We start from the raw sequence: 57671 nt of genomic DNA, 5'->3' as shown, positions 1-57671 counted from the left end.
TCGACCCCGGCGCGCCGGAACTGCGTGCAAATTCGCGATACAACCGCGACAACGCTTACATCACACACCACTATGGACTGTCGACGGACCAGTTTGCCGTGATCGTCAAGACGCGGCCAGGCGGCATCAACGATTATCAGACGCTGATGGAGATGGACAATCTCGAACAGATGTTGCGCGACGTGGACGGCGTGCAGACCACGCAATCCATCAGCGGTATCAGTCGCCGCAATACGGCCGCGGGTTTTGAAGGCGATCCGCGCTGGATGACGATCAGCCGCGATCCGTTCGTCTCGACGGACGCCGTAAATAACGCCTACGTCGCCAATCCGGAACTCGTCAATGGTGCACGCTCGGTGGCGCCTGTGATTGCGTATCTGGCCGATCACAAGGCGAAGACGCTCGAGCAGGTGGTGAGGGCGGTCGAAGGTTTTGCCGCGCAACACGACACGGCCACGCTGCAGTTCCTGCCGGCTGCCGGCAGCGCGGGCATCGAGGCGGCCACCAACATCGCCGTCGAGAAGGCGAACCGGATGATGCTGTTACTCGTGTATGGCGCTGTGGTCGCGCTATGTTTCGTGACCTTCAGGAACTGGCGCGCGGTGGTGGTGGCCGTGGTGCCGCTCGTGCTGACGTCGATCTTGTGCGAGGCGCTGATGGTTGCGCTCGGCATCGGCGTAAAGGTCGCGACGTTGCCGGTAACGGCGCTCGGCGTGGGTATCGGTGTCGACTATGCGCTGTATCTGGTGAGCATCCAGCTGGCGCTTCAACGACAGGGCGCGACGCTCGAAGCGGCATATCGTGAGGCATTGGGTTTCACGGGCAAGGTGATCGCGCTGATCGGCGTGACGCTGGCGGCGGCAGTCGTCACATGGGCATGGTCGCCGATCAAATTCCAGGCCGACATGGGCGTGCTGCTGACTTTCATGTTCGTATGGAACATGGTGGGGGCGCTTGTGCTGATTCCGGCGCTGTCGCATCTTCTGCTGCAGCGGGCGCCGGCGGGGCGTAGTAGTTGTGCGCATGCGATGGCTGAGTAACAGGTGGCTGTGGCTAAGGGCTAGCGATCAAGGGTTGCGGCGCTCGGCAGCCGCAACGTCGCAGGAGCTGTCCTGTCATGCGACGGCCGACTAACGGCTAATGACTAACGGTTGCTGTGCTTAGCGGCGACATTGGCGCACGCGGCGCGCACCCGCGGGCTCCGGCGGCTGCGTGCCGCCAAAGCTGCGCTCCCACACATGCGTCCACGGGCGCAGCGCGCCAGCCGGACCACTCAGCCGATGAGCTTCTGATTGCGCGCCCAAACCATCGCGTCGTAGCGTCGCGAGACGCCAAGCTTGCAGAACACATTGCGCAGATTCCACTTCACCGTTTCGACAGTAATATCGAGCGCTAACGCGATGCGCTTGTTCGACATGGCTTGCCCAACGAGCCCGAGAATCTGCACCTCCCGCTGCGTGAGCTTCGTGTGGCTATTGCGCTCGCTGCTGCGTGGTCCAGGCGTGGAAACAGCGCGTCCCGGCGGTGGTTCCACCGGGTAGGTGCCCAACAGATCGTGCGCAAACTGCAGTGCGGGACCTTGCAGAACTTGTGCGCCTACTGTCAGCGCGAGTTCGTCGCGCGCAAGGGTTCCTTCGTCAAGGAACGTACGCATGAGTCCGTAGCGGCACCCGTCTTGCACGGCCCGGTTGCGCGATGCCATTGCCTCGTTGACGCGGCCAAGTCGCGCAAGCGTATGTGCGCTCAGCAGGTCGATCTGCGTAAGAACACGGCCGCGCGCAATCGACAGAGCATACCGGCGCCCAGTCTCCAGTGCTTTGTGTGCGCGTTCCGGATCGCTGGAAAGATGCACGCGTGCACGTGAGAGTTCAGTGGCGAGCGGTATCTCCATCAGAAACGCCTGACTGTGCCGATAGCGGGCGGCGAGCGTGTCGAGCGTTTGCATAAGCGACTCTGCATCGGCCAGGTTGCCGCAGCTTGCGTGAATGCGGATTTGCTCGGCGAGCATCAGCGCGAGCGGTCGATCAAAGCCGAGGCCGCGAAAACGTGCGGCCTGCTCCCGAAGAAACGCGAGGGCCGTTTCGGCACCTTCCTGAAGCAGATCGAGCCGCGCGCGACACAACGATGCAAACACGGTGACCTCGACACCGGATGACTCGAGTAGGCCATGCCGATTCGCAAGCGTCGCGCGTGCGTCGTCGATCTGATTCAGTTCGTATTGAGCGTCGGCGAGAAACGCCGCGCAGACGTTGGCGCAAACCGACCGCTCGCCGGAGGTTTTCACGGCGCGGGCATACAGCGTTGTCGTAAAGCGAGCCGCTTCGCGTGCGTTTCCTTCGAGCAGCAAGGCCAGCGCGTAGGTGCTCTCTGCGATGATCGTGATGTCGTTGTTGCGGTCGGCAGCCTGGATCGGCTCGCTTGCGAGTACCGTGCGCGCCCGCGCGTAGCGACCCGCCGCTGCATACGATACCGACAATGCGGACAGTCTCAGATAACGCAGAAACGGATTGCCGGTCGTGTCGACGCGATGCGATTCGAGCAGAGCGATAGCTTGCTGCGCGTCGTCCCGCTGCAGCGCGATGACGGCGCGCACGAGCGGCAGTGTGCGTGCCGCGCCGGGCCAACGTTGTGCGTCGTCGATGTCCAACTGGTCGAGTTGTGCTTCCGCGTGGTCGGGGAACGCAGTCATCGAAATTGCGAGGCATGCGAGTTCGGCAAGATCGGGATGATCGAGCAGCGTTTCGCGCGGCAGCCGCTCGAGCAGCTTGAGAAGCGGACCGAAGTAGCCGAGCGTCCACGTCGCCGGGCCCGCGCGTTCGATCACCTGCGCGGCGAGTTCGACGTCGCCAGCAAGACTCGCGTGACGCACCGCCTCCGTGAGCAGATTGTGGTTGGCGAACCACTGGCTCGCGCGCCGATGCAGGTGCGCCACTGCGCCGGCGCCGCGCCGTTCGATGCGCGTGTCGAGGAACTCGCCGAATACCCGGTGAAAGCGGAACCAGGACATGTCGTCGTCCAGATCGACGCGCTGAAGCGGCAGGTTCTCCAGCTCGACGCGAGAGAGCAGCTCGGCGGCTCGCGGATTGCCCGTGACGAAGGCCGAAAGCGACGCATTGAAGCGCCGGAAAATCGACATGTCCTCGCAAAACGTGACGAGTTCCGCCGGCAGGGTGGCCATCACTTCTTCGCTGAGCCACGTTTGCAGATCGTTCGAGCGCCACACCAGATGGCGCAGCCGGTTGCGCACGCCTGGGCGGTTGCGCAGCATGATCGCGATCAGTTGCAGGCACGATGGCCAGCCGCCTGTCAGGTCGTGGACCATGCTGGTGTCGTCGGCGCTGATAGTGCCGGCGCCCAGGTTGCCTTCGAGAAAGCTGCGCGTTTCGGTAGAAGAGAAGAGCAGCCCTGTGCCGTCGAGTTCAACTAGCTGATCCATCACCCGAAGGCGGCTCAATCCAAGCGGAGGAACGGCGCGCGATGCAATCAGCAGGTGCAGATTGGGCGGGCACCGTTCGAGCAACTGCCTGATCAACTCGTGAGCGCGCGGATCTTCGACATGGTGGTAGTCGTCGAGGATCAGATACAGGTCGTCCGCCAACGGCTCGATCACGCTCAATATGGACCCCACCGCGTGGTCGATCGAGACCATGCGGGCGCGTTTGCAGGGCAGTTCCCGCCCGCTCGCAGCGCCGAGATTTTGCACTGCCGCCAATAGCGCAAAGCAGAAGTCGGCGAAGCCTTTGTCGTCGCTGGTCAGCGAAAGCCACGCGACGCGCCTGTTGTTCTCCATGCACCGCTGGCGCCATTGCGCGAGCAGCGTGGTCTTGCCGTAGCCCGCGCTTCCAGTGATTAGCGCCAGCGTGCGTTGCTCGATTTGCGCGAGCTGCGCCAAAAGGCTGGCGCGCGCAACGTGTTGTATGCCGATGCGCGGCGGCGCGAACCGCGTCTCGATCAGTAGTCTGTTGAATGGCATCGTCAAAGCGTCGTCAGCGGCGAGTGGTGCTCAAGCCTGGGTTGAACCGGGCTGTGGGCCGTCCGGTTTCGCCCTTCGCGCGACCGGCTTGTGACCGGTAGCGCCCCATCGGGATACAGCGAGTGTACGGCCCGCCAGAGTGATGTCCGCCCCCCTCGTTTGGAGGGGGATGATTGGAGACGCCGAGCGTGGGTGCTCCGAGAAATCCCACGGAAGGGGCGCCTGGATGCGGGCGGATCTAGACTTGTTTTCCGCTGGCGTCGTCACGCAGCAAGAGCGATATAGGGGGAAACCATGAAGCGATGTTTGCGCGTGCTGTGTGCCGTCGTCCTGTCGCTGATCGCGTGCGCCGTGCCGTGGGCTGCGGCGCAAGGCACGCCGGCCGTGCCTGGTGCGGTCGCCGTCACCGTCGACAATTTCGAGCGCGCCGAGTCGGACATGTATTTCGCGTCCCTAGCCAGGCAAGGCGCTTTCGGCAAGCTGTTTCACTATCGCGAACTGATGCCGGTCGAACGGCAAGCCGTCGTGCGTCCGAACCGCGACACGCTTTACTCTGTCGGCGTTTTCGATCTCGATGCCGGCTCCGTCACCATCACGCTGCCGGATGCCGGCACACGCTTTCGCTCCGTCGCGGCCATCAGCGAGGACAACTACGTGCCCGTCGTGGCTTACGGCAATGGGCCCTACACGTTCACGCGCGAGCAGATCGGCACGCGCTACCTGCTGATCGGCGTTCGCATGCGAGCCGATGTGCGCGATCCCGCGGACCTGCGGGCGGCGCATGCGTTGCAGGACGGCATCGGGCTGCAGCAGGCCGCGCCGGGAAGCTTCGAGGCGCCCGCGTGGGACAAGGTGAGCCAGAAGCGCGTCCGCGAGGCGCTGGTTGCGCTCGGCGAAACGCTGCCCGATCTCAACGGCGCATTCGGCACGCGGGGCCAGGTGTCGCCCGTGCGTCATCTGATCGGCACCGCTATCGCAATGGGCGGCAATCCGGATAAGGACGCGGTGTACCTGAACGTCACGCCTCCGCGCAACGACGGCTACACCGTCTATCGGCTGAAAGTAGCGGACGTTCCCGTGAACGGCTTCTGGTCGATCAGCGTGTACAACGCCAAAGGCTTTTTCGAGCCCAACGCTCAGGGCGCTTATACGGTCGACAACGTCCTGGCGAAGAAAGATGCCGACGGAACGATAGCCGTGCAATTCGGCGGCTGTGACGGCACAGCGCCGAACTGTCTGCCTATTACGCCCGGCTGGAACTATATGGTCCGCATGTACCGACCTCGCGCGGAGGTATTGGACGGCCGCTGGACGTTTCCCGCAGCGCAGACGCTCTGAAAAGCGGCATGCAAATCTAGGACCATTCGCCGAGGAACTCATGAATCGAGCGCTCCGGGCATGGCGTTTATGCTGTGCACTTGTTCTTGCGAGCCTTCTGCTGCAATCGGTCGTTGCGCAGACAGTTGCGGCGGCACCGCCTGCGGCTGCGATCGTGCAAGCCGCTGACGACGGCTCGCGCATCCGTGACGCATTCGAAGCCGCAGTCTGGGGCATGCCGATGGTCAGCGTGGACGCGATGCGCGACGCGTATTTTCACGACGCGGGAGCGCGTTACAACGACATCGTCTACTGGTCGCGTCCGGCCGACTGGAAGAACCAGACGTCCACGCCCAACTCGTCATCGCTTTACGTCTACTTCAATTACAACCTGAAGGACGGCCCGCTCGTCGTGACCATTCCCGACGCGGATGGCGTCGGCGTATTCGGCAGCGTGCTCGACGCGTGGCAGATACCGCTCGCCGACATTGGCCAGGACGGAGAAGACCACGGCAAACGCGCGCGCTACCTGTTGCTGCCACCTGGGTTCGAAGGCGAGGTGCCGACGGGTTACATTCCTGTTCCGGCCAACACCTACAACGGCTACGCGCTGATTCGCGTGACGCCGGCCACGATGTCGGCGGGCGGGCTCAGCCAGGCCAATGCCTTCATCGAGAAATTGCATGTGGCGAGTCTGTCCGATGCATCGCGCGACACGCCGCAGCGTTTCATCAAAATGGACGGAAAGGTATCTGACGGTATCGTGCAGTTCGACGACACCTATTTCGTCCGGCTGACGCGCATGGTGAACGAGGAGCCGCCTCTGCCGCGCGACGCTGGCGTTTATGCGCGGTTGCAGGCGCTTGGCATCGAACCGGGTAAGCCGTTTGCTCCGGACCCAACTACGCGCGCGCAATTGCGCGCGGCGGCCAGTCTCGCTCGAGCTAGCTTCCGCCAGACGCTTCTATCGGGCGCGCGCGCGTGGTGGCCCGGTTCGCAGTGGGGCACGTCCTCGCCGGTTCCATTAGCTGTCAAAACCCGTTTCACGTTTGACGATGGAAGCGGCATCGACACCGCCATGCGCGGTGCACTTTACTTCCTGGCCGATGCACCGCCGAAAAAGCTCGGCAAGGCGACTTTCTATTTGACAACTTGGCGCGACAAGAACGGCCAGTTGCTCGACGGATCGACTCAATATCGTCTGCGGGTCCCGCCGCAAGTGCCCGCGCGGCAGTTCTGGGCCGTGAACGTGTACGACGGCGAGACCTGCGGATTCATCCGTGGCGCACTGCGCGTTGGCGCGGACTCCTACGACAAGACACTTCGGCGCAACGCGGACGGCTCCGTCGACATTGACTTCGGGCCCGTGCCGCCAGCCGGACACGCGACAAACTGGATCTACACGGCGCCCGGCAAACCGTGGTTCGCCGCGTTCCGGCTGTACGGACCGGAAGCGGCGATTTTCGACAAGTCGTGGAGCTTGCCCGATATTGCGCGAGAGTAGGGTCGATCATTCCGGACCGGGGTATCAACGATTAAGCAGCGGTTGGCTTGCAGCGTGAGCGCGTCATGCTGTCGGCGCGCAAGACTGACGAACTGCTTGATGCGATGAAGCGTGCGCATTCACGAGGCATCGAGGCCGACTGCATCGCCTCCGCCGACGCATGTGAAGACGCTATCCCGCGAGTCGCGCTCAATACGCTGGCCGCCTTCGGCCGCGTCAACATCCTCGTGAACAATGCAAGGGCGACGTGGGGCGCGCCCGCCGAGCACTCAACGATCTTCGCGTAAGCGTAACCGCTCGCCATTCCCCGACCCCCAAAAAAGGTAGGGGCGTACACCGGCGCACGGCCCCTATGATGAATCGTCAAAGTTCGCCGATGCGGCGAAAACAACAGAAGACGAAAAGGAGCAGACATGACGCGCAAAGTGGTAGTGGCCGGAGTGGGGATGGTTCCCTTCACGAAGCCTGGCGCCAGCGAGACTTACGATCTGATGGGCGCCCGCGCAGCGCGACTTGCGCTCGACGACGCCGGCGTCGAATATCAGGCAATCGAGCAGGCGTATGCGGGTTTCGTCTACGGCGACTCGACTGCGGGACAGCGTGCGCTGTATCACGTCGGCATGACGGGTGTGCCGATCATCAACGTGAACAACAACTGCTCGACGGGATCGACGGGACTGTATCTGGCTCGCCAGGCAATCGCGTCCGGTGCGGTGGAGATTGCGCTCGTCGTCGGCTTCGAACAGATGAACCCTGGCGCGCTCAATAGCTGTTTCACCGACCGGCCGCTGCCGCTCGACCTCTTCTTCGATCAATGCGATCGTCTCGGTGTGCCGCCCGAAGTGCCGCCCGCATTGCGCATCTTCGGCGGCGCGGGCATGGAACACATGAAGCGCTTCGGCACGCCGCTCGAATCGTTCGCAAAGATTCGCGCGAAGGCGAGCCGGCATGCGTCGAACAATCCGCTGGCTGTGTTTCGTCAGGTCCTTACTCCTGAAGAAGTGCTCGCCGACAAGGTGATGTGGCCCGGCGTGATGACGCGTCTGATGGCTTGCCCGCCGACTTGTGGCGCGGCAGCCGCCGTGCTGTGCAGCGAGGAATATGCGCAGAAGCACAAGCTTGACTCGCGTGTGTGGATTGCCGCCCAGGCATTGACGACCGATCGCCCGATCGCGCTCGAAGGCGACGACTTGCGCTATGTGGCCGGTTATGGGCTAGCGAAAGAAGCGGCGGACAAGGTTTACGAAGCGGCGGGTGTCGGTGCGGAAGACGTCGATGTCGTCGAACTTCACGACTGTTTCGCGCACAACGAACTGATCATGTACGAAGCGCTCGGTCTGTGCCCCGAGGGAGACGCCGCGAAGTTCATCGACGCGGGCGACAACACCTATGGCGGCCGCTATGTCGTCAACCCGTCGGGCGGACTGTTGTCGAAAGGACATCCGATCGGAGCGACAGGGCTCGCGCAATGCAGCGAACTTGTCCAGCAGCTACGCGGCAATGCGGGAAAGCGCCAGGTCGACGGCGCGCGCGTCGCGTTGCAACACAACGTCGGTCTCGGCGGCGCGTGCGTCGTGACGATGTACCGCATCTGATCCGGAGAAACCCATGGATTTCCAACCCGATCCGGGGCTGGACACGTTTCGCGAGGAAGTGCGGGCGTTCCTGCACGAGCATTTGCCCGACGAGCTTCGCGACACAGGGATCGGCCGGGTTCGGTCCTCGCGCGAACATATCAGGCGCTGGCAACGCATTCTGAACGCGCGAGGGTGGGGCGCGCCCTATTGGGCACGCGAGCATGGCGGCACCGGTTGGACGGTGCAGCAGCGTCTCGCATTCGACGAAGAGTGTGCAACGGTCGGCGCGCCAACGCAGGACTTTTTGGCGCAAAAGCTGCTGGGCCCCGCACTCAACGCGTTTGCGTCGAAGGAGCAATGGGACGAACACGTCGCGCGCATTGTGACTGGCGAGCGTCTGTGGTGTCAGGGTTTTTCCGAGCCGGGAGCGGGCTCCGACCTCGCATCGCTGCGTACCAGCGCGCAGCAGGACGGTGATCATTACATCGTGAACGGTCAGAAGATCTGGACGAGCTATGCACACGAAGCCGACTGGATCTTTTTGCTCGTGCGCACGGATAGTACCGTCAAGAAGCAGGCCGGCATCAGTTTTCTGCTCGCCGACATGAACACGCCGGGTATCGCGGTGCGGCCGATTCTCAGCATCGACGGCTGCCACCATCTGAACGAGGTCTTTCTGGACAACGTGCGTGTGCCGCGGAGCAATCTTGTAGGCGGCGAGGGCGACGGATGGAAGATCACCAAGTTTCTGCTGAACAACGAACATGCCGGTGCTGCCGAATTGCCGGTTCTGCGCCGGTGCATGACGCGACTCAAAGCGCTGGCGCTGAGTCGGTCGGTCGATGGGCGGCGCCTCATCGAAGATCGCGGCTTTGCGTTGAAGCTTGCGCGTCTCGAAGCCGAGCTTGATGCGATCGTCATGATGGCGCAGCGCGTCGCGGCCATGGAGCAGGATCACAGCCCAGCTGCGCACGCGCTCGGTTCGATGCTCAAGGTTCGCGGCACCGAATTGCAGCAGAAGCTTACGGAGTACCTGGTCGAAGCGCTCGGCGAGGATGGGGCGCTGGCTTATCCCGAGCCGCACGATACGGCGGATAAGGAACCGTTGCCGCGCGAGGATAGCGGCCGCGGCATCGCCACGGAAATGTTTTTCCGCCGCGCCGCGACCATTTACGGCGGCGCGAGCGAGGTGCAGCGCGGCATCATCGCTAAAACGCTGTTTCAACTCTGAGAGAAGAACTGGTTATGAATTTCAATCTCGACTCAGAGCAGCAGATGCTGCAGGACAGCGTGCGTCGCTTTATCGTCCGTGACTACAGCTTCGAGACGCGCAACGCCGCGCTGGCAGTGGGAAGCGCGTGCAGCGAGCCGCATTGGCGTACGTTTGCCGACAACGGCTGGCTTGCGGCGGCGCTGCCCGAGGCCCACGGTGGTCTCGGCGGCACAGTGATAGAGACGGTATTGATCGCGCAGGAATTCGGCCGAGCACTGGTTCTCGAACCGTATATGGGCTGTGCGGTGCTGGGCGCGCAGGTTGTCGTCGCGGCCGGCACGCCCGCGCAATGCGACAGTCTGTTGCCGTCCGCTGCCGACGGCGCGCGAAGACTGGCGCTCGCCCACGCAGAGGTGCAACGAGGCGTGCTCGCGGCGACCGTGCAGACGCGCGCCGAACGCTCGGGCGAGGGCTACCGCCTGTTTGGCATCAAGACGCTCGTGCCAGGAGGCGCGGACGCGCATACGTTCATCGTCTCGGCAATGACACCGGACACCGACGGCCTCACGCTATTCATCGTCGATAGAAACACGCCGGGACTGATGCGCCGCACGCTGCCGCTTCATGACGGCAGCCAGGCCGCCGAACTGACACTCGACGGTGTATCCGTGACGCGCGCGGCGGCTCTCGGCGAGCCCGGCCACGGTCTGCCCGCTGTACGGCATGCGTTTGCGCACGGCACGGCCACGCTGTGCGCGGAACTGGTCGGCGGCATGGAGCAGGCCATTGCGATGACTGCGGATTACCTGAAGGTCCGCAAGCAGTTCGGCGTGCCGCTCGGCAGTTTGCAGGCGTTGCAGCATCGGCTCGCCGACATGGCTGCCGAACTCGAAGTGGCGCGCTCGATGTTGTTCGGGCTGCTTGCGTCGATTGAGAATGACAGCGCCGATCAACGCGATTACGTCGTTTCGCAGACGGCGTCCATTGTGGTGGCGGCGGCGAAATACGTCTTCGGCCAGGCTATCCAGCTGCATGGCGGTATCGGTATGACCGACGAATATCAGGTCGGCCACTACTACAAACGGGCAATCGTTGCGCAGGCCCTGCTTGGCGGCGGCGACCGGCACGACGCACGGCGCGCTCAATACTTGCAGCGCACACTGGTTCATGGAGACATCCGGGTATGAGAGAGTTCAAAAAGATCGCCGATCTTCAGGCAATGCTGGGTGAGTCGATCGGCACAAGCGACTGGCTGCTGATCGACCAGGCGCGAGTGAATCAGTTCGCCGAGGCGACGGGTGACCATCAATGGATACATGTCGACGTCGAGCGTGCAAAAGCGGGCCCCTTCGGCGGAACCATCGCGCATGGCTTTTTGACGCTGAGCCTGCTGCCCGCTTTTCTCGCGACCGCGTTCCGTGTTGAAGACGTGCGCAGCGGCTTGAACTATGGTCTCGACAAGGTGCGCTTCATCGCGCCTGTGCCGGTGGGCAGCCGCGTGCGTGCGAGCTTTCGTCTGGTCGGCTTCGAGCCGCTCGCCAACTCGGGCGTTCAGGTCAAGTTCGAGATGGCCGTGGAGTGCGAGGGCGCGGGCAAGCCTGCCTGTATTGCCGAATCGATCATGCGTCTTTTTTGCTGACGGTGGGTGCGGGTGTTTTCAAGTGTTGGTGGCTCGTCGCTCTTGCATAAGCTTTTTGGCCTATGAGCTACGGCTACGCTCGCCGCTATTTCAGCTACAACAGCCTCACTGTGCCGTTGGATATTGGCACGTGGCAATGCACGCTCCTGCTGCGCCGCGACTATGCCGACCAGGCGCGACAGTGGAAGTCATCGCGCGATCGGGATCGCCGCTCGTCAAGCGAGTGGGCCCGCGACCGACCGCACTCGCGAAGCGGCTCGATCTTCGATGACCGCGACGACGAAGCGGCCGAGAAGCGTCAGTGTGAGGACGACGTGCGAGCCTTTGCGTTGTACTTCCGGCCGAATTACGACTTTCGGCGGCTGATCCACACAGACATCGACGCGATCATGTCGTTCGTCAGCGAGTTCCTGAATGTCGCGCACTGGAACCTGCCGACCGACAACGCCGGCGTAGAGCGCTTGCTCAAACAGGCCGTCGCGGACGGCAGGCTGGTGCCGACCATCGATCGCGATCGGCGCACGCCCGCGCGAACTTTTCGGCCCGCGCCTGCGCCGCTGCGCTGTCTGTCAGACGGCGGCAGTGGTGAGGCGCGTCCGGCGTACTTGTTCCCGCCGGGCACCACCGCGTTTGATGGCGAGCCCGTGCTGTCCGGGCCGTACAATCCTGCTTCGCAAGTTAGGCAAGGGGCTGCTTTGCGAACGAGCGCGTCGAGTGACGCCGCTGGCGGCAGCTTCGACTGGCTCGGAGCAGCCGAGACGGCCGTTGAGACCGTGCTGCGACACAATGAAGGTCCCGACGAATTTGCAAGCGATGCCGACGACGATGCGTCAATGCAGTTCGCCGATGCGCAGCCGTTCGAATACACGCCAGACGCCCCAAGTGGCGATGTTGAAGAACTGGCCGCAAGCACTCGTAATCCCGACTACGCGGCAAAGATGCTTGGCTATGAGCGCGACGTATTCGGCGACATGATTCACGCGATGAAGGACGCGAATAAATTGGGCGGAGCTGACAACGTTATTTGGCATGACAACGGAGACGTCTACTTCAACGGAAAGTGGCTCGACAACATGCGCAACTACTGAGTGCAAAATTGACATGAGTGTTCATCAACTCGCACATGCGACTTTTTCAATCGCGGGCGACGATATCGTGCCTGAGTCGTGGACAAGATATTTTGGAGTTGTGCCGGATGTAGCGATCACTAAAGGTGACCCGGTAATAGATCCAACGGGACAGAGACGACAGTTCACGCGGCGCACGGGAGTCTGGAGCGTCCGTAGCAAATCCGCCATCCAAAGCGACCACCTGGAGCCGCACTTACGGTATCTCGTCGAACGTCTCGGTCTGCCTCGCCCCGACCTTCGCGACCTACTCAAAACCCAGTCCGCGCGAGTGCGCTTCTTCTGCTACTGGTTCAACGAGCCGGGCCATTGCGTGCCGGACGTGCCCGACGACATCCGCGCAATGATGGAATCCATGGGCGGCATAGTCGACATCGACGAATACCGGTAGATTCGCGCCGCGCATGAGCCCAGCCAATTTCACGGCAAGACGCCCACAACACAACCTACTCGATCAACTCATTCTTACGCGCCCACAGCATCGCGTCATAGCGGCTCGAAACGCCGAGCTTTGCGAAGACATTGCGCAGATTCCATTTGACCGTTTCGAGCGTGATGTTGAGCGCAAGCGCAATGCGCTTGTTCGACATCGCTTGAGCGACCAGCGTGAGAATTTCGCGTTCGCGCAGCGTCAAGGCCGGCTGCCCCTGGCCGCTCCCGCTCCCGCTACAGCGAGTCGGCGAAGATCGGTTAGCCACCACGAAGCCGGCGCTGTCCTCGCATTTCTCCAGCAGACCGACCACGTACCCCGCAGCAGCGTCGTCGAGCCACTTTTCGGCGAGCGCACGTTCGAACAATGCGGCAGTCGTGGCGCGCTCGTCGATGAATGTGCGCACGAGCCCCAAGCGCGCACCGTGTTCGACGGCTTGAACGACAAGCGGCTTCGCCTCATTCACGCGTCCAAGCTCTACAAAAACCGACGCCGCTAAAAAGCAGGCCAGCACAACAAGCCGTCCTCGCCCCAACGCCTCGGCGCGCGCCTTGACGAAGCACAGCGCATCGAGCGCCCGCTGGGGTTGAGTCGCGCGCAGCACGCGGGCCCGCGCAAGCGCGGCGATAGCCGCAATTTCGGCCCGGATTCCCTGATCCGCGTCGTGACTCCGCGCAAGCTCGCCGAGCAGCACGTCGAGTTCGGCTGCACGCGCAGTATTGCCCTCCAGCATCAGTATGTTGATCTGCTGAGCGAGCATGTACGCGACTGCGCGAGGCTGTCCAGCGTTACGCAAATGAGCCGTCTGCCCTTCAAGAAACGATAGCGCGACACTGGCGCTCACTTGCAGCAAGTCCAGCCGCGCACGGCAAAGCGAGGCGCGTATCGTGATGTCCGGCCCCGACGCCCGCAGCAGGCCGGGGCGATTCGCGATGGTCTCGCGTGCGTCGTCGATACGGTCCAGTTCGTAATAGGCATCCACCAGCACGCTCGCGCAAATATTGGCGCTGATCGAATGACGCCCGACCGCATTCACCGAGCGCGCCAGCAGCGGCGTGCCGAGGCGCTCGGCCTCGCGTACGTCGCCTTCGCCGAGCAACGCGGCCACACGCGCCGATTCGACCACGAGCGCCATGTCGTTGTCGCGGTCCGCGGGCGGCACGGGGCGCAGATCGAGCTGGCGTCGCGCGTCTGCGTAGCGGCCCGCGGCCGCATAGGCGACGCACAATTCGGCGACCAGCAGATAGCGCAGGAACGGGTTGTCGATGCTGACATCGCGAAGCGGCTCGAGCAGCTCCAGCATCCGCGGCGTGTCGTCGTTCTGGAACGCGATGGCCGCGTGGATCAACGGGATGCATGTCGTGAGCGCGGGGTCTCGCGTTATATCGCCGGACTCCAGCCGCGTGAGCCACGCCGCCGCTTTGCCGGGGCGCGTCGTCAGCGCGACGGTCAGGCAAGCAATAAACAGCAGCCGTTGATGTTGAACCAGCGTCGCTTCGGGAAGCCGCTCGAGCAGATGCAGCATCGGGCTCAGGTATTCGAGGCTCCATGTCGCTGGCTCCGCGCTTTCGATAACCGTGGCCGCGAACTCGTGATCGCCGCCGGCGCTGGCATGGCGCACGGCGTCGGCGAGGTAGCCATGTTCGGCGAACCAGCGGCTCGCGCGCAGATGAAACCCTTGAGCGCCGGATGGATCGGCAGCGACAAGCCGAGCCGCGAGAAAGTCGCCGAACAGAGGATGAAAGCGATACCAGGCCAGACGTTCGTCGCAATCGATGCGGTTGATCAGCAGGTTCTCGTCCTCCATGCGCTTCAGCAGGTCGCGCGCATTGGCGTTACCCGTGACATGCCGCGCGAGCGGCGCGCTGAAGCGGCGGAACAGCGACAACGCTCCGGCGAACGCGACCAGCTCAGCAGGCAGGTTCGCCATCACTTCTTCGCTGAGATAGGCCTGCAAATCGCCGTGGCGCCAGGCCAGATCGCGCAGTGTGCCGAGCGATGCCGGCCGGTTCTTCAGCATGATGACGATCAACTGCACGCACGACGGCCAGCCGCCCGTGACGTCCTGAATCAGACGGAGATCGTCCGCGTGCAGTGTGCCCGTTCCCAGATTCTCTTCGACGAAGCTCCGCGTTTCGGCCATGCCAAACGGCAAAGCTGTGCTGTCGAGTTCGGCGAGCTGATTCGTCATTCGAAGCCGGCTGAGCGCAAGCGGCGGCGCGACGCGCGAGGCGACCACCACATGCAGCGTGCCCGGCGCCTGATCGAGCAGCTTCTGCATGAAGCGGTGCACGGGCGGGGCATCGACGAGATGATAGTCGTCAATGAACACGTAAATGTCCTTCGACAGGTCGAGCACGCCGTCCACGAGCATCGCGACGAGCGCGTCCATGCCGGCAGGGTTTGCGTCTTCGAGCAGCAGCTCGGGCTCGGCGCGCAGGCCGACGCGTTGCATCGCCATGAACAGCGTCGCGCAGAACGCGGCGTAATCGGCTTCGTCCGCGCTCAGCGATAACCACGCGACGTCCGCGCCCGCCTTCACGCATCGCTCGCGCCATTGGGCGAGGAGGGTCGTCTTGCCGTAGCCCGCGCTCCCGGTGACGAGCGCAAGCGTGGCGTGCCGCATGCGCTCGAGATGCGTGAGCAGATCGGCGCGCCGGACCGTTTTCGAGCCGATGCGCGGCGGCGAAAACCTCGTGGATGCCACTTGTCTGGTGAATGCGGTCGTCAAATCGTTACCCGAATCAGTGCCCATTCCGAACAGCCATTGTCCACAGAAAATCGCGCGCGCCGCAATCGGAGCCAACGTCAGGAGGCAACGTCAGGAGGCAACGTCAGGACCGTGCCCTCGCGCAATAAAACCCGCAACAAGCCGCAAGAAAAAAAGGAGGCGATCAACTTAACACAACGTCCTCACGACGCCCTTGTTCCATCCGGATGACGTATTTCTTCTATGTAGCCGATTTATGTCGGCGTCTACTGAAAACGCTGCTCGAAACATCACTCGCGGCCGTCGCCGCATCATTCAGGGGATGCCATGCCTACCGCTTCTCAGCCTCGCGCAAGTGCCGCCGCGCGACTCGAACGGCTGCCGTTCTCCGGTTATCACCGGACCATCTTCATCATCATCGCGATTGCGTTCTTCTTCGATTCCGTCGATCTCGGCACGATGACCTTCGTGCTCGGTTCGATCAAGACCGAATTCGGCTTGTCGACGGCAACCGCGGGGCTCGTCGCGAGTGCGAGCTTCTTCGGCATGGTGGGCGGTGCGGCCGTGGCGGGACTGCTGGCCGATCGCTTCGGACGCCGGCCGGTTTTTCAGTGGAGCATGGTGCTGTGGGGCCTCGCCTCGTATCTCTGTTCGACGGCGCAAAGCGTCGAAGCGCTGATTTTCTATCGCGTGCTGCTCGGTTTCGGCATGGGCATGGAGTTTCCGATCGCGCAAACGCTGCTGTCGGAATTCGTTCCCGCTTCGTCGCGAGGCCGTCTGATTGCGTTGATGGACGGCTTCTGGCCGCTCGGTTTCATCACGGCGGGCGTGGTGTCGTACTTCGTGCTGCCGGCCTACGGCTGGCGCACGGAGTTCGCGTTGCTCGCGATTCCGGCCGTCTTCGTGCTGATCGTGCGCCGTGTCGTGCCTGAGTCGCCGCGTTGGCTCGAACATCGCGGACGGCGCGGCGAGGCCGATAAAATTCTCGCCGACATCGAGGTCAAGGTGATGAAGGCCGCCGGTCTGAGCCGTTTGCGCGAGCCGGTCATGCTCGTCGAACCGGTGGCCGCCAAAGGCGCGGGCGCGTTTCGCGAGATCTGGAGCGCGGCTTACCGGCGTCGCACGATCATGGTGTGGACGTTGTGGTTCTTCGCGCTGCTCGGCTTTTACGGATTGACTTCGTGGCTCGGCGCGTTGATGCAGCAGGCGGGCTTCGCGGTGACGAAGTCGGTGCTGTATACGGTGCTGATTTCGCTCGGCGGCATTCCCGGGTTTATCTGCGCGGCGTGGCTGGTCGAGCGTTGGGGACGCAAGCCGACATGTATCGCGTCGCTCGCGGGCAGTGCGGTGATGGCCTACGTCTATGGACAAACCGCGCTGCATGCGCAAACGCCCACGCTGTTGATCTGCGCCGGCCTCGCGATGCAGTTTTTCCTGTTCGCGATGTGGGCGGTGCTCTACACCTACACGCCCGAGCTGTACGGCACCGGCGCGCGCGCGACGGGCTCCGGTTTCGCGTCGGCAATCGGCCGCGTGGGCTCGCTGATCGGGCCGTACGTGGTCGGCGTCGTGCTGCCGATGTTCGGACAGGGCGGCGTGTTCTCGCTCGGCGCAATGTGTTTCGTGATCGCGGCCGCGGCTGTGTGGATACTCGGCATCGAAACACGCGGACTCGCGCTCGAGACGCTCGTGTCCGAAGCGGTCGAGAGCGACGCGCACGGCGTGCTGAGTCCGGTGCGCGATTGACGACCCACCCATGAAGAACGCAGTCGTTGTCGGCTGCGCTCTTCACAGCTAACCGGGCATCGGCGCTTACTGTTTGCTCGCCACCAGTGCCGACACGATCCGATACGCAGCGCTCACGCGGTCCTCGATCGGGAAGTTTCTGTTGGCAAGCAAAACGACGCCGACGTGTTTCTGCGGAATGAAGGCAACGTAGGTGCCGAACCCATTCGTCGAACCGGTTTTGTTGATCCACACATTCTGCTGCGGCGGCAAGGGCGGCTCGATTGCGATGACCGGCGTCGCCGTGGTGGCCATCGCGGGCGCATTGCCTTCGTGCAAGGTCGTCAACGTGACGGGATACGCGTACTGCTCCCATATCAGGTCCTGCGTCAGCACGCCGGCCTTGAAGTAGCCCGTGTGTGTCGCCGTGATCGCGCGCTGAAGCTGGTTGTCGACGTCGATCAGATTCATGTTCGCTTGCACGAAACGCAGCATGTCGGCGGCGGTTGTCCTCACGCCATACGCTTCGTCGGCGAGCACGCCGCCTTTCATGCGGATTGGCGCGCCGTCCTTCGTATAGCCCTGTGCGTAGTCGGACATTTTCGTTGGCGGAACATGGATGTAGCTGCTCGTCATGCCGAGCGCCGGAAACAGGCGCTGCTCCATCAGCGACGCAAAGTCCTGATTCATGCTTTTCGCCGTGATCAGACCGAGCGTGCCGATCCCCGGATTCGCGTAGGTACGATACATCCCCGGCGCGGAGGCCGGTTTCCATGTGCTGAAGTACTGCAACAACTGCGCGTTGTCGTGGACCTCGTCGGGCACCTGGAGCGGCAGACCGCCGGGCGTGTGCGTGCCGAGATTCAGCAGGCTAACCTTGCCGAATGCGCTGCCTCGCAAGGACGGCAAGTATGTTTGCGTCGGGTCCGACAGCCTCAGATGGCCGCTCAACTGCGCATATTCGGCAAGCGTCGCGGTGAATGTCTTGCTCACGGAGCCGATTTCAAAGAGCGTGCGCTGCGTGACCGGCTTGCCGGTTTCCGCCGATGCCACGCCGTAGTCGAAGACGTACGTTTTGCCATTGGCGACGATGCCGACCGCCATCCCAGGCACATGATGTTTCGCCATCAGCGGTTCGATGGCGGAGTCCACTACGGATTTCACCTGGCCTTCGCTTGCCGCGCGGCTTGCCTGCGCGGGCGCGCCCAGCGCAAACAGCAGGGTGACCATCAGGATCACGGCTTTTAGCTTCATGTGCAACGCTTCCTCGAACGGTTATCGGCGGGTCTCCAGACGCAGCACTATCCCGCTTTGGGAAAGTGCTGACAATCGACGATAACTTATGCGAGGGTCAAGAAAAACTGAGGGCGGGGCACGCGGCCCCGCCCGAGCGTGCAGTTGCAGTTGCATTGCAGTCGCAGTTCGCGGTGAGCGCAATACGGTCCCCGCGCAACCGTAATCGCGCCGTTGGAAAATGGTTACGGTTCCGCGATAGAAAACCAGTAATCGAACTTATCGAACATTCCGAGCATTTCCCGGAACTTCGCTTTATCGCCGTCGAACTTCACCTTACCCGTCTCGGACAATTGCTGCAGCTTCACATTGCCGAGCGCGATGTCGTCCAGGGTCGACTTGTCGAACGTGATCGTTCCGTCGGCATGCTCCAATGGACGGCCTTCCACATAGTTCATCACACCGTTGCGCACGGTAAGCGCAAATTGCTTCTTCACGTCGGGCAGGATCAGATTGAACGCATAGCTTTTATTCGCTGCGCGCGGCCCATTCAGGTGGATCGCCAGGAAGTCGAGGAACATTTCCGGCGACATGGCCGTGATGATGTCAGGCGCCGCCGTGTTCACGCCGGCCATCTTCTTCACGCCACCGCGCAACTCGTGAGCGCCGCTCAGATAAACATTGCGGACGGTGCCCGATTCCGACTGATAGCCCAACTGTTCAAGTGCATCGGCTTCGAGACGCCGCGCGGCCTGATTATCAGGTTGAGCGAATACGAGCTTGTTGGTGATGGTGGCGACCCATCGGTACTCGCCTTTGCTATAGGCGTCACGCGCGTTCGCCATGATCTTGTCGGCGCCGATAAGCTCGACGTATTTCTTCGCTTCTTCGGTGGGTGGAAGCGGATCGAGGTTCGCGGGATTGGCGTCCCACCAGCCCAGGTAGAGTTGATAAGTCGATCTGACGTCGTGTTTCAGATTGCCGTAATAGCCACGGTTATAAAATTCCTTGGCGAGCGAATCGGGAAGCACGAACTGTTCGGCGATTTCGTGCATGGTCAAGCCTTCGTTGGCCATGCGCAGTGTCTGATCGTTGATGTACTTGTACAGGTCCCGCTGTTTCGACAGATGCTCGACGACGCGTTCGTTTCCCCACTGCGGCCAATGGTGGCTTCCGAAAGACACCTGAGCGTCGTTGCCGAACATGGCAATGGTCTGGTCGAGCGCCGCAGCCCACTTCTGCGCGCTTCTCGCCTTCGCGCCTCTGAGCGTCAAAATGTTATGCAGTGAATGATTGGCGTCTTCGGCGAGATCGAGCGCCTTGAACTGAGGGAAGTAGAACAGCATCTCGGCGGGCGCTTCGGTGCCCGGCGCCATCTGAAAGACGACGTCGACGCCGTCCACCGTCAGCTTCTCGCCCGTCTTCTTGATGAGGCGGTTCGGTTGAAGCAGCGTGAGCGTGCCGGTCGCATTGACCAGGCCGAGGCCGCTGCCGACCGTACCTTTCGGGTCTTTCTCGAGAAGATCGCCGTACATGTACGACGCGCGGCGGCTCATTGCGTTTCCAGCGAAAATGTTCTCGCTGATTGCTTCTTCCATGAAGCCTTCCGGCGCGATCAATGGAACCTTGCCCGAGGCCACGTCTTTTTCGTCGACCACGCCTCTGATGCCGCTGAAATGGTCGACATGGCTATGCGTGATGATGACGGCGCTAACCGGCCGGCGTTCGACCTTTTCGTTGACCAGTTCCAACGCGGCCTTGGCTGTCTCGGCTGAACTTCCGGTATCGACTACGATCCAGCCGGTCGCCCCTCGAATAAACGTGATGTTGGCCAGGTCGATATTGCGCACCTGATAGATGCCGTCGACCACCTTGAACAGGCCGTTCATTGTCAGTATCTGCTCCTGACGCCACAGGCTTGGATTGACCGTTGGCGGAGCTTCGGTTCCGGGACGCAGGAAAGCATAGCGGGTGAGGTCGACCACCGTACGGCCCGACGCGGTGGTCAGAACTGGTTGCGGCAGGGACGATATGAAGCCCCGTCCGGCATCCTCGAAATCCCGTTTGTCTGCGAGATTCAGGTAACTCCCGATCTGCTGGTTTACCTGCCTGGTCTGTGTCGTTGCGTCGTTTCTCGCGGGACTAGTCGCGCCTGCTTCGTTCGATTGTGCATATGCCTGCGCACCTATGCTTAACGGCAACAGCCATGCTAACCATTTCATCTTGCCTCCGGGCCTACGCTAGCGGTTTGCCAACAACATCCATCTGCGGACAACGAGTCCTCAGAGAGCTTTCAATACTCCTGATCTAATCTGGATGTTGGGTAGGAGGAAGTCAAGAACGAGATGCGTGACCGCCTGACGGCCTCACGGCATCATGATTCGCAAACAGAATCGGGCGGCTGACGCAATGCGCTAAACGGTCACACGGTCACACTTTCTGAAGGGCGCACCGTTCGCGACGAAGTAGGGCGTGTCCACGCGCGCCAATGCCTCGCGTCCACGAATCTGGTCGGCGATCTTCTCGGCCAGCATGATGGTCGGCGCGTTCAGATTGCCCGTGGTGATAAGCGGCATGATCGACGCATCGACCACGCGCAGCCCCTCCATGCCATGCACGCGTCCTTCGTTGTCCACCACGGCCATGTCGTCGTAGCCCATCTTGCACGAGCACGAAGGATGAAACGCCGTCTCGGCGCGCGCCCGCACGAACGCGTCGAGTTGCGCGTCGGTAGTCAGCTCGGCGCCGGGATTCAGCTCGCGTCCGCGATAACGGTCCAGCGCCGGTTGCCGCATGATCTCGCGCGTGATGCGAATGCCGTCGCGGAACTCGCGCCAGTCGAGCGGATCGGCCATGTAGTTAAAGAGGATGCTTGGATGCGCCGCCGGATCGCGCGACGTGAGCTTCACGCGTCCGCGGCTTGGCGAACGCATCGAACCGACATGTGCCTGAAAGCCATGCATCTTGATCGCGTTCGAGCCGTTGTAGTTGATCGCGACCGGCAGAAAGTGATACTGGATGTTGGGCCACAAGTCGTCGTCGCGTGTACGGATAAAGCCGCCCGCTTCGAACTGATTGCTCGCGCCGATGCCGGTGCCGTTCACCATCCATTCGAGCCCAATAGCAGGCTGATTCCACCATTGCAATGCGGGGTAGAGCGAGACGGGCTCCTTGCATTCGTACTGGATATACATCTCCAGATGGTCCTGCAAATTTTCGCCGACGCCCGGCAAGTCGTGGACGAGCGGAATGTCCAGATCGCGCAGCCACGTCGAGCGGCCCACGCCGGAGCGTTGCAGCAATTGCGGCGATGCAATCGCGCCGCTGCACACCAGCACCTCGCGGCGCGCATGCGCGTTGACGGCCGCGCCATGCTGCAGATACGCGACGCCGACCGCGCGCTTGCCGGAGAACAGCACGCGATCAGTCAGCGCGTGCGTGACGATGGTCAGGTTCGAACGCGCCTTCGCGCGATCAAGATAGCCGCGCGCCGTGCTCGCGCGCCGGCCTTGAGGCGTGACCGTGCGATCCATCGGACCGAAGCCTTCCTGCTGATAGCCGTTCAGATCGTCGGTGCGCGGAAAGCCGGCCTGCACACCGGCTTCGACCATCGCCGCAAACAGCGGATTGTTGCCAGGCTTGCTGGTGGTCACATGCACCGGACCGTCGCCGCCGTGATACGCGTTCGGACCCACGTCGCGCGTTTCGGCTTTACGGAAGTACGGCAGGCAGTCGAGATACGTCCAGTTTTCGAGGCCTGGGCGCTGAGCCCAGCCGTCGTAATCGAGCGCGTTGCCGCGGATATAGCACATGCCGTTGATCAGCGACGATCCGCCGAGTCCCTTGCCGCGTCCGCATTCCATGCGACGGTTGTCCATATGCGGCTCGGGGTCGGTCTCGTACGCCCAGTTATAGCGGCGCCCTTGCAGCGGATAGGCGAGGGCGGCGGGCATCTGCGTGCGGAAATCGAAGCGGTAATCGGGACCGCCCGCTTCGAGCAGCAGCACAGTGACGTCGGCGTCTTCCGTGAGACGCGAGGCCAGCACGTTGCCCGCCGAACCCGCGCCGACGATGATGTAATCGTATTCGTTGGAACTCATGGCAGCGCTCTCAGAACACCGGTTGATAAGGGCCCAGCTCGACCTGCACGGACTTGATGCGCGTGTAGTGCTCGAGTGTCGTGATGCCGTTTTCGCGGCCCACGCCGGATTGCTTATAGCCGCCCACGGGCATTTCGGCGGGCGACTCGCCCCACGTGTTGATCCAGCAAATGCCTGCTTCCAGCCGATGAATCACGCGATGCGCACGCGAGAGATTTTCCGTCACGACGCCCGCAGCGAGGCCATACGCGGTGCGATTCGCGCGCTCGATGGCTTCGTCTTCGTCGTCGAATACGAGAATGCTCATGACCGGCCCGAAGATTTCCTCGCGCACGATTCGCATGTCGTCGTGGCAACCGGTGAATATGGTTGGCTCTACGTATTGACCTTGCGCATAATGATTTTCTGTCAAACGCTTGCCGCCCGCGATCAAACGCGCGCCTTCTGTAACGCCGCTTTCTATATAGCCGAGCACCTTCTGCAATTGCGCAGCGCTCACGAGCGGGCCAAAGTTGGTGGCGGCCTCGGTCGGCGCACCGACGCGAATACGCTTCACGCGTTCGAGCAGCAATGCCTCGAAGCGTTCCAGCACGCTGCGCTGTACGAATACACGCGTGCCGTTCGTGCAGACCTGGCCCGAGCTGAAGAAGTTGGCGCTCATCGCGATGTCGGCGGCGCGTTCGAGATCCGCGTCGTCGAACACGAGCAATGGGGACTTGCCGCCGAGTTCCATCGTCACTTCTTTCAACGACGACGCGCCCGCCGTCGACATCACCTTCTTGCCCGTTTCGACGCCGCCCGTGAACGAAATCTTTTCGATGTCCGGATGCGCGGCCAGCATCGCGCCCACGCGGCCGTCGCCTTGCACGACGTTGAACACGCCAGGCGGCACGCCGGCTTCGGTGTAGATTTCCGCGAGTTTCAACGCAGTAAGCGGCGTGACCTCGCTCGGCTTGAAGATCATTGCGTTGCCTGCGGCAAGCGCGGGCGCGGACTTCCAGCACGCAATCTGAATCGGATAATTCCATGCGCCGATGCCCGCGCAAACGCCGAGCGGCTCGCGCCGCGTGTACACGAACGACGACGGCCGCAGCGGAATCTGCTGCCCTTCGATAGCCGTTGCGAGTCCCGCGTAATACTCGATGACGTCCGCGCCGGTCACGATGTCCACGGCCTGCGTTTCCGCGATCGGCTTGCCGGTGTCGCGCGTTTCGAGCCGCGCGAGTTCGTCGTTGCGCTCGCGCAGAATCTCGACCGCGCGGCGCAGGATGCGCGAGCGCTGCATTGCCGTGAGCGCGGCCCACTCGCGCTGACCGTCGCGCGCGGATTGCACTGCGCGATCGACGTCCGCGGCACTCGCCTGCTGCACGGTCGCGAGCGTTTCGCCGGTGGCGGGGTCGACGGTGTCGAAGGTTTCACCGCTGGTCGCGTCGACGTAAGCGCCGCCAATGTACAGACGTTGCGTTGCGAATACCGCCATCATGTGCTCCTTGGTAGAGATGTCGCCGGCTGCTGCGCGCGTTATTCGCACGCCGCCAGAACCAGGTCGATGTATTCGTTGGCGACGCGCAGCGCCGCTTTCGTGTCGAACGGTTCGCCCGACAAAGCGCCGCGCAGCCACAATCCGTCGATCAATGCCGCGAGACCGCTGGCCGCGCGCCGCGCCGCCGCACGCGGCAGCGCTTTAGAAAAATCTGCGCACAGATTGGAGTTCAAGCGGCGCGTGTTGACGTACTGCAGACGCCGCAACTGCGGCTTGTGCATGCTCTCGGACCAGAACGCAAGCCACGTCTTCATGACGGGCGCGCTGGTTTGCTCGGCATCGAAATTGGCGGCGACGACCGCACGCAGTTTCGAGCGCGGGTCCGTTTTTGCCGCGCGACGGCGGCGGGACGTGGCCTGCCACAAATCGCGCAACACATGGCGCATGGTGGCTTCGAGAAGACCGTCCTTGTCGCCGAAATAGTGGCTCACGATGCCGGTGGAAATGCTCGCGCGCTGCGCGACCGACGCGAGCGTCGCGCCCGCGAGGCCGGTCTGGTCGATGGTGAGCAGCGTCGCGTCGATCAACTGCGCGCGGCGAATTTCGCGCATTCCGAGCTTGGGCATGGCGTGACTGTAAAGATCAGACGGTTCGGTGCCGGCACTTTGCCCGCAGGTTCGATCGACGCATGGTAGTTTTTTTATATTGAACGGTCAATCAATAAAAACCTGCGAAGAAGGGGCATGTCGGTTTCGGCCAAACTCGTGTCGGGTTCGGTGCAGGTGGTTGACCGCGGCGGGCGCTACGCTCGTTGAACGGCGTGCGGCGCACAGGCCGCGCACCGCTCACAAGACATGGAGACATTCAATGAGCAGCAATCGCGGCGTTGTCTATCTGGGGCAGGGCAAGGTTGAAGTGCAATCGATCGACTATCCGAAGATGGTCGACCCACGCGGCCGTGCGATCGGTCACGGTGTGATTCTGAAGGTGGTCAGCACGAATATTTGCGGCTCCGACCAGCACATGGTGCGGGGCCGCACGACCGCGGAAGTCGGCCTCGTGCTCGGCCACGAGATTACCGGCGAAGTGATTGAGGTCGGCCGCGACGTCGAGACGCTGAGCGTTGGCGATCTCGTCTCCGTGCCGTTCAACGTGGCATGCGGACGGTGTCCGACCTGCAAGTCGCAGCATACCGGCGTGTGCCTGAACGTGAACCCGTCGCGTGCGGGCGGCGCTTACGGATACGTGGATATGGGCGGCTGGATCGGCGGCCAGGCCGAGTACGTGATGGTGCCGTATGCCGACTTCAATCTGCTGAAGTTTCCCGACCGCGCGCAGGCGATGTCGAAGATTCGCGACCTGACGTGCCTGTCCGACATTCTGCCGACCGGTTATCACGGCGCGGTCATGGCAGGCGTGAAGCCGGGCGCGACGGTTTATATCGCAGGCGCCGGGCCGGTGGGCATGGCGGCGGCTGCGTCGGCGCGTCTGTTGGGCGCGGCGTGCACGATCGTCGGCGACATGAACGAGGAGCGCCTTGCGCATGCTCGCAAGATGGGATTCGAGACCGTGGATCTGTCGAAGGATGCGACGCTCGGCGAACAGATCGAGCAGATTCTGGGTAAGCCGGAAGTGGATTGCGCGGTGGACTGCGTGGGCTTCGAGGCGCACGGCCACGGCAGCAGCGGCTCGCACGAGGAAGCACCCGCCACTGTGCTGAACTCGCTGATGGAAATCACGAGGGCTGCGGGGGCGATCGGTATTCCGGGGCTCTATGTCACCGACGATCCGGGCGCCGCGGACGCAGCCGCGCGCAAGGGGAGTCTGAGCATCCGCTTCGGGCTCGGCTGGGCGAAGTCGCATTCGTTCCACACGGGCCAGACGCCGGTGATGAAGTACAACCACAATCTGATGCAGGCGATTCTTTGGGACCGTCTGCCGATTGCGGACATCGTGAACGTGACGGTGGTGTCGCTCGATCAGGCGCCGGACGGTTATCGCCAGTTCGACGGCGGCGCGCCGCGCAAGTTCGTGATCGATCCGCATGGGCTGTTGAAGGCGGCTTGAGCTTCGGACGAAGTTTCAGACGAAGTTAAAAGCCTGTAGTAAGGAAACGCGTTGAACGTGCTTACGTTCAACGCGTTTTTTGCTTGTGACGAGCGATCCCAAAAACATGGGTGTCGGGCGATCTGCTAGGGTTGCGCCGTCATAAGCGACGAGGCTCGCGATGGGTGGAACCGAACTGAAGACGGATTCGTTTCAACGGTGGGTGATGTACCGTAAGGATGACTATGGAAGTGGGCGTATCTTTCTTTCTACGGATCAGAAAGAGGCGGTCGAAGAGGGCAAGAAGTTCTCACAACGCGCATATGCCGATGTGTGGGCTAAAGACGCGGCGCTCGTTCGGCGGGTCCGCGCGTTTCTCGGGACGAATTTCTATTGGCACGAGCAGTTGGCAAAGAATGGCTCTGACGTTGAGGTCGTAGAGACGTTGCAGTCGATGATCCGTGGCGAGAGTGTTGTGCTGATTGCCGAGCAATCGCGGGCGGGACGCGCGGTGGGAAATCCGGTGCCTAAGCCGGAGAGGCTTCCGAGCTTCCGCAGCTCGTTGATGAACGATTGCGGAATGTCCTACGATGCCGCGACGGCATACATTGACTGCTATAACGACATTGTGGACCGGGCGAATGCGGTTGCAGATCGCTATGCGAATGCTGAGTCTTCGTCACTGGCCGCCGCTGTGAGTGACCTTACGGAAACGGCTACGCCGCCTGGCGATGCGCAGCCGTTCGATTACGCGCCAGATCCGGTGAGCGGCGACACAGAGGAACTGGCGGCTAGTACGAATAATCCGGACTTTGCTGCAAAAATGCTCGGGTACGAACGCAAGACGTTTGGCGACATGATCCACGCGATGAAGTATGAAAACCATTTGAGAGGTGACGATAACGTCATCTGGCACGACAACGGCGACGTGTATTTCGATGGTCTGAAAATCGACAACATGCACAGTTACTAAAACGGGAAAGATATGGATTCGCACCAACTTGCACATGCGTCATTCTCCGTTTCAGGCGACGACGTTTCGCCAACATTCTGGACAGAGTATTTCGGCGTTGTCCCCGATGTCGCGCACCGCAAAGGCGATGCAATCGTCGACCGTGACGGGCAACCACGGGGTATAGCCAGGCGGACAGGAGTGTGGGGTGTCCGCAGCAAATCGGTGGTCAAGAGCGATCTCCTTGAGCCGCATTTGCGCTATCTCGTCGAGCATCTTCGCTTGCCGCGCGCAGACTTGCCCGAGCTACTTAGGCGCGGGAACGTGCGGATGCGCTTCTTCTGCTATTGGGACAACGAGGCTGGAAATCGCGTGCCCGACGTTCCCGACGACATTCGGTCAATAATCGAAGCAATGCGCGGAACGATCGAAATCGACGAATATCGGTAGGATGGAACCCACTTTGCCCGAAGCATTGCAGCGCGCTGCACATCCCCCGCAGCGCCACACCCGCCCCCCCTAATGCGAAAACTCACTACCCGGCGGTTGCAGTCGTGCACGTTCTCCAACGTGAAGCGACCACGAGTAGTACGTCGAATGCGAATGCGTCTGCAGTTCCGGGTGTTCCGCCAGCATTTCGCCCATACTTTTCTGGTCATCGCTCAACGCGCCGACGCGAGACCAATGGTGCAGCATTCGTCTCGGCGCCGCGGTGACAGTCGTGGGCATATCGACAGTGGGCGTGACTTCGAGGGGCAACGTCGGCTCTGCAATGCCTGAATGGTCCTGCGCATACGCAAGGTGAGCCACAAGGCTTCCCCCAACGAACCACAGCGTGCTCTTCTGCATCAGCGTTTTCTTTTTCATTCTCAAAGTGGAAACGGGTGTCATCGGGACCGCAACGATGCACAACCAGAGCGGAACCTGAAATAGGACTCTTCCGATTCACGCCATCGCGTCTCAGTTCTCGATGACGGGAACCCAGCTCACTGCAAGCTGACAACGCTTTACGTCCAACGCCGATATTTTGCAAATATCAACATATAAGCGCATGGGCCAGTGTCATAATTCGGCCCCCTAAACGCTGCGGGCAAAAATTTGCCGGCTCGATCGACGCGCGCAGTCATATATTTCAGGAGTAGTAGATGGCCGGCCTTCCACGCCGTAGCTTTCTGAAGGCCAGCGTCATCGCCGGCATTTCCGTGTATCTCGCGCCCGTCGGTGGGCGTGCCTTTGCCGCGTTGTTCGAAGAACGCATACTGACGCCGGTCAATTGGGACCCGGCGAGCGGCCAGCCCAAATTCCGCATCGACGGCATCGCCAAGGTCACGGGTGAAAAAGTGTTCGCTCGCGATATGCGTGCATCGGATATGCCGCATTGGCCGCAGCAGCAATCACACGCGATGATCCTGCGCGCGACGCGTGCAGACTGCCCGTACGAAGGCTTCAATCTCGCGGGACTGGGCGACGACCTGATGCCGGACCGCCTCGTGACCGCCGACGACCTCACGCGCGACGGTCTGCAATTTCCCGCGTTCTACGGCAGCGACATGCTTCTGCCGAAGGGCAACACGCCTGCTTATCTCGGCCATGCCGTTGCAATTCTGATCTTCCACGACTTCGCGCGCTTTCGCCTCGCGAAGGACTATCTGAAGTTCCGCAACGACGTCATCCAGTACGGCCGGCAGACGGGACCGCTCGAACGTGATCCGTGGGGCACGTTCCGGTTCGTGCGTGTGGGCGGCAAGACTCCGTATGACGACGACGTTTTTTCAAGCCTGAAAAACGCGCCGTTGTTTCCCGGCTCGATGCGCAAGCATCAACCGGTATGGCCGGATGGCGTCGAGCACGGATCGCTCGGCGAACAAGGCATTTTCTTCGCAGACGGCATCGCTAAAGAACTCGCACATCCGCCTGAGGACTGGCTGGTGATGGAGCGCGACTACAGCACGCAGTCGATCGATACCGCCGCACTCGAGCCGGACAATGCGAACTGCTGGTATGACGCCGACTCGCACGCGCTTCACACGATCGTGCCGACGCAAGGCCCTGCCGAAGTGGCGCAAAGCGTGGCGGAGATGGTCGCGAAGTGTCGCTTGCCCGTGAAGAGTGTATTCCTTCACCCGTGCTACACGGTCGGTTATGGATCGAAAGATCACTACAACATGCCGTTCTATGGTCTTGTCGCTGCGATGTATGGCGATGGCCGACCGGTGCGCCTCGCTAACGATCGCTACGAGCAGTTCCAAAGCGCGCTCAAACGCCATGCGTTCAACATGAAGTACCGCATTGCGGTCGACAGAAAGACGGGACTGCTTCAATCGTTCAAAGGCGATCTCGAAGCGAATGGCGGCGGGCGCATGAACTTTTCGCCGTCTGTGGCGATGGTCGGTGCGACGGCCGCGCAATCGATCTACTACTTTCCGAAGAGCGATCTCACTGCAACCGCCATTGCGTCGCGCGCAGTCGATGCCGGCTCTGCGCGCGGCTACGGCACGCTGCAAAGCATGGCCGCAACCGAGATGATGATCGACGAAATCGCCGACCAACTGAAGCTCGACCCAATCGATTTCCGTCTCACGAACGCGTTGCGGTCGGGAATGAAGAATACGCAGGGCGCAATACCGGCTGGCGCTGTTCGCGTCGATGAAGTTCTGCAGAAGGCAAAGTCGCATCCATTGTGGAAGAACCGCGCGCAGAAGAAAGCGAAGTACGAAGCGGAGCATCCCGGCAAACGCTATGGCGTGGGCTTCGCATGCGTGCAAAAAGACTTCGGCACGGGCGCCGAATGTTCTTTCGCCAAAGTCGAGGTGAGTGAAGACGGCAAGATCACGCTGCATCATTCGGGCTCGGAAATCGGCACGGGTATGTCGACATCGCAAGCCATTGCTGTAGCGAAATGGCTCGGCGTGCCGGCGTCGACCGTGCATTTCGCGTTGGCGGACTGGCCCGATCTTCCGGTAATCACGAGCGGCGATCCTTACCTGATGTCGCAGGCCGATCAGGATCGCCTTTCGAGGAATCCGCGTTGGTCGCCCGGCTTTATGTCGCCGTCGAGTGCGACTAACTCGGCCTATTACTTCACGCACAGTACTCGCGAAGCAGCATGCGTTCTTTTTGTGCACGGCTTATGGCCGGCGGCAATGTCGATCTGGTCGAGCGGCGCGGGCGGCGGTCAGGCCGCATCGCTTGTCGTGCGCATAGAAGACGCGCGCTGGGTGAACGGCAAGCTGTCGGCGGATGGACTGGAAGCATTGCCGTTCGAGCAGATTGCGAAAAAGGCGCACGAACTCGGACTCGTGACGGGCGCCACCGTGCATGTATTCAATCGCTGGCAATGGGCCGAGGCCGAGTTCGAAGTCGGCGGCAAGATAGAGCGCTTGCCAATCGACGGACTGTCGCTTCGCTACGGCAACGGCGCAATGCCGAACGGTCAGAAGTCCGCGACGACGTCCAACAGCTACCGTGTGCTCGACCGAAAGCGCGTGTTCATTCCGCCCGTGCAGCGCAATAACGCAATGGTCACGTACTACAGCGCGGTCGGTACGCTCGTCGAACTTGCAGTGAATGAGTCGAGCGGCGAGGTCGAACTATTGACGGATCACTCGATTCTCGAATGCGGCAACCAGTTGTCGCCTCAACTAGTTTCGGGCCAGTTGCAAGGCGGTCTTGCGATGGGCATCGGCCATGCGCTGCATGAGTATTTGCCGCTCTACGAAGACGGCCCCGGCAACGGCACATGGAATTTCAACCGCTATCGTTTGCCACGTTCGACGGACGTTGCCGTATGGAGCCAGACGAGTGAAGTACTGCCTCCGCTAACAGAAACCGACCCGCCAAAAGGCATTGCCGAAGTGGTGATGATTCCGGTCGTCGGCGCCATCGTGAACGGCATTGCGCATGCGGTTGGACATCGTTTCCGCGACCTTCCCGTTACGCCACAAAAAATTCAGGAGGTGCTCGCATGACACTGCCCATGTCCGATTCCACAGAAGTAGCCTCCGCAATCGCAAGCGTTGCCGAAAAGCCGCTGACGCGTTACGCCATGCAACCTGTGTCGATGACGGTCAATGGCCGATCCGTCGGGCCGATCCGCGTACCGGAGCAGCTCATGCTGATCGACTTTCTGCATGAGTACCTCGGGCTGACAGGCTCGCGCCTGGGGTGCGGCCAAGGCGTGTGCCACGCATGCGTCGTCATTCTCGATAACGCCGATGGCAGCAGTGAAGAAGTGCGATCGTGCATTACCGGCGCGAGTTTTTTCGACGGCAAAAAAATCCGCACGGTCGAAGCTCACGCGACGTGTGACGAAAGCGGCAAGCCCGTCGCGCTGTCGCCGGTCCAGCAGAAGTTTCTCGAACACTTCAGCTTTCAGTGCGGATATTGCACGCCGGGATTCGTCAACGCGACGACGGTGCTGATCGAGCGCCTCAAGCGTCAGCCCATTGAACGCAGCAAGGTCGAGGAGACGATCACCGAGGCGCTCAACGCGCATATTTGCCGCTGCACGGGCTACGTACGCTATTACGAAGCGGTGAAGGACCTCGTACTGAACACAGCCGGACTGGTGAGGAACGTCTAAGGATGATTTCCCACACGAGTACCTTTTCGTTGTTTCGCGCGGCGTTGGTGACACTCGCCGCGGCGATGTTGACAGCCTGCGGCAACGCACCTGATGCTGCCGCCCAGCGCACCGCGACTACACAAGATACGCACGACGCCGCCTTGATCGCCCGCGGCCGTTATCTAGCCAAAGCAGCGGATTGCGCGGCATGCCACACGTCGCCCGATAGCGCACCATTCGCAGGAGGCGTGAAGCTGGCCTCGCCGTTCGGTACGTTCTATGGATCGAACATCACGCCGGACAAGCAGCACGGCATCGGACAATGGAGCGCCGACGAGTTCTACACTGCGCTTCACGACGGCAAGTCGCCCAATGGCCAACTGTATCCGGCGATGCCGTACACGTCGTATCGCCAGATGTCTCGCGAGGATAGCGACGCGATCTACGCATACCTGATGTCGCAAAAGCCGGCGGCCGTCGTAAGCCGCGAGGCCGATCTGTCGTTCCCGTTCAATGTGCGTTTCGCCGTGCGCTTCTGGAAAACGCTGTTTCTCGAAGACACGTTGCCGGATGCATCGCAGGGTCATTCGGCGGACTGGACTCGTGGACGTTATGTCGTGAACGCGCTCGGACACTGTATCGAATGCCATACGCCGCGCGGCCGCTTCGGGCAACTCGACCTCACAGCGCCGTTTGCAGGCGGCACGCTCGGCCGGGTCATCGCGCCGAGCCTCACCCCGCAAGGGCTCGCCGAGCGAGGATGGTCCGCGGCCGATCTCACGACGTATCTCGCAACGGGCATCGCGTCGCAAGGCTCGGCGTTTGGCGAGATGCATTCCGTCGTGCATCTGAGCAGTCAGTACATGACGCCGGACGATTTGCGCGCGGTTTCGACGTACCTGCTCGGTGATCGTCCGAGTGAGCCGGTGCGGGTGCAAGCTAAGGCGGTCGATGCTACTCAATTCGCGCCGGGCCGCCGCCTCTATCTGTCTCTATGCGCAGGCTGTCATGGCGCGGATGGAGAAGGCGTGCCTCACGTAGCCGTACCGATGCGTGGAAACTCCACCGTCCGTCAAGGCAATCCGCACAATCTGATCGTGTCGATGCTTGATGGCATCGACGAACAAAGCTTCCCCGGACTCGAACGCATGCAGGCCATGCCCGGCTCTGCGAGCAAGCTGAGCGACGACGAACTGGCGCAACTCGCGAACTATTTGCGGGCGACATGGGGCGCGCAACCGGCCGACGTAAGCGCGGATTCGGCACGCGGACTAAGGCATTAATCCGCGTGAAGCGATCAAAGGCGGTATAAACCTTGGGAGTGCTGAGGCGCTTCTCAGGCCGCCATCACCGGCGGCGAAGAAAGCGACGGTGCCTGCTTGCGACGCTCGCGCGTAGGCGCGGTGCCGAATGCATCGCGATAGCTCTTCGAAAAGTGGCAGGCCGACTGGAAGCCGCACGCCATCGTAATGTTCATGATCGACATGTCGGTTTGCAGCAGCAGTTCGCGCGCGCGCCGCAAACGCAGCGTCAGATAGTAATGCGTCGGGGTCATCCCGAGATGCTCGCGGAAGAGGCGTTGCAATTGCCGTTGCGACATGCCGGCAAGCCGCGCGAGTTCCTCGCGCGATAGCGGCTCTTCGATGTTGTTCTCCATCAGCGAGATCACTTCGAAGAGCGACTTGTTGGCCGAGCCGAGCCGCGCGACGAGCGGCATCTTCTGTTGCGCGCTGGTATCGCGCACATGCTCGACAATGAACTGCTCGGCGATCTGCGTGACGCGTGCAGTGCCCACACGCGGCGCGATCAGGTTGAGCATCATATCGAGCGGCGCGACGCCGCCCGTGCAGGTCACGCGATCGCGATCTATCACGAAGAGTTCTTTCAGAAAGCGCGTGTCGGGAAACTCTTCCTTGAGCGCCGACATGTTCTCCCAATGAATCGCGCACGCATAGCCCGCTAATAGCCCGGCGCGCGCGAGCGCATACGTTCCGGTGCACAGGCTCCCGAGCACGCAACCCATGCGCGCGAAGCGGCGCAATGCCGACAGATGCGCAGGCGTGGTCGCGCGCTGCACGTCGATGCCGCCGATCACGAACACGATATCCGGCTGGCCGACGCATTCGACCGGACCCGTATCGACCGACAGCCCATTGCTTGCAGTCACCGGCCCGCCTTCGGGACTCACGATCGACCAGCGGTAAAGCGTTTGCCCTGTCAGGTAATTCGCCATGCGCAGTACTTCGATCGCGTTGGTGAATGCGATCATCGTGAAGTTCGGGACGGGCATGAAGGCGAAATGCGACAGTGACGCCGTGCGATCGGTGGACATGATGAGGAATGATTCCTTCGAATCTATAGTGCCGCGTCGCTGTGGGGAACTGCGACTTATGTAATTTTGAGGACTAGCGCAACTACCATGCCATCAGGCTAAACCCTCGGTTGCCTATGCTTGCCCATCAAACAGATAAGAAACGGCACCAGAAGCGCGCGGCGGCCATCGCGAACCGCACCGCAAACGCGCACTGCGTTCAGCCGCAGTGCAGCATCGCGTCGCCAGCGAACGACCGTTCGGCATCGGCGCGATGATCCGCCGGCGGTATGAACCAAGGGATCCACAGAGGCGACTTGTCGAAAAAGGTCGCCTATGGCGGAAAAGGCAAAGAACGCGTCTGAATTCATAAATTGACGCGCGATGCAAGCGTCAAGAATAGACGTACTCAATCCGGCGGCGACAGGGCAGAAACAAAGGCCCACCAACGCTTCCGGCGCCTAACGTCAATGACCCCACGGACCTTCCATGTCGAACCCGAATCCATTCTTCGAAGAACCGCTGAGCACGCGCGATGCGGCGGTGCGCGGCGCAATTTTGAAAGAGCTCGAGCGTCAGCAGTCGCAAGTCGAGCTGATCGCGTCGGAAAACATCGTGTCGCGCGCGGTGCTCGAAGCGCAAGGCTCGGTGCTGACCAACAAGTATGCGGAAGGTTATCCGGGCAAGCGTTACTACGGCGGTTGCGAATATGTCGACGAGATCGAGACGCTTGCGCTCGATCGCATCAAGCAACTGTTCAACGCGAAGTTCGCCAACGTGCAGCCGCATTCGGGCGCCCAGGCCAACGGCGCGGTGATGCTCGCGCTGGTGAAGCCAGGCGATACAGTGCTCGGCATGTCGCTCGATGCAGGCGGCCACCTCACGCACGGCGCCAAGCCGGCGCTTTCGGGCAAGTGGTTTAACGCGGTGCAGTACGGCGTGAATCGCGACACGCTCCTGATCGATTACGAGCAGATCGAGGAACTCGCGCAGCAGCATAAACCCGCGCTGCTGATCGCCGGCTTCTCCGCTTATCCGCGCGCGCTGGATTTCAAGCGGCTGCGTGCGATCGCCGACAGCGTCGGCGCGAAGCTGATGGTCGATATGGCGCACATCGCAGGCGTGATCGCGGCGGGACGTCATGCGAATCCGGTCGAACATGCGCACGTGGTTACGTCGACCACGCACAAGACCTTGCGCGGCCCGCGCGGCGGCTTTGTGCTGACGAATGACGAAGACATCGCGAAGAAGATCAACTCCGCCGTGTTCCCCGGCCTGCAAGGCGGCCCGCTGATGCATGTGATCGCCGGCAAGGCGGTCGCGTTTGGCGAGGCGCTGCAACCAGGCTTCAAGACTTATATCGACAGCGTTCTCGCGAATGCGCAGGCGCTCGGCGAAGTACTGAAGGCAGGCGGCGTCGATCTCGTGACGGGCGGCACGGACAACCATCTGTTGCTGGTCGACTTGCGCCCGAAGGGTCTCAAAGGCAATCAGGTCGAGCAGGCGCTGGAGCGCGCCGGCATTACGTGCAACAAGAACGGCATTCCGTTCGACACGGAAAAGCCGACCATCACCTCGGGCGTTCGCCTCGGCACGCCGGCCGGCACGACGCGCGGCTTCGGCGCGAACGAGTTCCGCGACGTGGGCCGTTTGATTGTCGAAGTACTCGACTCGCTGCGCGATCACCCCGAAGGCCATGCCGCCACCGAACAACGCGTTCGCCGCGAGATTTTCGCGCTGTGCGAGCGCTTCCCCATCTACTGAGAACGCCTGGAGCAAACGATGAGCAATCTGCACGAAAACAGCATCATCATCGACGGTTTGAACATTTCGAAGTTCGAGCGCTCGGTGTTCGAGGATATGCGCAAGGGCGGCGTGACCGCGGTGAACTGCACCGTGTCGGTGTGGGAGAGCTTTCAGAAGACGGTCGACAACATCGCCGAGATGAAGCAGCAGATCCGCGAATACGGCGAGATCCTGACGCTCGTGCGCACGACCGACGACATCTTCCGCGCGAAGAAAGAGAACAAGACCGGCATTATTTTTGGCTTCCAGAACGCGCATGCATTCGAAGACAACCTCGGCTATATCGAGGCATTCAAGGATCTCGGCGTGAACGTGGTGCAGCTTTGCTACAACACGCAGAACCTCGTCGGCACCGGTTGCTATGAACGCGACGGCGGCCTCTCGGGTTATGGCCGAGAAGTGATTCAGGAGATGAACCGCGTCGGCATCATGGTCGATCTCTCGCATGTGGGCGGCAAGACTTCTTCGGAAGCGATTGCGGCTTCTAAAAAGCCGGTGTGCTACTCGCATTGCTGCCCGTCGGGATTGAAAGAGCATCCGCGCAACAAGAGCGACGAGCAACTCAAAGAGATTGCAGATGCAGGTGGTTTTGTCGGCGTGACGATGTTCGCACCGTTTCTGAAGCGTGGTGCCGACGCGACCGTCGAAGACTATATCGAAGCAATCGAATACGTAGTGAATCTGATCGGCGAAGATCAGGTCGGCATCGGCACGGACTTCACGCAAGGCTACAGCACCGAGTTCTTCGACTGGATCACGCACGACAAGGGCCGTTATCGTCAGTTGACGAACTTCGGCAAGGTCGTGAACCCGGAAGGCATTCGTACGATCGGCGAGTTTCCGAATCTGACCGCCGCGATGGAACGTGCCGGCTGGAGCGAAACGCGCATCAAGAAGATCATGGGCGAGAACTGGGTGCGGGTATTCGGCGAAGTGTGGAAGGTCTGATCTTCCGCCTCATTCAGTCAACGAAATCACCCTATAAAAAGCGGAGTCCCACATGCAACCCCAACTGCCTATCGACGTCGATCCGAACACCGGCGTCTGGACCACCGACGCGCTGCCGATGCTCTATGTGCCGCGCCATTTCTTCACGAACAATCACACCGCGGTCGAAGAAGCGCTCGGCATCGACACGTATGCGGAGATTCTCTACAAGGCCGGCTACAAGTCCGCGTACTTCTGGTGCGACAAGGAAGCGAAACAGCACGGCATTGCTGGCATGGCCGTATTCGAGCATTACCTGAAGCGGCTTTCGCAGCGAGGCTGGGGCATCTTCTCGATTACCGAAGCGGACCCGTCGACTTCGCATGCGCGTATCGAGTTGCACCATTCGTCGTTCGTGCTCGCGCAGCCGGGCAAGGTCGGCAAGCTCTGCTACATGTTCGCCGGCTGGTTCGCGGGCGCAATGGATTGGGTCAACGACACCGCGCCAGATTCGTCGCGCAAGGGACCGCCTTCGCAATCGCGCGAAGCGCGCTGCGCAGCAGAAGGCCACGAGCATTGCGTATTCGAAGTCTCGCCGCTCGCCGCATAACGCGTACGGCACAGCACTACTAGCCATATCATTCCGAGGTCGATCGCGATGCGTTACCCGAACCTTTTCAAGCCTCTCACGCTGAACAAGCTGACCTTGCGCAATCGCATCGTGAGCACTGCGCATGCGGAGGTGTATGCGGAGCCGGGCGGCCTGCCTGGCGACCGTTATATCCGCTACTACGAAGAAAAGGCCAAGGGTGGTGTCGGCCTCGCCGTGTGCGGCGGTTCGAGCCCGGTGTCGATCGACAGTCCGCAAGGCTGGTGGAAGTCGGTGAATCTGTCGACCGACAAGATCATCGATCCGCTCTCGCGCCTCGCCGAAGCCATGCATGCGCACGGCGCGAAGATCATGATCCAGGCCACGCATATGGGCCGTCGCTCGGCATTTCACGGCGAGCACTGGCCGCATCTGATGTCGCCGTCTGGCGTGCGCGAGCCGGTACATCGCGGCAACGCGAAGATCATCGAAGTGGAAGAGATTCGCCGCATTATCACCGACTTCGCCGCGGCCGCTAAGCGTGTGAAGGACGCGGGCATGGATGGTGTCGAAATCTCGGCGGCGCACCAGCATCTGATCGATCAGTTCTGGAGCCCGCGAACCAATTTCCGTACTGACGAATGGGGCGGCTCGCTCGAAAACCGCCTGCGTTTCGGCGTCGAAGTGCTGAAGGCGGTCCGCGAAGCAGTCGGCCCCGATTTCTGCGTCGGCTTGCGCATGTGCGGCGACGAGTTTCATGAAGACGGGCTCGATCACGAGCAGTTGAAAGAGATCGCGCAGGCCATGAGCGAAAGCGGCCTCATCGATTATCTCGGCGTGATCGGTTCGGGCGCGGACACGCACAACACGCTCGCGAACTGCATGCCGCCGATGGCGCTGCCGCCCGAGCCGTTCGTGCATCTCGCAGCCGGCATCAAGGCGGTCGTCAAGATTCCGGTCATGCACGCGCAAAGTATTCGCGACGCGGGCCAGGCCGAGCGTTTGCTCGCAAGCGGCATGGTCGATCTCGTCGGCATGACGCGCGCGCAAATTGCCGACCCGCATATGGTCATCAAGATTCGCGATGGCCGCGAAGACGAGATCAAGCAATGCGTCGGCGCGAACTATTGCATCGACCGCCAGTACAACGGGCTCGACGTGCTGTGCGTACAGAACGCGGCGACATCGCGTGAAGCGACGATGCCGCATGTGATTACGCGCACGAGCGGGCCGAAGCGCAAGGTCGTTGTGGTCGGCGCCGGTCCTGCCGGACTCGAAGCGGCTCGCGTTGCGAAGTCGCGTGGTCATGACGTCGTGCTGTTCGAAAAGAACGACTACGTGGGCGGCCAGATCATGCTCGCGGCCAAGGCGCCGCAGCGCGAGCAGATGGCGGGCATCGTCCGCTGGTTCGACATGGAGACGAAACGTCTTGGCGTGGACCGCCGTCTCGGTGTCGCTGCCGACGAGAAGGCCATCATGGCCGAGAAGCCGGACATCATCGTGCTCGCGACGGGCGGTTCGTCGTTCACATCGCAAGTCGCGGCATGGGGTGTCGACGAAGGTCTCGCTGTCAGTTCGTGGGACGTGCTCTCGGGCAAGGTCGAGCCGGGCAAGAATGTACTCGTGTATGACGGCGTCAGCACGCATGCCGGCGCAGGCGTGGCCGATTTCATCTCGAGCCGCGGCTCGAATGTGGAGATCGCCACGCCCGACGTGAAAGTCGCCGACGACGTCGGCGGCACTACGTTCCCGATTTTCTATCGCCGTCTCTATGCGCAAGGCGTGGTTCACACGCCGAATTACTGGCTCGACAAGGTGTACGAAGAAGACGGCAAGAAGATCGCCGTGCTTCGCAACGAGTACACCGAGGAGCAGGAAGAGCGCGCGGTCGATCAGGTGGTGATCGAAAACGGCAGTACGCCGAACGACGAGTTGTACTGGAAGCTCAAGCCCGAGTCGGTGAATCGCGGCCAGGTGGACGTGCATAAGCTCTTCGCATCGGAGCCGCAGCCGTCGCTTTCCGAAGAACTCGGCAATGGCCGCTTTCTGCTGTTCCGCGTCGGCGACTGCATCTCCATGCACAACATTCACGGCGCGATTTACGACGCGCTGCGCCTTTGCAAGGACTTCTGACGATGAGCCCCGTGTCTGTCATCACCGTGCTGTTGTGGTTGTCGATGGCGGGTCTGGCGTTCGCGCTCGCGAAGCGCGCCGCGTATTGGCGCGAGGGCCGCGCGACGGCGGCGGGCGCGTACGGCTGGGCCAATCTGCTGTCCATTCCAAAGCGCTACTTCGTCGATCTGCATCATGTGGTCGCGCGCGATCCGTACATTGCAAAGACGCACGTCGCGACCGCTGGCGGTGCGATCCTCGCGATGGCGCTCGTGTTCGTCAACTACGGTCTCGCGATCTACTCGCCGTGGCTCGACAAGCTGATCTTTCTGGCCGCGCTCGTGATGCTGGTCGGCGCCGTGTTCGTGTGGCGCCGCCGTCATGGTGCGAAGGCGGTGCCCGCGCGGCTTTCGCGTGGACCGTGGGATCACTTGCCGCTGCTGCTCGGCTCGTTCGCGCTCGGCCTCGTGCTGTTCGTCGCGCTGCCGGCTTCGGCGATGTCGGGTGCGCTCGCCATCATCGTCGCGCTGCTGATCGCAGTGGGCGCCTTCACGATGACGTTCGGCGCCGCGCGTGGCGGTCCGATGAAACATGCGCTCGCGGGTCTTTTGCATCTGGCTTTTCATCCGCGTCAGGAGCGCTTTGCCGAGCGTAACTCGAACGATGTCGTGCCGCCCACCGCATTGAAAGTGCCGATGCTCGACGCGAAAGAATATGGCGTGGGCAAGCCGGTTGAATTTCGCTGGAACCAGTTGCTCAGTTTCGATGCGTGCGTGCAGTGCGGCAAGTGCGAAGCGGCATGCCCCGCATTCGCCGCCGGCCAGCCGCTTAATCCGAAGAAGCTGATTCAGGATCTGGTCACGGGCATGGTCGGTGGAACGGACGCCGAATACGCGGGTAGCCCGACGCCCGGCATTCCGGTCGGCAAGCACGGCGGCGCACCGCAAAAGCCCTTAATTTCCAGTCTCATCGAAGCGGAAACGCTGTGGTCATGCACGACCTGCCGCGCTTGCGTGCAGGAGTGCCCGATGCTGATCGAGCATGTCGACGCAATCGTGGACATGCGCCGTAATCAGACGCTTGTCGAAGGCACGGTGCCCGGCAAAGGTCCGATCACGCTCGCGAATCTGCGTGAGACCGGCAGCGCGAATGGTTACGACATCGGTGCGCGTTACGACTGGGCCGTCGATCTTCAGGTGCAGGTCGCGCAGCCCGGACGTCGCGTGGATGTGCTCTTGATCGCAGGAGAAGGCGCGTTCGACATGCGCTATCAACGCACGCTGCGCGCGCTCGTCAAGGTGCTGAACCGCGGGGGCATCGACTATGCGGTACTGGGCGGAGTGGAAACGGATACCGGCGATACGGCCCGGCGTCTCGGCGACGAAGCCACCTTCCAGCAACTCGCGAGCAAATTGATCGGCACGCTTTCGCAGTATTCGTTCGGCAAGATCGTGACCGCAGACCCTCACGTGCTGCACAGCCTGCGCAACGAATATCGCGCGTTGGGCGGCTTTTACGAGGTCCAGCATCACACGGCGCTGATCGACGAACTCATCGCGAGCGGCAAGCTGTCGCCGCGTGCCGCGGCCGCGTACGCGGATAGCAAGATCACGTATCACGATCCGTGTTATCTCGGTCGCTATAACGGCGAAACGGAAGCGCCGCGCCGGGTGTTGAAGAGCATCGGCATCAAGGTCGTCGAAATGGAACGCAACGGCATGCGTGGACGTTGCTGCGGTGGCGGCGGCGGCGCACCGTTGACGGACATTCCGGGCAAGCGGCGCATTCCCGACATTCGTATCGACGACGCACGCGGCATCGGCGCAAACATCGTCGCCGTCGGTTGCCCGAATTGCACGGCGATGCTCGAAGGCGTGGTCGGTCCGCGTCCCGAAGTGCTGGACGTCGCCGAACTGGTTGCAGCGGCGCTGGAGTAACGCGATGAACACAATCAAACGAATCGATCCGCGCCGGCCGTTCACGATCACGGCTGACGGACTTCTGCGCATTACGTTGGGCGTTATCGGTGTGGCCGGTGCGCTGGATTTCACGGCCGCGAGCGGCGCACATCGCGAACAGCCGAAGCCGCGCCGCACGACAGCGGCGCCTTCGCACACGATGCTGGTCGCGGCGCACGCGGACCGCGGCGCGCTCGACGAGCATGCGCGCCAGACACTCGCCGCCGCTGCATTGGTTGCGGATGCATCGACGGAAATCGTGCTGCTGGTATTCGGCGAGTTCACCGGCGACGCCGCGGCGCTCGGCGCCGACAAGCTAATCGAATTGCCCATGTTCGATCGACGCAAGTTCGCGCCGGTCGATGAACTGAATGCGCTTGCCGCGTGCGTCGCCGCGTATGCGCCTGTGCATGTGTTCCTGCCCGACAACGCGACCGGCGACGGCGATCTCGGCCGCCGCTATGCAGCCGCGGCGAATGCGAGCGTCGCGACGCATGTGGTCGAAATAGACGCCTCGCATGTGGCCGCGTATGTGCATGCGAATACCGCGTTGGCTTCGCGCGCGTTGCCCGAAGTGGTTCTGCTCGCAGCGAATGCGGTCGATCCGAAGTTGCCGTTCGTCGGCGCGGGCGAGCGAGTGGTGTGGCGCTTCGATGGCGAGTCGGCCAGCGCGAAAGGCACGGTGCGCGATCTCGGCATCGAGGAAATGGACGCGGCGCAACTTGCATTGGAAGAGGCGGACTTCATCGTGTCCGCAGGCAACGGCGTGAGCGACGTGCCTGCGTTCGAGCGTCTCGCGGCTACGTTGGGCGCGGCGATCGGCGCAAGCCGCGTGGCCGTCGACGACGGCAAGTTCACGCGCGACAAGCAGATCGGCGCGACAGGCAAGACGGTCGAAGCCAGCGTCTATATCGCGTTCGGCATCTCGGGCGCCGTGCAGCATTTGCAAGGCATCAAGGATTGCCGTCATGTGATCGCCGTGAATCTCGACGCCAGCGCGCCGATTGCCAAGCGCGCGAATCTGACCGTGATCGCGGACGCGCACGAAACCATTGCGGCGCTCAACGATGCCGCGGCTGCAGCGCGTTCGGCGCGCGGCACCGGCGCGGCGTTACTCAATTCGAAGGCTGTTGCGGAAGGAGCGCTCGCATGAAAATCGCCGTACTCGTTTCGGTGGGCCGGCATCCGGTAAGCGGCGTTGCGCGTTACAGCCGCAACGACGCAGCCGCACTCACGCTCGCGTTGTCGCTAGTGAAGCAGCACAACGCCACGCTCGATGTGCTGCATGCGGGCGACGCAGCGAATCCCGCGTTGCAGGAGTATCTGGCGCTCGGCGCGCGCTCGGTGGAAGTGCTTGCGGTTCCCACTGCGGGCGACGACGCGCAAGCGGATGCTTCCGCGCCGCTCGCCGCGCGTTTGCATGGCTACGATCTGGTATTGACCGGAACGCGCGCGGAAGGCGCATTCGACAGCGGCATGCTGCCGTATCGCGTCGCCAATGCGCTGAATATTCCGCTCGTCGGCGCGGCCGTCGACGTGACGTTGAACGACGGTTGCGCGCAGGTGCGGCAATTCATGCCGAAGGGTTTGCGTCGACGTGTCGAGGTTCAATTGCCTGCGCTGATCGCGGTGCATCCGATGGCGAATGCGACGCCGACGTATGCATACGCACGACTGCGCGAAGGCACGATTCGTCCGGTTGCGAGTACAACAGCAGCGGGAAAAAGCGCGAACGATGCCGCCACAGAACCCGCCTGGACGATCCGCCCCGCAACCGCCAAACCCGTGCGCCTGGCCGCCGCTGAAAAGCGTTCCGGCCATGCCCGCATGCTTTCGGCAACCACGACGGAAAGCCGCGGCGGAAGCGTCGTAATTGAAGGGAGTTCCGTCGAAAAAGCACAAGTGATTCTCGCGTATTTGCGCGAGCATCAACTCGTGGATTACTGATTTCCGGTTCAGGCGAACCAGCGGCCAGGAGGGCCTGGCGCGGCGCCAGACGTGACACGCAACGGAGCACACAATGAAAGTTTCCGCAGACGTTCGCGCAATGATCGAACGCCGCAAAAAGAATCACACGCTGGAAGCGCCGTTCTATACGAGCGAGGACATCTTCGCGCTCGACATGGAAGCGATCTTTCGCCAGCACTGGATTCAGGTCGCAGTCGAGCCGGACGTGCCCGAACCGGGCGACTACATCACGGTGGAGATCGGTCACGATTCCATCCTGATCGTTCGCGACGACGACATGCAGGTGAGGGCGTTTCATAACGTATGCCGTCATCGCGGCTCGCGCCTGTGCAATACCGACAAGGGCTCGCTTGGCAACATTGTGTGCCCGTATCACAGCTGGACGTACAACCTGAACGGCGACCTGATGTTCGCCGAGCATATGGGCGACCAGTTCGACCGTTGCAAGCACAGCCTGAAGAAGGTTCATGTCGAGAACCTCGCGGGACTCATCTTCATCTGCCTCGCGGAGAATCCGCCCGCGGACTTTTCGGTGATGCGCGCCGCAATGGAACCGTATCTGCTGCCGCATGAACTGGCCGGCTGCAAGATCGCCGCCTCGATCGACATTATCGAGGAAGGCAACTGGAAGTTGACGATGGAGAACAATCGCGAGTGCTATCACTGCGTCGCGAACCATCCCGAACTCACCATTTCGCTTTACGAATACGGCTTCGGCTATCAACGCTCGCCGGCCAACGAAGAAGGCATGGCCGCATTCGAAGAGACCGTTGCACGGCGCACCGCGCAATGGGAAGCGATGAAACTGCCGTCGGCGGAAATTGAACGGCTCGCGGATCTCGTGACTGGTTTTCGCACGCAGCGCCTGCCGCTCGATCGCGACGGCGAATCGCAGACGCTCGACGCAAAAGTGGCGTCGAAGAAACTGCTGGGCGGCTTCGAGCAGGCCGATCTCGGCGGGCTTTCTTTCTGGACGCAGCCTAATTCGTGGCATCACTTCATGAGCGATCATATCGTGAGCTTTTCGGTGATTCCGCTTTCGGCCGGCAAGACGCTCGTGCGCACGAAATGGCTCGTGCACAAGGACGCACGCGAAGGCATCGACTATGACGTGAACAACCTCACGGCAGTCTGGCGCGCGACCAACGATCAGGACCGTGCGCTCGTCGAATACTCGCAGCGCGGCGCATCGAGCAGCGCGTACGAGCCGGGTCCTTATTCGCCGTTCACCGAAGGTCTCGTCGAGAAGTTCTGCGAGTGGTATATCGGCCGCATCGCGGATTACAGCAATGCACCGCAAACGCACGATGCCACGCCGCTTGCGCATGGCGAGAACGTCGTGTCCTTCGTGCGCTGAGCGCCGAGCGCAACCAGGAGCGGGAGAAAACAATGATGCGCGATCAGGCGGCGTTTCAGCCAGGCGGTGAGCCGGCCACAGACCCTGCAACAAGCCGTGCAAGCCGTGTTACGCAGCCGCGCTTCTGGGACGCGCTGCCGGCGCGCTGGAACAGCGACGTCGACGACACGCTGGTGTGCTGCCACGTCCGTCAGGAAACGCATGACGTGAAGAGCTTTTTCTTCCGCGCGCCGAATGAACGGGCGTTCGTGTTCGAGCCTGGGCAGTTCATCACGCTCGAACTCGATATAGACGGCGAATCGATTAACCGCTGTTATACGATTTCGTCGCCGCCGACGCGGCCACACACCATCTCCATTACGGTGAAGCGCGTGCCGGGCGGCAAGGTGTCGAACTGGCTGCATGACAATCTGCAAGTGGGCGGCGAGGTTCGCGTGCTTGGGCCGGCCGGCGAATTCACGTGCGCCCGCCATCCCGCGCGCAAATTCCTGTTTCTGTCGGCGGGTTCCGGCATTACGCCGTTGATGTCGATGAGCCGCGCGCATCACGAACTCGGCGAGGACAGCGACATTGTGTTTGTGCACAGCGCTCGCACGCCGGACGACATCATCTTCGCGCGCGAACTCGATCTGATTGCGTCGAATCACGCGCATTTTCGCACCGCGTTTGTGTGCGAACGCTTAGGCGCGCGCACGAATTGGCCTGGCGTGACGGGCTTTTTGACCTTACCGCTGCTCAAGCTGATCGCGCCTGATTTTCTGGAACGCGAGATCTTTACCTGCGGCCCCGCGCCGTATATGCAGGCGGTACGCAATCTTCTGGAGGAAGGCGGCTTCGATCGCCGTCATTATCATGAAGAGAGCTTTTCGTTCGAAACGGTCAGCGAGGTCGCCGCGCAATTGACGACCGCTCACGTCGGCGATGTATTGCAGACCGCGACTGAAGCGGTTGCTGTGGAGAGCTTTGCAGAAGCGCGGCGAGAAGCGCCGGCTTTCGAGCCGGCTCCCGCGGCGCCGGAGATCGGAACCGAAATCGAAACGCGCTACAAGGTGAGCTTCACGAAGAGCAATCGCGAGATCGAATGCGGCAGCGGCCAACATGTATTGGACGCTGCAAAAAAAGCGGGCGTGCGCCTGCCGGCATCGTGTACCCAGGGTATGTGCGGAACCTGCAAGGTAAAACTCGTATCCGGCGAAGTCGCGATGAAGCACGCGGGCGGCATTCGTCAGCGCGAAATCGATCAGGGCATGGTGCTGCTGTGCTGCAGCAAGCCGCTCACCGATCTCGTCGTCGAAAAGTGACTGGCGCGCGCGCCAGGAAAAGCAGTTGCCGCCAGTGGCCGGGCACGCAGATTAACCAGGTCGCATGCGGACAACTGCGTGTCGCAAAACAACGTTACTGGGCAATTCTGGCTGGCGATTCTAAATGCTCATTGGGTTGTTTGTGGAAGTGAACGGGAGAACGGCGATGAGACTGATCAGAAAGATATTGGTGTTGAGCACCCTGAGCGCGGCGCTGGCGGCAAGCAGCGTGAGCGTTTCGGCGGATACGAAGCCGACCATCAAAATCGGCTACGTGGAAGGCTGGGACGACAGCGTGGCGACGTCCAACGTCGCTGCACGCGTGATCGAGAAACGTCTCGGCTATCAGGTTCAACTCGTACCGGTCGCGGCCGGCGTGATGTGGCAAGGCGTGGCGCGCGGCGATCTCGACGCGACGCTGTCCGCGTGGCTGCCGGTCACGCATGGCGCGTACTGGAACAACTTCAAGGAGAAGGTGGTCGACCTCGGGCCGAACTTTAACGACGCGAAGATCGGTCTGATCGTGCCGGATAATCTCGACGTGAAAACGGTCGGCGATCTCGAAGCGAAGAAAGCGGAATTTGGCTCGCGTATCGTCGGTATCGACGCCGGTGCGGGCGTGATGCAAAAAACCAGCGAGGCCATCAAGGCGTATGGACTCGATTACAAGCTGATGCCCAGCTCGGGCAGCGCAATGACCGCGGAACTCGCGCGTTCGGAAGCGGCGAGCAAGCCGATCATCGTGACCGGCTGGAAACCGCACTGGATGTTCGCGAAGTACAAGCTGAAATTCCTCGAAGATCCGAAGAAGGTATTCGGCGAAGCGGAGCACGTCGATAGCGTCGTGAATCCGGAACTGGAAAAGAAGGCGCCGCAGGTGGTCGCGTTCCTGAAGAAGTTCCAGTGGAAGCCGGGCGAGATCGACAGCGTGATGCTCGCGACGCAAAACGGCGAGAAGCCGACCGCCGCAGCCGATGCGTGGATCGGCGCGCATAGCGATCGGGTGGATAGCTGGGTGAAGTAATCCACTCTATTGCCGGTTAAGCGATACGACGAAACGCCGCTTCTTTTCCAGAAGCGGCGTTTTTTTGTGCTGCAATGTTATTGCAGAACGACCGTTCTATCGCCATTGATAAACACGCGCCGCTCGATAAACGCCTTCACTGCGCGAGCAAGCGTAATGCACTCGACGTCGCGGCCGGTGGCAAGAAGTCGATCCGGACTATACGAATGATCGACGCGTTCGACCACTTGCTCGATGATCGGACCTTCGTCGAGATCGTCGGTCACGAAGTGCGCCGTTGCACCGATCAGTTTGACGCCGCGCGCATGCGCCTGGTGATACGGCTTCGCGCCTTTGAACCCAGGTAAAAACGAGTGGTGAATGTTGATCGCGCGCCCGGCGAGCGCACGGCTCGTCTCGCCCGAAAGAATCTGCATATAGCGCGCGAGAATCATCAGTTCGGCCCCGGAAGTCTCGAACAGATCCAGCAGACGCGCTTCCTGTTGCGGCTTGGTATCGGCCGTAATAGGCAGATGATGAAACGGCAATCCGTGTTGCTGCGCGAGCGGTTCGAAATCGCGATGATTCGAGCCGATACCGACAATGTCCATTTTCAGTTCGCCCATTCGCCAGCGGAACAGCAGGTCGGCAAGACAGTGCTCGAGCTTCGACACCATGATCAGAACCTTGGGTCGCGTGCCGACATCATGCATCGCCCACTGCATATGAAAGCGCTCGGCAATGGACTCGAATTCGCGTTTGAGCGCCGAGATATTCAGCGTCTCGTTGCTGTTCACGCCGTGAAAGACGCAGCGCACGAAGAAGCGTTCGCTGAGATCGTCGTCGAAAACGGTGAGTTCGTCGATATAACAATGATGCCGGTCGAGAAAGCCGACAACGGCGGCAACCTGGCCCGCGGCGCTCGGACACGCAACGGTGAGAACCAGTTGACCTGGACGGGAATCGGCGGACATGCGCTCTCCACATAGACGATAGGCTCATGCCGCGGACGCGGCATGCATCGTCGCAGTAGAGCAAATCCGTGCGCGAGGCGGATAGAAGCGAATCGCCGTGGCAATGGAACGGGAGCGTCAGAGCGTCAGAGCGTCATTCGGCGTCGAGCCCGCATTCGCCGAGCAGCCATTGGCGGAAAGCGTCGACCGCCGGCGTGGCCGCACGCTGCGTGACCAGCATATAGCCGCGCTCGGTGACCACCGGCGCATCGAACAGTTCGACGAGTTGCCCCGTTGCAAGCAATTCGTCGATGAGCGGCGCCCAGCCGAGTGCCACGCCCTGGCCCATGATCGCCGCATGGGCGACGAGCGTGAAGCTGTTGAACGTGATGCCGCGATGCGCGGCCGGCGCGACGAGACCATGCGCCGCGAACCAGTCGGCCCATGACAGCCAGCGCGCCGGCTGCGTGGGTTCGAGATGAAGCAGCGGCAGCGTGAGCAGTTCGGAGGGCGACGTGAGCGGCGGATGCGCCGCGAAAAACGCCGGACTGCACACCGGCGTCACACGCTCGGGAAAAAGCTTGACCACGCTGCGTGCATTCCAGTCCGCATGTTCGTCGCCGAATGCAATCGCCACATCGGCCTGATCGTGCGATGGATCGAATACGCTTTGCGACGTAATGATCTTGACATCGACATCGGGCATGAGCGCCTTGAATTGCGAAAGCCGCGGCATGAGCCAATAGGTTGCGAAGCCGAAGTCGGTGGATAGCGTAAGCGTTTGCGGCGTGCGGCGCGCGCGGATTTCGGCGGTGGCAACGCGGATCGTGTCGAGCGCATGACGCACGGCTTCAAAAAGGCGCTCGCCGTCTTCCGTGAGCCGCACGCCACGATGACCGCGCTCGAAAAGCGGCGCGCCCAGCGTCTCTTCCAGTTGCACGATGCGCTGGCTTACAGCCGGCTGCGTGGAGCCCAACTCGCGCGCGGCCGCCGTAAAGCTCGCCAGACGCGCGGCGGATTCGAACATCGTCAATGCCTGCATTGGCGGCAAGCGATCCTGCCTCGACATAACGCCCCCTTATAGGCACATAACGAATTGCCGTCTTCACAGCGCCGAATTGAACGGCAATAGTGATGTTGATGCCGCACGCGCTCCAAGAGCACCGCTCAAATGCGGCTGTTGTTGCAGATGCACCGGCACAGGTACTTGCACTGACATTCATGATTTTATTCGAGGCGCGCTCCAATGCTTGACAGCAAAAAGAATATTCTTATTCTGATGGCCGACCAGATGACTCCGTTCGCGCTTGCCGCGTACGGCCACCCGCTCACCCGAACACCCAACCTCGATCGTCTGGCAAAGCAGGGCGTGGTTTTCGATTCCGCGTACTGCGCGAGCCCGCTATGCGCGCCGTCGCGTTTCTCGTTTCTCTCCGGCAAGCTGCCGTCGGCAATTGGCGCTTACGACAACGCAGCAGAATTTCCGTCGCAAACGCTGACATTCGCGCATTATCTGCGCGCGGAAGGCTATCGCACGATTCTCTCCGGCAAGATGCATTTCTGCGGCGCCGATCAGTTGCATGGTTTCGAAGAGCGCCTCACTACCGACATTTATCCCGCCGACTTTGGCTGGACACCGAATTGGGACGACTTCGAAGCGCGCCCTACGTGGTATCACAACATGAGTTCCGTGATCGACGCCGGCCCTTGCGTGCGCACCAACCAGCTCGACTTCGACGACGAAGTGACGTTCACCACGCGCCAGAAGCTCTTCGACATCGCGCGCGAACGTCATGCGGGTAAAGATGCACGGCCGTTCTGCATGGTCGCCTCGCTGACGCATCCACACGATCCGTATGCCATTCCGCAGAAGTACTGGGACATGTACCAGGACGAAGAGATCGACATGCCCACGCACCGCGACTCATTCGACGAAGCCGATCCGCATTCGAAGCGCCTGCGTCACGTTTGCGAAACCGATCGCACGCCGCCGACCGGGCAGCAGATCCGCAACGCACGGCGTGCGTATTACGGCGCGATTTCCTATGTCGACGATCAGTTCGGCGCGATTCTCGAAGCATTGGAAGAGGCCGGGCTCGCGAACGATACGATCATTGTCGTCACTTCCGACCACGGCGAAATGCTCGGCGAGCGCGGACTCTGGTACAAGATGACGTTCTTCGAAGGTGGTTGCCGCGTGCCGCTGATCGTGCATGCGCCGCAGCAATTCGACGCGCATCGTGTGAGTGCTTCGGTATCGCATCTCGATCTGCTGCCCACGCTTGTCGAACTCGCGCGTAGCGAACCACCCGCGGCGTGGCCCGATTCGCTCGACGGACATAGTCTCGTGCCGCATCTTCTGGGAGAGCGGGGCGGTCATGATGAAGCGATCGGCGAGTACCTCGCCGAAGGTGCAATTGCACCGATCGTGATGCTTCGGCGCGGGCGCTTCAAGTTCATTCACACGCCGGCCGATCCGGATCAACTCTATGACGTGCAGGCCGATCCGCTGGAGCGCGCGAATCTCGCATTCAACGCGGAGTACGCCGCTCAGGTCGAAGCATTCCGCAAAGAGATTGCCGCTCGCTGGAATCTCGCCGCGCTACATCAGGACGTGCTGCAAAGCCAGCGTCGTCGCCGTTTTCATTTCGCCGCGACCACGCAAGGCACCGTTGCTTCATGGGACTGGCAACCGCTCGTCGATGCAAGCCAGCGCTATATGCGCAACCACATCGACCTCGATACGCTGGAGGCGATGGCGCGTTTTCCCGCAGTCGCGCACTGAGTTGTCTCTCTTGTCTTGCACCGCTACGCCCGACGCTCCACGCTAACGATTCACCCACTCACAGGAAGCCGCGATGATGAACAAGCTATTCAAACAGGCCATGTCCGGCGTTGCGCTGCTATGCGCGGCGGCGAGCTTTGCGTCGGCCGCCGAGCCGCAATCGTGCATGCAGGTCAACATGGCGGGGCCGGGATGGACCGACATCGACGCAACGAATGCGATGACCGGCGTCGTGCTGAAGGCGCTCGGCTATAAGCAGAAGGTGGCTAACCTGTCGGTGCCGATTACGTACCAGGGCCTGAAAAAAGGGCAAATCGACGTATTCCTCGGCAACTGGATGCCCGCGCAGGCGCCGGTCGTCAAACCTTTCGAAGAAGAAAAGTCGATCGTGGTCGTGCATCCGAACCTGAGCAATGCGAAGTTCACGCTTGCCGTGCCCGACTATGTGGCGGCGGCCGGCGTCCATTCGTTCGCGGATCTCGCGAAGAATGCCGACAAGTTCGACAGCAAGATATACGGCATTGAACCGGGCGCGCCGGCCAACCAGAACATCAAGAAAATGGTGGATGACAAGGCGTTCGGACTCGATAGCTGGAAGGTGGTGGAATCGAGTGAGACAGGCATGCTCACGCAAGTGGAGCGGGCCGTGCGCGAGAAGAAGTGGATCGTCTTTCTTGCGTGGGAGCCGCATGTGATGAATACGAAGTTCAAACTGTCGTATCTGGACGGAGGCGATAAGTACTTCGGTCCGAACTACGGCGGCGCCACTGTGAATACGGTTGCGCGCAGCGGCTATGCGGAGCAGTGTCCGAATGTCGGCCGTCTTTTCAGGCAGCTTACGTTTAACGTCGACCTGGAAAACGGCGTGATTACCGAAGTACTGGAAAAGAAAACCAGTGTCGATGTGGCCGCAACCGAAGCACTCAAGCGTCATCCCGATCTGCTCAAATCGTGGCTCGACGGCGTGAGCACCGCGAACGGCGCCAATGGATTGCAAGCCGTGCAAACGGCGCTCGGTGTGAAATAACAAAGGCCATTGCAATCGCCAGGTCGCGAGGCGACAGATTCATGTCGCATCCAATCGATTCGCCGTAAATCTGGACCCGTATTCTTGACTCGTCGATGCCGGCCTGGCGGAATTTTAATGCTCAACAAATAGCAGCCAGGTCTTATCGACCGGTCTCAACCGGTTTCGAACTGCCCGTCATGCGAGAAATGCCGCACGCCTGAAAGCCGCGCGGCAGGGATCGCTTTATCCAACGAATTGTGCAGGCATAGAGCAGGGGAGAATTAGATGAAGAAGAGAAATGCCGTCAGTCTTTCGGGACTCGCTATTGCAGCAAGTGCGGTATGTGCGCCAACGGCTGTCCATGCACAAAGCAGCGTCACGCTGTACGGCATTCTGGACGCCGGCATTACGTACGTGAACAACGCCGGTGGTTCCCACCAGGTTAAGTTCGACGACGGCATTTCGTACGGCAACCGGATCGGCTTCAAGGGCGTCGAAGATCTCGGCGGCGGCTTGCAGGCGGTATTCGTACTCGAGTCGGGTTTCCACGTAGGCAATGGACAACTTGGATTCGGTGGCGCTGAGTTCGGACGCCAGGCGTATGTCGGTCTGAAGAACAACTGGGGCACCTTGTCGTTTGGTAACCAGCTCGACATGACCGAAGAATTCGCGTATCTGTACAACATATCCGCGTGGGCAAGCGGTTACGCGATCCACCAGGGCGACTTCGACCGGATGAACGGCGACCGGCTGCCTAACTCGATCAAATTTCTCTCCGCCGATATATCCGGCTTTTCTTTCGGCGGCATGTACTCGTTCGGCAACACGGCCGGCGACTTCCATCAGAAAAGTGCGTGGAGCGTGGGCGCGCGCTATGAGCACGGTCCGTTCAACATGGGCGCCGCCTATACGCAGTTGAACAACCCGTTCGGCATCTATGCGTTCGATCCGTACGCGATGATCGGCACGCATACTTTCCTCGGCAGGCCGACCGTTTCCGTCGATCCTGCAACCGGCGCGGTTACAGATCTGTATAGCTCGACTTCATTTCCGGTCGACAGGCAGGGCGCGTTTGCAATCGGCGCCGCTTATACGATCGGCAATGTGATGCTGAGCGGCAACTTCACTTACACGACGATCAAGGGCCTTGGTCAGACCTCGCATATGCAGGTTTATGAAGGCGGCGCTTCGTATACGTTCACGCCGGCGTTGATGCTCTACGGTGGCTATCAGCACACGCGGTTTGAAGGAAACCACTGGAATCAGGGCTCGCTCGGGCTTCACTACCTGTTGTCCAAACGTACGGACGTGTACATCTCGGGCGATTATCTGCGCGCATCGGATGGTGTGAATGCGGTGATCGGCTATAGCTTCACGCCGTCGTCGACCAGCACGCAGGCTGATGTGCGTATCGGCATGCGCCATTCGTTCTGAAGCGGCGCGGCGGATTTCTGTTAGCGGGAATCCGCCTGGATTTAGCCGTTAATTTGCACCCTTCGAAGACAGAGCGCAATGCGTCGCACCATTGCGGCTCTTACGCTTGACCTCGATCAAGAGCGCCCACGTCTTCTGACCGATGATGTCGTTACGACTTTAATCATCGCGTTGGAGGACATCATGACTAGCTCGGACGGCAGGATCTTATTTTCGGCAATCGCCGTTTTTGTGGCGCTCGGGGGTATAGGGGTGTCGATTCGCGGCTTGCTGTTCGACGAGCCGTCATTTTTTCGTTATGGCGTTGCCGGTGTAGTCGGTGGCGTTGCGTGCTTCGTGTGGCTACTCAATTCCGCACGCGACGGCAACTCGTGATCGCCTGGCTGCGTAGCGGCCGCTTGCTGACGTCAGCGGCGCTCCGAGCATTGCCCCCAAGCATCGCCACCACCAGCGGCCAGACCCTGCTCTGACGCTGTCTCCTCATCATCAATACATTCAATATGCCAATGCCCGTTTTGACGAGCCAATAGGCGGGCACGCCTTCGCGCCAGCCGTTGGCAATCGTTTCGTCGTGAGCGTTGCACTAAATCAAACGATGTGCACCGTGCGCGGCGCTGCGACCTCGTTGACGCAGGTCAATCGTCAGATGCGGATACGCGCTCATGATTCTCTCATCGACTCGCTGCTCCAGGTGGCTTTCGCTGCCGCAACGGTCGACGGAAACGCGCAGATCGGGCGGAGGCAAACATGTACGCACACATCGTGGTGGCACTCGACGGCAGCGACGCAGCCAAGCGCGCGCTGAGCGAAGCGATTCAGTTGACGAAGCTCTCGCGCGGCAGGTTGACGGTCGTCTACGTGCTCGATCAGTCGGCCGCGTTCACCTACGCAGGCGCCTGCGATCCGCATCTTCTGAGCGGCGCCGCACGGCAGGTCGGAACCACGCTGCTCGATGGCGCACAGAAACAGATGCGCGAGATGGACGTCGTGGGCGACACGGAGATCGTGGAAACCCGGGGCATCGCCGAAGACATCGCCGGCACGTTGCTGCGCTTCGTTCAGTGGAGCGGCGCGGACCTTGTTGTGATGGGCACTCACGGACGGCGCGGATTGCGGCGCATGGTGATCGGCAGCGTTGCCGAGCGTTTCGTCCGCCATGCGACGTGCCCCGTTCTGCTGGTTCGCGAGCCCACTGACGCAAAGCGGGAGGCGCCGCTTTGATCTGAACTAGCCGCTCGTCTCTTTGATCATTGGAGTCATCTCGTGAAAGCACTGGTTTATCACGGCGCCGGGCAAAAATCACTCGACGAGCGGCCGATGCCGCAACTCGCGTCGCCCACCGACGCCATCGTCAAGGTGACGCGCACGACCATCTGCGGCACCGACCTGCATATCCTGAAGGGCGACGTCCCCACCTGCGAGCCCGGCCGCATTCTCGGCCATGAAGGAGTGGGAATCGTCTATCAGGTTGGCGCTGCCGTCAGCACGCTGAAAGAGGGCGACCCGGTGCTCATCTCGTGCATTTCGTCGTGTGGCAAGTGCGACTACTGCCGGCGCGGAATGTACTCGCACTGCGCGACGGGCGGATGGATTCTTGGCAACAGGATCGACGGCACGCAAGCGGAATACGTGCGCATTCCTCACGCCGAAACAAGCCTGTACCGCATTCCCCAAGGTGCGGATGAAGAGGCGCTAGTGATGCTTTCCGACATCCTGCCGACCGGCTTCGAATGCGGTGTTCTCAACGGCAAGGTTGAACCGGGAAGCACGGTGGCGATTGTCGGCGCGGGGCCGATCGGGCTCGCGTCGCTGCTTACCGCGCAGTTCTATTCGCCGGCGCAGATAGTGATGATCGACCGCGACCCTTACCGTCTGGAGGTGGCGTCGCGCTTCGGGGCGACGGCGTGCGTCGATAGCGGCGTCGACGATCCGGTGGCAAAGCTCATGAAGCTCACCGCCGGAACGGGCGCGGATTGCGTGATCGAGGCCGTGGGTGTGCCCGAGACTTTCGAGCTATGCCAGGCGCTGGTGGCGCCTGGCGGCGTCATCGCCAATGTGGGCGTGCATGGCGTAAAGGCGGATCTGCATCTGGAATCGCTGTGGGATCGCAACATCTCGATCACGACGCGTCTCGTCGATACGGTCAGTACGCCGATGCTGCTGAAGACCGTGCGCGCCGGCCGGCTCGACGCCGCGAGCCTGATCACGCATCGCTTCAAGCTCGACGATGTACTGAAAGCCTACGAGACTTTCGGCGATGCGGCCCGATCGCATGCGTTGAAGGTCATCATCGAAGTGGCGTAAAGGCCCGTTGAATCGTCTGCCGGCATTCGAGCCTCGCCGACATGATCCACGTCAAACAGAACGGTGCCGCACACGCCTAACCTTGAATAGCACAGGGGTTTGCCGCGTTGCCCCTTGATTCAACGCCCAACCTTCAGGAGGCTTACCATGCGCGCATCCGATGTCATGACCCACACCGTTGTCTCGGCCACGCCCGACATGACCATTCGTCAGGTCGCCAAGATGTTTGTCGATAACGGCATCAGCGGCGCGCCAGTGCTGGATACGGACGGCAGCATCGTCGGCATCATCAGCGAAGGCGATCTGCTTCGCCGCAGCGAGATCGGAACCGACGAGACCAGGCGCGCGTCGTGGCTCGATTTCTGGTCCGCGAGGCATGAGGCGCGCGATTACGTCAAGACGCATGCGGCCAAGGTGAGCGATGTGATGACGACCGATGTGGTGACCGTGCAGCCTGACACGCCGCTTGGCGAAGTTGCGGGCATTCTCGAAGCACGGCACATCAAACGCGTGCCTGTGACGGAACGGGGACAGGTGGTCGGCATCGTGAGTCGTGCCAATCTCGTCCAGGCGCTCGCGAGCGTGCCCGATGAACCGGTGTCGGACGCCACGCTCTCGGACGCCGAAATCCGCGCCGTCCTCATGGGTGAACTGGCGGGGCGCAGATGGGGCTTTGCCGGCCGCAATATCGTGGTGACAGACGGCGTCGTGCATCTATGGGGCGTTTTCCAGTCGGCCGACGCAGTGGATGCCGTGCGCGTGGCGGCGCAGAACATACCCGGCGTCAAGCGTGTGGAAGATCACACCGAGCCGTATCAGATGATGCCTGGCATCTAGTAGCGGAAAGTAGCTCCGTACTTCTGCGCGTGCCCGACACCCGCGTCGCCTGCGATACCAACCGCCGCTAGGCCGCGGCCTTCAGTCGCTCGTCAGGCGCGGCGCCAGAGGCGGGGAACGATACTTCCACGGCGAGTCCGCGGCTCTCGAGGCCAGGCCCGAAGCGCACGGTCGCGCCAAAGTGTTCGGCAATGCGCGCGACAATCGAGAGGCCAAGACCGCTGCCGGTCGCCTGGTTGCCGGTGGCGCGAAAGAACCGGCTGGTCAGACGCGCGACATCTGCCGAGGCCACACCGGGGCCGTCGTCGCGCACAGTCACGACAACGCGATTATCGAGCGGCTCGGTCGCGCGCTTGACCGCAATTTCGATGTTGCCGCCCTCGCTTCCGTACTTGATTGCGTTGTCCACTAAATTGTCGAACAGGATACCGATCAGCACAGGCTCCGCATTGATTTCGGCCTGCATGTCGCAGTCGAGCATCGCGCGCATGTTTTTTTGCTGCAGGTTGCCGGCGTTCGCCAGCACGGCATCCTTCGCGAGCGACCCAGGCGCGAGCGGTGCCGTCGACAGTTTTTCATGCATGTCCAGACGTGCGAGCAGCAGCAATTGCTCGGCGAGCCGCGCGCTGCGATCCACGCCTTGCACGACGCGCTCCATCGCGAGTCGCTGCCGCGCCGGGTCCGGCTCGGCGAGCGCAACCTGTGCCTGAACCTTGATGGCGGCCAGCGGCGTCTTCAGTTCGTGAGCGGCGTCGGCGGTAAACGCGCGTTCACGTTCAAGCGAATGGTGCAGACGCGAGAGCAGCAGATTGAGCGCGTCGACGAGCGGGCGCACCTCGGTCGGCGCGTCGCCGATTTCGACAGGCTCGAGGCGGTTGATATGTCGCGAGCGGATTGCATCCGACAGCACGCGCAGCGGCGCAAGGCTCCAGCCGATGCTGAACCACACGAGCAGCGCGAGGACCGGCAGCGCAATCAGGGCAGGGCGCGCGATACGGCTCGCCACTCCGCTGACCAGATCGCTGCGCGTATTGGCCTGCTCGAATACGCGCACCGTGTGGCCGAGCGCCGTGCCGCGCAGCGTGAACGAGTGATACGTCTGACCGTCCAGCACGACGTCTTGCGTGCCCGTGACCGCCGGCAGCGGCAGGTCCCATGCACCGAGCGCGCGCAGGGCAGGGCTGCCGGCAATCACGTCGCCGTCGCGCGTGCGCACCTGAAAGAGCGCGTCGCGCGGCAGCGAGTCGTCGTCGTCGTTCTCGCTCGCACTGGTCGCGCCGCCTCTTTCTTCCTCGCGCACGTCGATGTGCGCGTTGGCAAGCGTGGCGAGGTTGGCCCGATCGAGAAGCGCGAGCACCTGCGCGACTTCCGCGAGGCGCGCTTCTTCCCATTCGCCGACTTCGTGCGTGGCCTCACGATAACTA

General features: G+C 61.6%; 46 protein-coding genes (1 of these 46 running past the window's edge). 34 read left to right on the top strand and 12 right to left on the bottom strand.

Annotated features, from left to right (window positions below):
• Nucleotides 1-1040: the 3' end of an efflux RND transporter permease subunit gene (locus P0D87_RS27475; RefSeq protein WP_053860621.1), read on the top strand. Its footprint begins 1369 nt before the window's first position; 1040 of the gene's 2409 nt are visible here — the last part of the coding sequence; the start codon falls outside the window, past its left edge; its stop codon occupies nucleotides 1038-1040.
• Between the two features lie 233 nt (nucleotides 1041-1273).
• On the opposite strand, the gene P0D87_RS27470 is transcribed toward P0D87_RS27475, so the two are convergent.
• The gene (locus P0D87_RS27470) at nucleotides 1274-3973 is read right to left on the bottom strand and encodes a winged helix-turn-helix domain-containing protein (protein ID WP_053860622.1); all 2700 of its coding nucleotides are present in this window, start codon (nucleotides 3971-3973) and stop codon (nucleotides 1274-1276) included.
• A gap of 294 nt (nucleotides 3974-4267) precedes the next feature.
• On the opposite strand from P0D87_RS27470, the gene P0D87_RS27465 reads away from it, so the two are divergent.
• The 9 genes from P0D87_RS27465 to P0D87_RS27425 all read left to right on the top strand — a co-directional run bounded on the left by P0D87_RS27465 (nucleotide 4268) and on the right by P0D87_RS27425 (nucleotide 12741).
• Entirely contained in the window at nucleotides 4268-5311 is a 1044-nt protein-coding gene (locus P0D87_RS27465; RefSeq protein WP_082367231.1) for a DUF1254 domain-containing protein, read from the top strand.
• Between the two features lie 40 nt (nucleotides 5312-5351).
• On the top strand, nucleotides 5352-6794 hold the full coding sequence (locus tag P0D87_RS27460; protein WP_408637083.1) for a DUF1214 domain-containing protein: 1443 nt from the start codon (nucleotides 5352-5354) through the stop codon (nucleotides 6792-6794).
• Between the two features lie 65 nt (nucleotides 6795-6859).
• Nucleotides 6860-7081: a Rossmann-fold NAD(P)-binding domain-containing protein gene (locus P0D87_RS27455; RefSeq protein ID WP_053860624.1), complete on the top strand. Its 222-nt coding sequence runs from the start codon at nucleotides 6860-6862 to the stop codon at nucleotides 7079-7081.
• A gap of 126 nt (nucleotides 7082-7207) precedes the next feature.
• Nucleotides 7208-8389 (top strand): lipid-transfer protein, encoded by a 1182-nt coding sequence (locus tag P0D87_RS27450; protein ID WP_053860625.1) that lies wholly within the window; start codon nucleotides 7208-7210, stop codon nucleotides 8387-8389.
• Between the two features lie 13 nt (nucleotides 8390-8402).
• Nucleotides 8403-9602, top strand: a complete 1200-nt coding sequence (locus tag P0D87_RS27445; RefSeq protein ID WP_053860626.1) for an acyl-CoA dehydrogenase family protein — start codon at nucleotides 8403-8405, stop codon at nucleotides 9600-9602.
• A 14-nt stretch (nucleotides 9603-9616) separates the two neighbouring features.
• Entirely contained in the window at nucleotides 9617-10771 is a 1155-nt protein-coding gene (locus P0D87_RS27440) for an acyl-CoA dehydrogenase family protein (RefSeq protein WP_053860627.1), read from the top strand.
• Nucleotides 10768-11223, top strand: a complete 456-nt coding sequence (locus tag P0D87_RS27435; protein WP_053860628.1) for a MaoC family dehydratase — start codon at nucleotides 10768-10770, stop codon at nucleotides 11221-11223. The genes P0D87_RS27440 and P0D87_RS27435 overlap by 4 nt, the downstream gene beginning before the upstream one ends.
• 62 nt (nucleotides 11224-11285) lie before the next feature.
• Nucleotides 11286-12311 (top strand): hypothetical protein, encoded by a 1026-nt coding sequence (locus tag P0D87_RS27430; protein ID WP_321175851.1) that lies wholly within the window; start codon nucleotides 11286-11288, stop codon nucleotides 12309-12311.
• Between the two features lie 13 nt (nucleotides 12312-12324).
• Complete coding sequence (locus P0D87_RS27425) at nucleotides 12325-12741, top strand: DUF4279 domain-containing protein (RefSeq protein WP_053860629.1); 417 nt, start codon at nucleotides 12325-12327, stop codon at nucleotides 12739-12741.
• Between the two features lie 55 nt (nucleotides 12742-12796).
• On the opposite strand, the gene P0D87_RS27420 is transcribed toward P0D87_RS27425, so the two are convergent.
• Nucleotides 12797-15487 carry a winged helix-turn-helix domain-containing protein gene (locus P0D87_RS27420; RefSeq protein ID WP_321175852.1) on the bottom strand — a complete coding sequence of 897 codons (2691 nt, stop codon included), beginning with the start codon at nucleotides 15485-15487 and terminating at the stop codon, nucleotides 12797-12799.
• 330 nt (nucleotides 15488-15817) lie between these two features.
• On the opposite strand from P0D87_RS27420, the gene P0D87_RS27415 reads away from it, so the two are divergent.
• Nucleotides 15818-17236, top strand: a complete 1419-nt coding sequence (locus P0D87_RS27415) for an MFS transporter (protein ID WP_053860631.1) — start codon at nucleotides 15818-15820, stop codon at nucleotides 17234-17236.
• Nucleotides 17237-17302: 66 nt separating this feature from the next.
• On the opposite strand, the gene ampC is transcribed toward P0D87_RS27415, so the two are convergent.
• From ampC to betI, 5 genes are all read right to left on the bottom strand, one after another.
• On the bottom strand, nucleotides 17303-18469 hold the full coding sequence (gene ampC, locus P0D87_RS27410; protein ID WP_053860632.1) for a class C beta-lactamase: 1167 nt from the start codon (nucleotides 18467-18469) through the stop codon (nucleotides 17303-17305).
• A gap of 224 nt (nucleotides 18470-18693) precedes the next feature.
• Entirely contained in the window at nucleotides 18694-20337 is a 1644-nt protein-coding gene (locus P0D87_RS27405) for an alkyl/aryl-sulfatase (RefSeq protein WP_321175853.1), read from the bottom strand.
• A gap of 525 nt (nucleotides 20338-20862) precedes the next feature.
• On the bottom strand, nucleotides 20863-22548 hold the full coding sequence (betA, locus tag P0D87_RS27400) for a choline dehydrogenase (RefSeq protein WP_053860634.1): 1686 nt from the start codon (nucleotides 22546-22548) through the stop codon (nucleotides 20863-20865).
• A 10-nt stretch (nucleotides 22549-22558) separates the two neighbouring features.
• Nucleotides 22559-24028: a betaine-aldehyde dehydrogenase gene (gene betB / locus P0D87_RS27395; RefSeq protein WP_053860635.1), complete on the bottom strand. Its 1470-nt coding sequence runs from the start codon at nucleotides 24026-24028 to the stop codon at nucleotides 22559-22561.
• A 41-nt stretch (nucleotides 24029-24069) separates the two neighbouring features.
• Nucleotides 24070-24657, bottom strand: a complete 588-nt coding sequence (betI, locus tag P0D87_RS27390) for a transcriptional regulator BetI (protein ID WP_053860636.1) — start codon at nucleotides 24655-24657, stop codon at nucleotides 24070-24072.
• Nucleotides 24658-24898: 241 nt separating this feature from the next.
• On the opposite strand from betI, the gene fdhA reads away from it, so the two are divergent.
• The 3 genes from fdhA (at nucleotide 24899) to P0D87_RS27375 (ending at nucleotide 27479) form a co-directional block, all read left to right on the top strand.
• The gene (gene fdhA, locus P0D87_RS27385; protein ID WP_029971749.1) at nucleotides 24899-26098 is read left to right on the top strand and encodes a formaldehyde dehydrogenase, glutathione-independent; all 1200 of its coding nucleotides are present in this window, start codon (nucleotides 24899-24901) and stop codon (nucleotides 26096-26098) included.
• A gap of 160 nt (nucleotides 26099-26258) precedes the next feature.
• Nucleotides 26259-27050: a hypothetical protein gene (locus P0D87_RS27380; protein WP_082367232.1), complete on the top strand. Its 792-nt coding sequence runs from the start codon at nucleotides 26259-26261 to the stop codon at nucleotides 27048-27050.
• 12 nt (nucleotides 27051-27062) lie between these two features.
• On the top strand, nucleotides 27063-27479 hold the full coding sequence (locus tag P0D87_RS27375) for a DUF4279 domain-containing protein (RefSeq protein WP_053860637.1): 417 nt from the start codon (nucleotides 27063-27065) through the stop codon (nucleotides 27477-27479).
• A 69-nt stretch (nucleotides 27480-27548) separates the two neighbouring features.
• Here P0D87_RS27375 and P0D87_RS27370 read toward each other — a convergent pair whose 3' ends face one another.
• Nucleotides 27549-27896, bottom strand: coding sequence for a hypothetical protein (locus P0D87_RS27370; protein WP_053860638.1), 348 nt, complete (start codon nucleotides 27894-27896; stop codon nucleotides 27549-27551).
• Between the two features lie 278 nt (nucleotides 27897-28174).
• Between P0D87_RS27370 and P0D87_RS27365 the strand changes: the two genes are divergently transcribed.
• The 3 genes from P0D87_RS27365 to P0D87_RS27355 are packed head-to-tail and all read left to right on the top strand — an operon-like array spanning nucleotide 28175 to nucleotide 32876.
• Nucleotides 28175-30997: a xanthine dehydrogenase family protein molybdopterin-binding subunit gene (locus tag P0D87_RS27365; protein WP_053860639.1), complete on the top strand. Its 2823-nt coding sequence runs from the start codon at nucleotides 28175-28177 to the stop codon at nucleotides 30995-30997.
• Between the two features lie 8 nt (nucleotides 30998-31005).
• Entirely contained in the window at nucleotides 31006-31611 is a 606-nt protein-coding gene (locus P0D87_RS27360; protein ID WP_408637082.1) for a (2Fe-2S)-binding protein, read from the top strand.
• A gap of 2 nt (nucleotides 31612-31613) precedes the next feature.
• On the top strand, nucleotides 31614-32876 hold the full coding sequence (locus P0D87_RS27355) for a cytochrome c (RefSeq protein WP_053860640.1): 1263 nt from the start codon (nucleotides 31614-31616) through the stop codon (nucleotides 32874-32876).
• Between the two features lie 53 nt (nucleotides 32877-32929).
• On the opposite strand, the gene P0D87_RS27350 is transcribed toward P0D87_RS27355, so the two are convergent.
• Nucleotides 32930-33925, bottom strand: a complete 996-nt coding sequence (locus P0D87_RS27350; RefSeq protein ID WP_006052173.1) for a GlxA family transcriptional regulator — start codon at nucleotides 33923-33925, stop codon at nucleotides 32930-32932.
• A 468-nt stretch (nucleotides 33926-34393) separates the two neighbouring features.
• Here P0D87_RS27350 and P0D87_RS27345 point away from each other — a divergent pair, with 468 nt between their 5' ends.
• From P0D87_RS27345 to P0D87_RS27300, 10 genes are all read left to right on the top strand, one after another.
• On the top strand, nucleotides 34394-35668 hold the full coding sequence (locus P0D87_RS27345) for a serine hydroxymethyltransferase (RefSeq protein WP_053860641.1): 1275 nt from the start codon (nucleotides 34394-34396) through the stop codon (nucleotides 35666-35668).
• Nucleotides 35669-35686: 18 nt separating this feature from the next.
• Nucleotides 35687-36658 carry a dipeptidase gene (locus tag P0D87_RS27340; protein ID WP_027798645.1) on the top strand — a complete coding sequence of 324 codons (972 nt, stop codon included), beginning with the start codon at nucleotides 35687-35689 and terminating at the stop codon, nucleotides 36656-36658.
• 52 nt (nucleotides 36659-36710) lie between these two features.
• Entirely contained in the window at nucleotides 36711-37247 is a 537-nt protein-coding gene (locus tag P0D87_RS27335; protein WP_006052170.1) for a DUF5943 domain-containing protein, read from the top strand.
• 48 nt (nucleotides 37248-37295) lie between these two features.
• Nucleotides 37296-39359 carry an NADH:flavin oxidoreductase gene (locus P0D87_RS27330; protein ID WP_053860642.1) on the top strand — a complete coding sequence of 688 codons (2064 nt, stop codon included), beginning with the start codon at nucleotides 37296-37298 and terminating at the stop codon, nucleotides 39357-39359.
• A gap of 2 nt (nucleotides 39360-39361) precedes the next feature.
• Nucleotides 39362-41275: a (Fe-S)-binding protein gene (locus tag P0D87_RS27325; protein WP_053860643.1), complete on the top strand. Its 1914-nt coding sequence runs from the start codon at nucleotides 39362-39364 to the stop codon at nucleotides 41273-41275.
• 4 nt (nucleotides 41276-41279) lie between these two features.
• Nucleotides 41280-42449, top strand: a complete 1170-nt coding sequence (locus P0D87_RS27320; protein ID WP_053860644.1) for an electron transfer flavoprotein subunit alpha/FixB family protein — start codon at nucleotides 41280-41282, stop codon at nucleotides 42447-42449.
• Nucleotides 42446-43243 carry a drug:proton antiporter gene (locus P0D87_RS27315; RefSeq protein ID WP_053860645.1) on the top strand — a complete coding sequence of 266 codons (798 nt, stop codon included), beginning with the start codon at nucleotides 42446-42448 and terminating at the stop codon, nucleotides 43241-43243. The genes P0D87_RS27320 and P0D87_RS27315 overlap by 4 nt, the downstream gene beginning before the upstream one ends.
• A 73-nt stretch (nucleotides 43244-43316) precedes the next feature.
• Nucleotides 43317-44621 carry an aromatic ring-hydroxylating oxygenase subunit alpha gene (locus P0D87_RS27310; protein ID WP_029971734.1) on the top strand — a complete coding sequence of 435 codons (1305 nt, stop codon included), beginning with the start codon at nucleotides 43317-43319 and terminating at the stop codon, nucleotides 44619-44621.
• Nucleotides 44622-44653: 32 nt separating this feature from the next.
• Entirely contained in the window at nucleotides 44654-45922 is a 1269-nt protein-coding gene (locus P0D87_RS27305) for an FAD-binding oxidoreductase (protein ID WP_053860646.1), read from the top strand.
• Between the two features lie 166 nt (nucleotides 45923-46088).
• Nucleotides 46089-46946 carry a glycine betaine ABC transporter substrate-binding protein gene (locus P0D87_RS27300; RefSeq protein ID WP_006052163.1) on the top strand — a complete coding sequence of 286 codons (858 nt, stop codon included), beginning with the start codon at nucleotides 46089-46091 and terminating at the stop codon, nucleotides 46944-46946.
• A gap of 77 nt (nucleotides 46947-47023) precedes the next feature.
• On the opposite strand, the gene purU is transcribed toward P0D87_RS27300, so the two are convergent.
• Together purU and P0D87_RS27290 are read right to left on the bottom strand one after the other, a co-directional pair.
• A complete protein-coding gene (gene purU / locus P0D87_RS27295) occupies nucleotides 47024-47899 on the bottom strand; it encodes a formyltetrahydrofolate deformylase (protein WP_053860647.1) in 876 nt (291 codons plus the stop codon).
• 133 nt (nucleotides 47900-48032) lie between these two features.
• Nucleotides 48033-48947 carry a choline sulfate utilization transcriptional regulator gene (locus P0D87_RS27290; RefSeq protein WP_053860648.1) on the bottom strand — a complete coding sequence of 305 codons (915 nt, stop codon included), beginning with the start codon at nucleotides 48945-48947 and terminating at the stop codon, nucleotides 48033-48035.
• Nucleotides 48948-49124: 177 nt separating this feature from the next.
• On the opposite strand from P0D87_RS27290, the gene betC reads away from it, so the two are divergent.
• The 7 genes from betC (at nucleotide 49125) to P0D87_RS27255 (ending at nucleotide 56247) form a co-directional block, all read left to right on the top strand.
• A complete protein-coding gene (gene betC, locus P0D87_RS27285; protein ID WP_053860649.1) occupies nucleotides 49125-50663 on the top strand; it encodes a choline-sulfatase in 1539 nt (512 codons plus the stop codon).
• Nucleotides 50664-50736: 73 nt separating this feature from the next.
• The gene (locus P0D87_RS27280) at nucleotides 50737-51690 is read left to right on the top strand and encodes a choline ABC transporter substrate-binding protein (protein ID WP_006052159.1); all 954 of its coding nucleotides are present in this window, start codon (nucleotides 50737-50739) and stop codon (nucleotides 51688-51690) included.
• Between the two features lie 267 nt (nucleotides 51691-51957).
• On the top strand, nucleotides 51958-53106 hold the full coding sequence (locus tag P0D87_RS27275; RefSeq protein ID WP_171799891.1) for a porin: 1149 nt from the start codon (nucleotides 51958-51960) through the stop codon (nucleotides 53104-53106).
• A gap of 78 nt (nucleotides 53107-53184) precedes the next feature.
• Complete coding sequence (locus P0D87_RS27270) at nucleotides 53185-53481, top strand: DUF2964 family protein (RefSeq protein ID WP_310031721.1); 297 nt, start codon at nucleotides 53185-53187, stop codon at nucleotides 53479-53481.
• Nucleotides 53482-53853: 372 nt separating this feature from the next.
• Nucleotides 53854-54327: a universal stress protein gene (locus P0D87_RS27265; RefSeq protein WP_053860651.1), complete on the top strand. Its 474-nt coding sequence runs from the start codon at nucleotides 53854-53856 to the stop codon at nucleotides 54325-54327.
• A gap of 42 nt (nucleotides 54328-54369) precedes the next feature.
• Nucleotides 54370-55410 (top strand): zinc-dependent alcohol dehydrogenase family protein, encoded by a 1041-nt coding sequence (locus P0D87_RS27260; protein WP_053860652.1) that lies wholly within the window; start codon nucleotides 54370-54372, stop codon nucleotides 55408-55410.
• A 147-nt stretch (nucleotides 55411-55557) separates the two neighbouring features.
• On the top strand, nucleotides 55558-56247 hold the full coding sequence (locus tag P0D87_RS27255) for a CBS domain-containing protein (protein ID WP_029971719.1): 690 nt from the start codon (nucleotides 55558-55560) through the stop codon (nucleotides 56245-56247).
• 67 nt (nucleotides 56248-56314) lie between these two features.
• Here the strand turns inward: P0D87_RS27255 and P0D87_RS27250 are convergent.
• A partial coding sequence (locus tag P0D87_RS27250; RefSeq protein WP_408637081.1) for an ATP-binding protein occupies nucleotides 56315-57671 on the bottom strand: 1357 nt, incomplete at its 5' end.

It is taken from the genome of Paraburkholderia sp. RL17-368-BIF-A (assembly GCF_046054045.1).
Classification (GTDB): domain Bacteria; phylum Pseudomonadota; class Gammaproteobacteria; order Burkholderiales; family Burkholderiaceae; genus Paraburkholderia; species Paraburkholderia graminis.
The sequence above is the reverse complement of the archived record's forward strand: the minus strand, read 5'-3'. Positions and strand labels throughout refer to the sequence as shown.

What these genes read in the sequence shown, in the direction of transcription:
- P0D87_RS27345 (WP_053860641.1), top strand. Translation starts at nt 34,394, where the DNA reads ATGTCGAACCCGAATCCATTCTTCGAAGAACCGCTGAGCACGCGCGAT.
- P0D87_RS27340 (WP_027798645.1), top strand. Translation starts at nt 35,687, where the DNA reads ATGAGCAATCTGCACGAAAACAGCATCATCATCGACGGTTTGAACATT.
- betA (WP_053860634.1), bottom strand. Translation starts at nt 22,548, where the DNA reads ATGAGTTCCAACGAATACGATTACATCATCGTCGGCGCGGGTTCGGCG.
- P0D87_RS27360 (WP_408637082.1), top strand. Translation starts at nt 31,006, where the DNA reads ATGTCCGATTCCACAGAAGTAGCCTCCGCAATCGCAAGCGTTGCCGAA.
- P0D87_RS27405 (WP_321175853.1), bottom strand. Translation starts at nt 20,337, where the DNA reads ATGAACGGCCTGTTCAAGGTGGTCGACGGCATCTATCAGGTGCGCAAT.
- P0D87_RS27325 (WP_053860643.1), top strand. Translation starts at nt 39,362, where the DNA reads ATGAGCCCCGTGTCTGTCATCACCGTGCTGTTGTGGTTGTCGATGGCG.
- P0D87_RS27350 (WP_006052173.1), bottom strand. Translation starts at nt 33,925, where the DNA reads ATGTCCACCGATCGCACGGCGTCACTGTCGCATTTCGCCTTCATGCCC.
- P0D87_RS27335 (WP_006052170.1), top strand. Translation starts at nt 36,711, where the DNA reads ATGCAACCCCAACTGCCTATCGACGTCGATCCGAACACCGGCGTCTGG.
- betB (WP_053860635.1), bottom strand. Translation starts at nt 24,028, where the DNA reads ATGGCGGTATTCGCAACGCAACGTCTGTACATTGGCGGCGCTTACGTC.
- P0D87_RS27375 (WP_053860637.1), top strand. Translation starts at nt 27,063, where the DNA reads ATGGATTCGCACCAACTTGCACATGCGTCATTCTCCGTTTCAGGCGAC.
- P0D87_RS27305 (WP_053860646.1), top strand. Translation starts at nt 44,654, where the DNA reads ATGATGCGCGATCAGGCGGCGTTTCAGCCAGGCGGTGAGCCGGCCACA.
- betI (WP_053860636.1), bottom strand. Translation starts at nt 24,657, where the DNA reads ATGCCCAAGCTCGGAATGCGCGAAATTCGCCGCGCGCAGTTGATCGAC.
- P0D87_RS27270 (WP_310031721.1), top strand. Translation starts at nt 53,185, where the DNA reads ATGCGTCGCACCATTGCGGCTCTTACGCTTGACCTCGATCAAGAGCGC.
- P0D87_RS27310 (WP_029971734.1), top strand. Translation starts at nt 43,317, where the DNA reads ATGAAAGTTTCCGCAGACGTTCGCGCAATGATCGAACGCCGCAAAAAG.
- P0D87_RS27455 (WP_053860624.1), top strand. Translation starts at nt 6,860, where the DNA reads ATGCTGTCGGCGCGCAAGACTGACGAACTGCTTGATGCGATGAAGCGT.
- P0D87_RS27465 (WP_082367231.1), top strand. Translation starts at nt 4,268, where the DNA reads ATGAAGCGATGTTTGCGCGTGCTGTGTGCCGTCGTCCTGTCGCTGATC.
- purU (WP_053860647.1), bottom strand. Translation starts at nt 47,899, where the DNA reads ATGTCCGCCGATTCCCGTCCAGGTCAACTGGTTCTCACCGTTGCGTGT.
- P0D87_RS27380 (WP_082367232.1), top strand. Translation starts at nt 26,259, where the DNA reads ATGGGTGGAACCGAACTGAAGACGGATTCGTTTCAACGGTGGGTGATG.
- P0D87_RS27425 (WP_053860629.1), top strand. Translation starts at nt 12,325, where the DNA reads ATGAGTGTTCATCAACTCGCACATGCGACTTTTTCAATCGCGGGCGAC.
- P0D87_RS27320 (WP_053860644.1), top strand. Translation starts at nt 41,280, where the DNA reads ATGAACACAATCAAACGAATCGATCCGCGCCGGCCGTTCACGATCACG.
- P0D87_RS27300 (WP_006052163.1), top strand. Translation starts at nt 46,089, where the DNA reads ATGAGACTGATCAGAAAGATATTGGTGTTGAGCACCCTGAGCGCGGCG.
- P0D87_RS27290 (WP_053860648.1), bottom strand. Translation starts at nt 48,947, where the DNA reads ATGTCGAGGCAGGATCGCTTGCCGCCAATGCAGGCATTGACGATGTTC.
- P0D87_RS27330 (WP_053860642.1), top strand. Translation starts at nt 37,296, where the DNA reads ATGCGTTACCCGAACCTTTTCAAGCCTCTCACGCTGAACAAGCTGACC.
- ampC (WP_053860632.1), bottom strand. Translation starts at nt 18,469, where the DNA reads ATGAAGCTAAAAGCCGTGATCCTGATGGTCACCCTGCTGTTTGCGCTG.
- P0D87_RS27415 (WP_053860631.1), top strand. Translation starts at nt 15,818, where the DNA reads ATGCCTACCGCTTCTCAGCCTCGCGCAAGTGCCGCCGCGCGACTCGAA.
- P0D87_RS27275 (WP_171799891.1), top strand. Translation starts at nt 51,958, where the DNA reads ATGAAGAAGAGAAATGCCGTCAGTCTTTCGGGACTCGCTATTGCAGCA.
- fdhA (WP_029971749.1), top strand. Translation starts at nt 24,899, where the DNA reads ATGAGCAGCAATCGCGGCGTTGTCTATCTGGGGCAGGGCAAGGTTGAA.
- P0D87_RS27280 (WP_006052159.1), top strand. Translation starts at nt 50,737, where the DNA reads ATGATGAACAAGCTATTCAAACAGGCCATGTCCGGCGTTGCGCTGCTA.
- P0D87_RS27430 (WP_321175851.1), top strand. Translation starts at nt 11,286, where the DNA reads ATGAGCTACGGCTACGCTCGCCGCTATTTCAGCTACAACAGCCTCACT.
- P0D87_RS27450 (WP_053860625.1), top strand. Translation starts at nt 7,208, where the DNA reads ATGACGCGCAAAGTGGTAGTGGCCGGAGTGGGGATGGTTCCCTTCACG.
- P0D87_RS27435 (WP_053860628.1), top strand. Translation starts at nt 10,768, where the DNA reads ATGAGAGAGTTCAAAAAGATCGCCGATCTTCAGGCAATGCTGGGTGAG.
- P0D87_RS27265 (WP_053860651.1), top strand. Translation starts at nt 53,854, where the DNA reads ATGTACGCACACATCGTGGTGGCACTCGACGGCAGCGACGCAGCCAAG.
- P0D87_RS27470 (WP_053860622.1), bottom strand. Translation starts at nt 3,973, where the DNA reads ATGCCATTCAACAGACTACTGATCGAGACGCGGTTCGCGCCGCCGCGC.
- P0D87_RS27440 (WP_053860627.1), top strand. Translation starts at nt 9,617, where the DNA reads ATGAATTTCAATCTCGACTCAGAGCAGCAGATGCTGCAGGACAGCGTG.
- P0D87_RS27460 (WP_408637083.1), top strand. Translation starts at nt 5,352, where the DNA reads ATGAATCGAGCGCTCCGGGCATGGCGTTTATGCTGTGCACTTGTTCTT.
- P0D87_RS27255 (WP_029971719.1), top strand. Translation starts at nt 55,558, where the DNA reads ATGCGCGCATCCGATGTCATGACCCACACCGTTGTCTCGGCCACGCCC.
- P0D87_RS27445 (WP_053860626.1), top strand. Translation starts at nt 8,403, where the DNA reads ATGGATTTCCAACCCGATCCGGGGCTGGACACGTTTCGCGAGGAAGTG.
- P0D87_RS27365 (WP_053860639.1), top strand. Translation starts at nt 28,175, where the DNA reads ATGGCCGGCCTTCCACGCCGTAGCTTTCTGAAGGCCAGCGTCATCGCC.
- P0D87_RS27315 (WP_053860645.1), top strand. Translation starts at nt 42,446, where the DNA reads ATGAAAATCGCCGTACTCGTTTCGGTGGGCCGGCATCCGGTAAGCGGC.
- P0D87_RS27355 (WP_053860640.1), top strand. Translation starts at nt 31,614, where the DNA reads ATGATTTCCCACACGAGTACCTTTTCGTTGTTTCGCGCGGCGTTGGTG.
- P0D87_RS27370 (WP_053860638.1), bottom strand. Translation starts at nt 27,896, where the DNA reads ATGAAAAAGAAAACGCTGATGCAGAAGAGCACGCTGTGGTTCGTTGGG.
- betC (WP_053860649.1), top strand. Translation starts at nt 49,125, where the DNA reads ATGCTTGACAGCAAAAAGAATATTCTTATTCTGATGGCCGACCAGATG.